General features: G+C 57.9%; 52 protein-coding genes (2 of these 52 cut by a window edge). 12 read left to right on the top strand and 40 right to left on the bottom strand.

The features are described from left to right. From PZA18_RS02935 to PZA18_RS02925, 3 genes are all read left to right on the top strand, one after another. On the top strand, positions 1 to 314 hold the end of the coding sequence (locus PZA18_RS02935; RefSeq protein ID WP_284099291.1) for a benzoate/H(+) symporter BenE family transporter. It extends 928 nt beyond the left edge of the window; 314 of the gene's 1242 nt are visible here — the last part of the coding sequence; the start codon falls outside the window, past its left edge; it ends in the stop codon at positions 312 to 314. 242 nt (positions 315 to 556) lie between these two features. Continuing rightward, entirely contained in the window at positions 557 to 4261 is a 3705-nt protein-coding gene (metH, locus tag PZA18_RS02930) for a methionine synthase (protein ID WP_284099290.1), read from the top strand. A gap of 70 nt (positions 4262 to 4331) precedes the next feature. Next, positions 4332 to 5510, top strand: coding sequence for an ATP-binding protein (locus tag PZA18_RS02925; RefSeq protein ID WP_284099289.1), 1179 nt, complete (start codon positions 4332 to 4334; stop codon positions 5508 to 5510). A 5-nt stretch (positions 5511 to 5515) separates the two neighbouring features. Here PZA18_RS02925 and PZA18_RS02920 read toward each other — a convergent pair whose 3' ends face one another. The 5 genes from PZA18_RS02920 to PZA18_RS02900 all read right to left on the bottom strand — a co-directional run bounded on the left by PZA18_RS02920 (position 5516) and on the right by PZA18_RS02900 (position 10379). Then, on the bottom strand, positions 5516 to 5929 hold the full coding sequence (locus PZA18_RS02920; RefSeq protein WP_284099288.1) for an ExbD/TolR family protein: 414 nt from the start codon (positions 5927 to 5929) through the stop codon (positions 5516 to 5518). Between the two features lies 1 nt (position 5930). Further along, positions 5931 to 6632, bottom strand: coding sequence for a MotA/TolQ/ExbB proton channel family protein (locus PZA18_RS02915; RefSeq protein ID WP_284099287.1), 702 nt, complete (start codon positions 6630 to 6632; stop codon positions 5931 to 5933). An 18-nt stretch (positions 6633 to 6650) separates the two neighbouring features. Then, positions 6651 to 7367: an energy transducer TonB gene (locus PZA18_RS02910; protein ID WP_284099286.1), complete on the bottom strand. Its 717-nt coding sequence runs from the start codon at positions 7365 to 7367 to the stop codon at positions 6651 to 6653. Next, positions 7364 to 8047, bottom strand: coding sequence for a Fe2+-dependent dioxygenase (locus tag PZA18_RS02905; RefSeq protein ID WP_284099285.1), 684 nt, complete (start codon positions 8045 to 8047; stop codon positions 7364 to 7366). The genes PZA18_RS02910 and PZA18_RS02905 overlap by 4 nt, the downstream gene beginning before the upstream one ends. A gap of 115 nt (positions 8048 to 8162) precedes the next feature. After that, positions 8163 to 10379, bottom strand: a complete 2217-nt coding sequence (locus PZA18_RS02900; protein WP_284099284.1) for a TonB-dependent receptor — start codon at positions 10377 to 10379, stop codon at positions 8163 to 8165. A 340-nt stretch (positions 10380 to 10719) separates the two neighbouring features. On the opposite strand from PZA18_RS02900, the gene PZA18_RS02895 reads away from it, so the two are divergent. Beyond that, positions 10720 to 11460 (top strand): sporulation protein, encoded by a 741-nt coding sequence (locus tag PZA18_RS02895; RefSeq protein WP_284099283.1) that lies wholly within the window; start codon positions 10720 to 10722, stop codon positions 11458 to 11460. A 32-nt stretch (positions 11461 to 11492) separates the two neighbouring features. On the opposite strand, the gene PZA18_RS02890 is transcribed toward PZA18_RS02895, so the two are convergent. Beyond that, entirely contained in the window at positions 11493 to 12020 is a 528-nt protein-coding gene (locus PZA18_RS02890; protein WP_284099282.1) for an alpha-ketoglutarate-dependent dioxygenase AlkB family protein, read from the bottom strand. Between the two features lie 132 nt (positions 12021 to 12152). Here PZA18_RS02890 and PZA18_RS02885 point away from each other — a divergent pair, with 132 nt between their 5' ends. Continuing rightward, positions 12153 to 12548 (top strand): hypothetical protein, encoded by a 396-nt coding sequence (locus tag PZA18_RS02885; RefSeq protein ID WP_284099281.1) that lies wholly within the window; start codon positions 12153 to 12155, stop codon positions 12546 to 12548. A 152-nt stretch (positions 12549 to 12700) separates the two neighbouring features. Here PZA18_RS02885 and PZA18_RS02880 read toward each other — a convergent pair whose 3' ends face one another. From PZA18_RS02880 to PZA18_RS02855, 6 genes are all read right to left on the bottom strand, one after another. Next, positions 12701 to 17254: a PilC/PilY family type IV pilus protein gene (locus PZA18_RS02880; RefSeq protein ID WP_284099280.1), complete on the bottom strand. Its 4554-nt coding sequence runs from the start codon at positions 17252 to 17254 to the stop codon at positions 12701 to 12703. A gap of 187 nt (positions 17255 to 17441) precedes the next feature. After that, positions 17442 to 18056 (bottom strand): pilus assembly PilX family protein, encoded by a 615-nt coding sequence (locus PZA18_RS02875; protein WP_284099279.1) that lies wholly within the window; start codon positions 18054 to 18056, stop codon positions 17442 to 17444. Between the two features lies 1 nt (position 18057). Next, entirely contained in the window at positions 18058 to 19128 is a 1071-nt protein-coding gene (locus tag PZA18_RS02870) for a hypothetical protein (RefSeq protein WP_284099278.1), read from the bottom strand. 70 nt (positions 19129 to 19198) lie between these two features. Then, the gene (locus PZA18_RS02865) at positions 19199 to 19714 is read right to left on the bottom strand and encodes a type IV pilus modification PilV family protein (protein ID WP_284099277.1); all 516 of its coding nucleotides are present in this window, start codon (positions 19712 to 19714) and stop codon (positions 19199 to 19201) included. Next, positions 19711 to 20304, bottom strand: a complete 594-nt coding sequence (locus PZA18_RS02860; protein WP_284099276.1) for a GspH/FimT family pseudopilin — start codon at positions 20302 to 20304, stop codon at positions 19711 to 19713. Before PZA18_RS02860 ends, PZA18_RS02865 begins: the two co-directional genes overlap by 4 nt. 35 nt (positions 20305 to 20339) lie before the next feature. Continuing rightward, positions 20340 to 20780, bottom strand: coding sequence for a type IV pilin protein (locus PZA18_RS02855; RefSeq protein WP_284099275.1), 441 nt, complete (start codon positions 20778 to 20780; stop codon positions 20340 to 20342). Between the two features lie 245 nt (positions 20781 to 21025). Between PZA18_RS02855 and PZA18_RS02850 the strand changes: the two genes are divergently transcribed. Together PZA18_RS02850 and PZA18_RS02845 are read left to right on the top strand one after the other, a co-directional pair. Then, positions 21026 to 22426, top strand: coding sequence for a pyridoxal phosphate-dependent decarboxylase family protein (locus PZA18_RS02850; RefSeq protein WP_284099274.1), 1401 nt, complete (start codon positions 21026 to 21028; stop codon positions 22424 to 22426). A gap of 111 nt (positions 22427 to 22537) precedes the next feature. Further along, positions 22538 to 22705 carry a DUF3149 domain-containing protein gene (locus PZA18_RS02845; RefSeq protein ID WP_284099273.1) on the top strand — a complete coding sequence of 56 codons (168 nt, stop codon included), beginning with the start codon at positions 22538 to 22540 and terminating at the stop codon, positions 22703 to 22705. A gap of 67 nt (positions 22706 to 22772) precedes the next feature. Here PZA18_RS02845 and PZA18_RS02840 read toward each other — a convergent pair whose 3' ends face one another. The 17 genes from PZA18_RS02840 to PZA18_RS02760 form a co-directional block, all read right to left on the bottom strand. Then, on the bottom strand, positions 22773 to 23612 hold the full coding sequence (locus tag PZA18_RS02840; RefSeq protein WP_284099272.1) for a PhzF family phenazine biosynthesis protein: 840 nt from the start codon (positions 23610 to 23612) through the stop codon (positions 22773 to 22775). 148 nt (positions 23613 to 23760) lie between these two features. Beyond that, positions 23761 to 24018, bottom strand: a complete 258-nt coding sequence (locus tag PZA18_RS02835; RefSeq protein ID WP_284099271.1) for a hypothetical protein — start codon at positions 24016 to 24018, stop codon at positions 23761 to 23763. A gap of 274 nt (positions 24019 to 24292) precedes the next feature. Further along, positions 24293 to 24658, bottom strand: a complete 366-nt coding sequence (locus PZA18_RS02830) for a VOC family protein (protein WP_284099270.1) — start codon at positions 24656 to 24658, stop codon at positions 24293 to 24295. Between the two features lie 49 nt (positions 24659 to 24707). Further along, positions 24708 to 25424 (bottom strand): energy transducer TonB, encoded by a 717-nt coding sequence (locus PZA18_RS02825; protein ID WP_284099269.1) that lies wholly within the window; start codon positions 25422 to 25424, stop codon positions 24708 to 24710. Further along, complete coding sequence (locus tag PZA18_RS02820) at positions 25421 to 26224, bottom strand: ATP-binding cassette domain-containing protein (RefSeq protein ID WP_284099268.1); 804 nt, start codon at positions 26222 to 26224, stop codon at positions 25421 to 25423. The genes PZA18_RS02825 and PZA18_RS02820 overlap by 4 nt, the downstream gene beginning before the upstream one ends. A gap of 3 nt (positions 26225 to 26227) precedes the next feature. After that, positions 26228 to 27298 (bottom strand): FecCD family ABC transporter permease, encoded by a 1071-nt coding sequence (locus PZA18_RS02815; protein WP_284099267.1) that lies wholly within the window; start codon positions 27296 to 27298, stop codon positions 26228 to 26230. 240 nt (positions 27299 to 27538) lie between these two features. Next, on the bottom strand, positions 27539 to 28417 hold the full coding sequence (locus PZA18_RS02810; protein ID WP_284099266.1) for a heme/hemin ABC transporter substrate-binding protein: 879 nt from the start codon (positions 28415 to 28417) through the stop codon (positions 27539 to 27541). Further along, positions 28405 to 29493: a hemin-degrading factor gene (locus tag PZA18_RS02805; protein ID WP_284099265.1), complete on the bottom strand. Its 1089-nt coding sequence runs from the start codon at positions 29491 to 29493 to the stop codon at positions 28405 to 28407. The genes PZA18_RS02810 and PZA18_RS02805 overlap by 13 nt, the downstream gene beginning before the upstream one ends. A gap of 11 nt (positions 29494 to 29504) precedes the next feature. Next, positions 29505 to 31691: a TonB-dependent hemoglobin/transferrin/lactoferrin family receptor gene (locus PZA18_RS02800; protein ID WP_284099264.1), complete on the bottom strand. Its 2187-nt coding sequence runs from the start codon at positions 31689 to 31691 to the stop codon at positions 29505 to 29507. 336 nt (positions 31692 to 32027) lie between these two features. Next, complete coding sequence (locus tag PZA18_RS02795; protein ID WP_284099263.1) at positions 32028 to 32639, bottom strand: sugar transferase; 612 nt, start codon at positions 32637 to 32639, stop codon at positions 32028 to 32030. Between the two features lie 58 nt (positions 32640 to 32697). Then, positions 32698 to 33765 carry a 3-dehydroquinate synthase gene (gene aroB, locus PZA18_RS02790; RefSeq protein WP_284099262.1) on the bottom strand — a complete coding sequence of 356 codons (1068 nt, stop codon included), beginning with the start codon at positions 33763 to 33765 and terminating at the stop codon, positions 32698 to 32700. Continuing rightward, on the bottom strand, positions 33746 to 34282 hold the full coding sequence (locus PZA18_RS02785) for a shikimate kinase (protein WP_308447320.1): 537 nt from the start codon (positions 34280 to 34282) through the stop codon (positions 33746 to 33748). Before PZA18_RS02785 ends, aroB begins: the two co-directional genes overlap by 20 nt. Before the next feature lie 35 nt (positions 34283 to 34317). Then, on the bottom strand, positions 34318 to 36405 hold the full coding sequence (gene pilQ, locus PZA18_RS02780) for a type IV pilus secretin PilQ family protein (RefSeq protein WP_284099260.1): 2088 nt from the start codon (positions 36403 to 36405) through the stop codon (positions 34318 to 34320). Further along, entirely contained in the window at positions 36402 to 36920 is a 519-nt protein-coding gene (locus PZA18_RS02775; RefSeq protein WP_284099259.1) for a pilus assembly protein PilP, read from the bottom strand. Before PZA18_RS02775 ends, pilQ begins: the two co-directional genes overlap by 4 nt. A gap of 24 nt (positions 36921 to 36944) precedes the next feature. Further along, positions 36945 to 37607, bottom strand: coding sequence for a type IV pilus inner membrane component PilO (locus tag PZA18_RS02770; protein WP_284099258.1), 663 nt, complete (start codon positions 37605 to 37607; stop codon positions 36945 to 36947). Continuing rightward, entirely contained in the window at positions 37604 to 38236 is a 633-nt protein-coding gene (locus tag PZA18_RS02765; protein ID WP_284099257.1) for a PilN domain-containing protein, read from the bottom strand. Before PZA18_RS02765 ends, PZA18_RS02770 begins: the two co-directional genes overlap by 4 nt. Further along, positions 38233 to 39303, bottom strand: coding sequence for a pilus assembly protein PilM (locus PZA18_RS02760; protein WP_284099256.1), 1071 nt, complete (start codon positions 39301 to 39303; stop codon positions 38233 to 38235). Before PZA18_RS02760 ends, PZA18_RS02765 begins: the two co-directional genes overlap by 4 nt. A 176-nt stretch (positions 39304 to 39479) precedes the next feature. Between PZA18_RS02760 and PZA18_RS02755 the strand changes: the two genes are divergently transcribed. The 3 genes from PZA18_RS02755 (at position 39480) to PZA18_RS02745 (ending at position 44069) form a co-directional block, all read left to right on the top strand. Continuing rightward, on the top strand, positions 39480 to 41786 hold the full coding sequence (locus PZA18_RS02755) for a penicillin-binding protein 1A (protein WP_284099255.1): 2307 nt from the start codon (positions 39480 to 39482) through the stop codon (positions 41784 to 41786). 370 nt (positions 41787 to 42156) lie between these two features. Beyond that, a complete protein-coding gene (locus tag PZA18_RS02750) occupies positions 42157 to 42768 on the top strand; it encodes a nucleotidyltransferase family protein (RefSeq protein ID WP_284099254.1) in 612 nt (203 codons plus the stop codon). 515 nt (positions 42769 to 43283) lie between these two features. Next, entirely contained in the window at positions 43284 to 44069 is a 786-nt protein-coding gene (locus PZA18_RS02745) for a flagellar brake protein (protein ID WP_284099253.1), read from the top strand. A gap of 78 nt (positions 44070 to 44147) precedes the next feature. Here the strand turns inward: PZA18_RS02745 and PZA18_RS02740 are convergent, their stop codons facing one another. Then, positions 44148 to 44468 (bottom strand): GIY-YIG nuclease family protein, encoded by a 321-nt coding sequence (locus tag PZA18_RS02740; RefSeq protein ID WP_284099252.1) that lies wholly within the window; start codon positions 44466 to 44468, stop codon positions 44148 to 44150. Here PZA18_RS02740 and PZA18_RS02735 point away from each other — a divergent pair. Continuing rightward, a complete protein-coding gene (locus tag PZA18_RS02735; protein WP_284099251.1) occupies positions 44467 to 45936 on the top strand; it encodes an NAD(P)H-hydrate dehydratase in 1470 nt (489 codons plus the stop codon). The two genes, PZA18_RS02740 and PZA18_RS02735, sit on opposite strands and share 2 nt — an antisense overlap. 83 nt (positions 45937 to 46019) lie before the next feature. Here PZA18_RS02735 and PZA18_RS02730 read toward each other — a convergent pair whose 3' ends face one another. From PZA18_RS02730 to PZA18_RS02690, 9 genes are all read right to left on the bottom strand, one after another. Continuing rightward, entirely contained in the window at positions 46020 to 46577 is a 558-nt protein-coding gene (locus tag PZA18_RS02730; protein WP_284099250.1) for a flavin reductase family protein, read from the bottom strand. 78 nt (positions 46578 to 46655) lie between these two features. Next, a complete protein-coding gene (locus tag PZA18_RS02725; RefSeq protein WP_284099249.1) occupies positions 46656 to 47576 on the bottom strand; it encodes a DUF1853 family protein in 921 nt (306 codons plus the stop codon). A gap of 104 nt (positions 47577 to 47680) precedes the next feature. Next, complete coding sequence (locus tag PZA18_RS02720; RefSeq protein ID WP_284099248.1) at positions 47681 to 48448, bottom strand: substrate-binding periplasmic protein; 768 nt, start codon at positions 48446 to 48448, stop codon at positions 47681 to 47683. Positions 48449 to 48660: 212 nt separating this feature from the next. Further along, positions 48661 to 50235: an aldehyde dehydrogenase (NADP(+)) gene (locus tag PZA18_RS02715; protein ID WP_284099247.1), complete on the bottom strand. Its 1575-nt coding sequence runs from the start codon at positions 50233 to 50235 to the stop codon at positions 48661 to 48663. Between the two features lie 278 nt (positions 50236 to 50513). Then, complete coding sequence (locus tag PZA18_RS02710) at positions 50514 to 51401, bottom strand: dihydrodipicolinate synthase family protein (protein WP_284099246.1); 888 nt, start codon at positions 51399 to 51401, stop codon at positions 50514 to 50516. Positions 51402 to 51461: 60 nt separating this feature from the next. Beyond that, on the bottom strand, positions 51462 to 52706 hold the full coding sequence (locus PZA18_RS02705) for an NAD(P)/FAD-dependent oxidoreductase (protein ID WP_284099245.1): 1245 nt from the start codon (positions 52704 to 52706) through the stop codon (positions 51462 to 51464). Next, positions 52699 to 52938: a 2Fe-2S iron-sulfur cluster-binding protein gene (locus PZA18_RS02700; protein WP_284099244.1), complete on the bottom strand. Its 240-nt coding sequence runs from the start codon at positions 52936 to 52938 to the stop codon at positions 52699 to 52701. The genes PZA18_RS02705 and PZA18_RS02700 overlap by 8 nt, the downstream gene beginning before the upstream one ends. Beyond that, complete coding sequence (locus PZA18_RS02695) at positions 52935 to 54095, bottom strand: NAD(P)/FAD-dependent oxidoreductase (RefSeq protein ID WP_284099243.1); 1161 nt, start codon at positions 54093 to 54095, stop codon at positions 52935 to 52937. The genes PZA18_RS02700 and PZA18_RS02695 overlap by 4 nt, the downstream gene beginning before the upstream one ends. Then, positions 54092 to 55039 carry a 4-hydroxyproline epimerase gene (locus tag PZA18_RS02690; RefSeq protein WP_308447318.1) on the bottom strand — a complete coding sequence of 316 codons (948 nt, stop codon included), beginning with the start codon at positions 55037 to 55039 and terminating at the stop codon, positions 54092 to 54094. Before PZA18_RS02690 ends, PZA18_RS02695 begins: the two co-directional genes overlap by 4 nt. 121 nt (positions 55040 to 55160) lie before the next feature. Here PZA18_RS02690 and PZA18_RS02685 point away from each other — a divergent pair, with 121 nt between their 5' ends. Further along, positions 55161 to 55910, top strand: a complete 750-nt coding sequence (locus PZA18_RS02685) for an AraC family transcriptional regulator (protein ID WP_284099242.1) — start codon at positions 55161 to 55163, stop codon at positions 55908 to 55910. Positions 55911 to 56157: 247 nt separating this feature from the next. Here PZA18_RS02685 and PZA18_RS02680 read toward each other — a convergent pair whose 3' ends face one another. Further along, positions 56158 to 57671, bottom strand: the 3' portion of a protein-coding gene (locus tag PZA18_RS02680) for a M12 family metallopeptidase (RefSeq protein ID WP_284099241.1). It continues 442 nt past the right edge of the window; only the last 1514 of its 1956 coding nucleotides appear in the window; the start codon falls outside the window, past its right edge; its stop codon occupies positions 56158 to 56160.

The raw sequence follows: 57671 nt of genomic DNA, 5'->3' as shown, positions 1-57671 counted from the left end.
GGGTGTTCGGCGGTGCTTTGGCCCTGCTATTCGCGGCACTACCTAAGGCGCTGATTGCCACGCTGGCCGGGTTAGCCCTGATCAGCGCCATCACGGCAGGATTGGTCGGCGCGATTCAGGACGAAAGTCATCGTGAGTCCGCCATCATTACTTTTCTCGTGACCGCCTCAGGCATGAGCTTTCTTGGTCTGGGGTCGGCCTTTTGGGGCTTGGTGATTGGCGGTGTGGCCTACGTGGTGCTGCATAAGCCCTGGCATGGCCCCACCGATGCCGCCCTGCCCGCTGGATCGGTTACACAGAATCAAACCAAATAAATCCTCGTTTCCTGTTCGGCAGCCTCGTTTGCCGCACGGCGCAAAAGAATCCCCTTCCCTGGCCGGTTAACCGGCCTATTTTTTTGTCCGCACAAGGGTATGAATTTCATTCATGTTGGTTTCTGGCTGTCGTGCATGGCCTGCATGTTAGACTGCGTGGACGGGAATCTGTCTCCTGTAGTGCCTATGCTTAAACAATAGGTACTTCCTGTTTTCTTCAACATATTCAATTGCCAGCAGCCATGACCAGTCGCCACAACCAGCTTACTTCTCTTCTCCAGCAACGCATCCTGATTCTTGATGGCGGCATGGGCACCATGGTCCAGCGCCATTTGCTGGATGAGCGTGGCTATCGTGGCACCCGCTTTGCTGATTGGCCGAGTGACTTGAAAGGCAATAACGACCTGCTGGTGCTGACCCGGCCCGATGTGATTGGTGGCATTCACCAAGCCTACCTCGATGCCGGTGCCGACATCATCGAAACCAACAGCTTCAACGCCACCAGCATCGCCATGGCCGACTACGGCATGGAAGAGCTGGTGTACGAACTGAATTTTGAAGCGGCGCGGCTGGTACATACGCTGTGTGAAGCGCAAACCGCCAAAACGCCGCACAAGCCGCGTTTCTGCGCCGGGGTATTGGGGCCTACCAACCGTACCTGCTCGATCAGCCCCGACGTCAACGACCCTGGCTATCGCAATGTCACGTTTGATGAGCTGGTGACGTCGTATACCGAAGCCATTCGTGGCCTGGTGGATGGCGGTGCCGACCTGCTGCTGGTCGAGACCATTTTCGACACACTCAACGCCAAGGCGGCGGTATTCGCCATCAAGCGCTTCTTTGCAGAACGACCGGAGCTGGAACCGCTGCCGATCATGATCTCAGGCACCATTACCGACCAGAGTGGCCGGACCCTGACCGGGCAGACCACCGAGGCGTTCTACAACTCGCTGTCGCATGCTGAGGCACTCAGCTACGGTCTCAACTGTGCCTTGGGGCCGGATCTGCTGCGGCCCTACGTTGAGGAAATCTCGCGGGTGTCGGCGGGCTTTGTGTCGGTCCACGCCAACGCTGGCTTGCCGAATGAATTCGGGGGTTACGATCTGGCGCCAGAAGAGATGGGCAAGCAGGTGCGCGAGTGGGCTGAATCCGGGCTGATCAATATCGTTGGTGGTTGCTGTGGCACCACGCCCGACCATATTGCGGCCATTGCCCGTGCCGTAGACGGTGTTTCGCCACGCCCCCTGCCGCAGTTGGAGGCCAAATGCCGGTTGGCTGGGCTGGAACCCTTCAATATCGGCGACAGCGACCTGTTTGTGAACGTGGGTGAGCGGACCAACGTCACCGGCTCACGCGCTTTTGCCAAGCTGATTCTGGCGGGCGACTACGCGACGGCGCTGGATGTGGCCCGGCAGCAGGTGGAAAACGGCGCGCAGGTGATCGACATCAATATGGACGAAGGCATGCTCGATGCGCAGGCGGCGATGGTGCGCTTTCTGAATCTGATCGCCGCCGAGCCGGATATTGCGCGGGTGCCGATCATGATCGACTCGTCCAAATGGAGCGTGATCGAGGCCGGCCTCAAGTGCATTCAGGGTAAGGGCATCGTCAACTCGATCTCGCTGAAGGAAGGCGAAGCCAGCTTTATCGAGCAGGCGCGTCTGGTGCGGGCCTATGGCGCCGCCGTCATCGTGATGGCGTTTGATGAAACCGGTCAGGCCGATACCTATGCTCGCAAGACCGAGATCTGCGCCCGCTCTTACAAGATCCTGACCGAAGTCGTTGGCTTTCCGCCGGAAGACATCATCTTCGACCCGAACATCTTTGCCGTGGCAACCGGCATTGAAGAGCACGCCCGTTATGGCCTCGATTTCATCGAAGCCACGGGCTGGATTCGCCAGCATCTGCCGCACGCCAAGATCAGCGGTGGGGTATCGAATGTCTCCTTCAGCTTCCGTGGCAATAACAAAGTACGTGAAGCCATCCACGCGGTGTTTCTCTATCACGCCATCCAGCGTGGCATGAGTATGGGGATCGTCAACGCCGGGGCGCTGGAAGTGTATGAAGAGATCGCTCCCGAATTGCGCGAGCGGATTGAAGATGTGGTGCTGATGCGCACCCCCAAGGATGGCGGCGACCCGACCGAACATTTGATTGCCCTGGCGGAAAAGTTCAAGGGTGAGGCCCAGCAAGGCAAGGTGGAGGACCTGAGCTGGCGCGAATGGCCGGTGGAAAAACGGCTGGAACACGCGCTGGTCAAAGGGATTACCACTTACATCACCGAAGATACCGAAGAGGTACGCGCCAAGTCGGCTCGGCCCATCCATGTGATCGAAGGCCCGCTGATGGATGGCATGAACGTGGTCGGCGACCTGTTCGGCGCGGGCAAGATGTTCCTGCCGCAGGTGGTGAAATCGGCCCGTGTCATGAAGGCGGCGGTGGCGTATCTGGAACCGTTCATCGACGAGGAAAAGCAGCGGCTCGGCCTTGCCGACGCGCCGGCCAAGGGCACCATCATCATGGCAACGGTGAAGGGCGACGTGCACGACATCGGCAAGAACATTGTCGGGGTGGTGCTGCGCTGTAATAACTACAAGGTGATTGATCTGGGCGTGATGGTGCCGTGCCAGACCATCCTCGACGCCGCCCGCGAGCACAAGGCCGACATCATCGGCCTTTCCGGGCTGATCACCCCATCGCTCGAAGAAATGGCCCATGTCGCCAAGGAAATGCAACGGCAGGGCTTCACCATTCCTCTGCTGATCGGGGGGGCAACCACCTCGAAAGTCCACACAGCCGTCAAGATTTCACCGAATTACGAACAGCCCGTAGTGTACGTGCCCGATGCCTCGCGTGCCGTAGGCGTGGTGTCGAACCTGCTGTCCGAGACGCTGCACGATGACTTCGTGGCGGGTGTCAAAGCCGAATACGACAACATCCGCACCATCCACGCCAACAAGGGCAAGGCCGACCTGTTGCCGATCGAAGCGGCACGCGGCAATCGCTTTGCCTTTGAGTGGGGTAGCTACCAACCGCCCCAGCCGCGTCAATTGGGGCTGCAGCGCTTCGAGCGCTACCCGCTGGCTGACATCGCCGAATACATCGACTGGAGCCCCTTCTTCAATGCCTGGGAGCTGTTCGGCAAATATCCGGCCATCCTCAACGATGAAAAAGTCGGTGAATCGGCCCGCAGCCTGTTTGCCGATGGGCAAGCCATGCTCAAGCAGATGATTGACGGTAACTGGGTGCAGGCGAATGGGGTGATCGGCCTGTTTCCGGCCCATGCTGATGGTGATGACATTGCACTGTTGGACCCACAAACCGGCGGCGAGCTGATGCGCATGCACTGCCTGCGCCAGCAGAACAAGAAAGCCGAGGGCAAGGCGAACTGGTGTCTGGCGGACTTTGTCGCCCCAAATGACAGCCAGAAGGCCGACTATGTGGGCCTGTTTGCCGTCACGGCCGGGTTGGGTATCGAGCCGCATGTGGCACGTTTCGAGGCCGCTAACGATGATTACAGCGCGATCATGGTCAAAGCCCTGGCCGACCGTCTGGCCGAAGCCTTTGCCGAGTTGATGCACACCAAGGTACGGCGTGAACTATGGGGCTATGCCGCCGATGAGGCGCTGGATAACCAGGCGTTGATTGACGAGCAATATCAGGGCATCCGCCCCGCCCCCGGCTACCCGGCCTGCCCTGACCACACCACCAAGACCGATCTGTTCCGCGTATTGGCGGCCGAGGGCATCGGTATGCAACTGACCGAAGGCTACGCCATGCTGCCCACGGCTGCGGTTAGTGGTCTCTACTTCAGCCACCCGCAGTCGCAGTATTTCGCGGTCGGCAAACTGGGCCAGGATCAGGTCACCGACTACGCCCGCCGCCGTGGTGTGAGCCTGCAACAGGCCGAACGGGATCTGGCGCCGAATCTGGGGTATGGGGGATAAGGATAGATTTATTGGAAATTATCCCTGTTCTGATAAATTATCAAAACAGGGATAATTATTGATAAAACTGATGATTTACTACTCCAGAGTCGCTTTGGCTGAGCAGCTCGCCAATGAGCTGCGCGGCAAGGCTTTGTTCAGTGACGCCCACAATGGCTTGTTTCTTGCGGCCCCCCGCCGTACCGGTAAATCGACGTTTCTGCAGGCTGACCTCAAGCCCGTGCTGGAGCGCGAAGGTGTAGTGGTGGTGTATGTCGATTTATGGTCTGACCAGAGGCGTGATCCAGCCATTTTGATTGCAGAAGGCATCTCCCGGAAACTGCATGAAAAGCTGGGCCCCGTTGCCAGAACGGCGAAGGCGGCCGGGTTGAAAGAAATCGTTTTGGGCGGGCTCAAAATTGATACCAGCAGGATTGGCCAGATAGATGGCACGACCTTGCCTGAGGCATTGCGCGCCTTGCATGAGATGGTTGCAGCGCCGCTGGCACTGATAATTGACGAAGCCCAGCATGCCTTGACCAGCGAGGCTGGCGAGACCGCCATGGCAGCACTCAAGTCGGCGCGCGACCAGCTGAATCGTCCCGGTCAGATCAATTTGATGCTGGTGATGTCCGGGTCGGATCGCGACAAGCTGCTGCGTTTGGTCAATACCAATGGCTCGCCATTTTACGGATCGCAAATCCACCGCCTGCCTGAGCTGGACCTGCAATTCATTGCACATATTGCAGGGTTGATTGAACAGCAAAGGCCGCCACTTGCACCGGTTGATCAGGGCTTGCTGTATCAGGCATTCCAGCTGTTTGGCTGCCGCCCGCAGTTTTTCATGGAAGCATTGGGCCAAGCGCTTAGCCCGCTCGCCAGTATTTCTGGCCGGTTTGAAGCGGCTATGCTTGATGCCGCGCGGCAACGTCAGCTGGATGATGAAGCCCAAATGGAGTCGGTGTATCTGGGGCTCAAGCCGTTGGAGCAAGCAGTGCTCCGGCGCCTGCTGGATTTAGGATCGCGTTATCGCCCGTATGATGCAGAAGCGCTCAAGTTCTATCGTGATGTCACCGGAGAAAAAGTGACGGCGGCCAAAGTCCAGAACGCTCTGGATGTGCTGCGCCAGCATAGCCCGGCTCTGATCTGGAAATCGGCCAGGGGTGAGTACTCGGTGGATGATGCCGCCATGCATCGCTGGTATGCACAACGAGTGACCGATTGCTCATGGCCACCTGCCGACCCCCTGCTTGATCTGCGGGATGATTGATCGCGCTACCCACCCGGCTCCGTCACAAACCCCAACTTGAGAATGCCCGCCCGTTGTACGGCCGCCATGGTTTTGACGACATGCTCGTAATTGACCTTGCGATCGCCCCGGATATGGATTTCCGGCTGAGGTTGCTGGCTGGCGGCGGCGCGCAGGCGTTGATCGAGGGTGGCGGCGTCAACGACCGTATCGTTCCAGTGGACCGTGCCGTCGACCGTGACGGAGAGCGTGATGGTTTCCGGCTTGACCACATTGGGCTGGTTCTGTGCCCGTGGCAGGTCGAGTTTGACCGAGTGCGTCAGCACCGGCACCGTGATGATGAAGATGATCAGCAGAACCAGCATGACGTCGACCAGCGGCGTCATGTTGATTTCGCTCATGACTTCATCGCCGTCTTCAAGTCCGTTGCCGAAAGCCATATCAACGTACCTCTGCAACAGACTTGGCGACGGGCGAGCCGGTGAGGAAGTAGGCATGCAGCTGTCGGGCGAAGCGATGCAGCTTGCTGATAATGCCCTTGTTGCTGCGCACCAGTGCGTTGTAACCCAGCACCGCCGGGATCGCCACCGCCAGACCGAAAGCGGTCATGATCAGGGCTTCGCCTACCGGCCCGGCAACTTTGTCGATGCTGGCCATGCCCGAGGTGCTGATGCCGACCAGCGCGTGATAAATCCCCCATACCGTACCAAACAGACCAACAAACGGCGCCGTTGAGCCCACCGAGGCCAGAATCGACAGCCCGCCCTGCATTTTCTCGGCGCTGTCGTCGATGGCGCCGCGCAGGCTTTCGGTCAGCCATTCGGTCAGGCTGATCTGACCATGCAGATCTTCCTTGTTGTGAGTGTGGTGCTCGACGGCGGCCTTGCCCTCCAGTGCCACGTAGCGGAAGGGGTTGCGACCACCATCGGCTTCCAGCAGAGCCATCCCTTCCGCAAAGCTGCGGGCGTGCCAGAAGCCCGACATATTGCGGGCGGCGCGACGCAATTTCATGGCGCGCCAGGCGTGCGTCAGCATCACATACCAGGAAGCCAGCGACATCAGGGCCAGCAGTACGGCCACGCTTTTGATCACCAGATCGCCCTGGCTCCAGAGGGCCATCAGACCGTAAGGGGTGTTGTCCATCTTGGGTATCTCCTGTGTTCAGTCAGTCAGCGAAAATTCAATCGGTTGTACGTACCAGAACGGGATCGGCTCATCGCCCCGCTTGGCAGGCAGATAGCGCCAGCGCCGCACGGCATTGAGCGCTGCCTCGTCCAGCCGGGCATGGCCGCTGCTCTGCTTGAGCTTGATCTCCCCCACCGCGCCATTCGGCAGGATGTAGACGTCCAGCAGGACACGACCCTGTTCGCCCAGTTTGCGGGAGGCCGGCGGGTAGGCTGGGGCCGGGTTGTTGAGGTGAGCGGCATCGGTGCGGGGTGGGGTGACCGGTGCTGGTACGGGAGGGGCTGCGGGTGCCGGGGGTGTCGGTGCAGAGGCGGGGCTGGCTGCCGGTGCTTCCGGCTTGCCCGGTGCGGCGGTTTCGGGCGGGGCGGTGACGGCCCGCTCCGATGGGGCGGCTTTCGGCAAAGGGAGCGCAGCAACCGGTTTGGGCACCGGCGCCTTGTGTACTTCCGGGGCAGCCGGGAGCGGCTTGGGCGGCTCAACCGGTGCCGGGGGCGACTCGGGTAATAGCACACCAATCACCGTGGGTGGAGTGACCGGTGGCGGCGTGGCTGGCCGGCTGAACGCCCAGGCCAACATGCCGACATGCAGGCCCACCACCAGTAGCAATAGCTTGCCACGAGGGCTGGCGGGCACGATGTCATGGCTGGCATCCAGTGCCGGCAGCGTGAGCGCCTTGGGGCTGGTAGGGCTCATGGTTGCGCCCACATCCGCAGCAGGTTGTGATAGCAGTTGGTGAGTCGCACCGCTGTCGCATCATCCCCATGCTGCTGGCGCAGGTCGAGAATCGACATATCGAGTTCGAACAGCAGATCCCGTTGCTGCGGCTCACGCACCATACTTTCCAGCCAGGAGAAACAGGCGAGGCGCTGACCGCGGGTAACGGGCTCCACCCGATGCACGCTATACGAGGGGTAAAGAATCAGATCGCCTGCGGCCAGTTTGACGGCACGACCACCAAAGCCATCTTCAATGACCAACTCGCCGCCGTCGTATTCATGCGGTTCGTTCAGAAACAGCGTAAACGACAGATCGGTGCGTACATGCCGCGCGGTGGCTGGATGGGTCCGCACCGCGTTATCGACATGGTTGCCGAATGAATTGGCCTCGTCGCCATAGCGGTTGAACAGCGGGGGATAGATGCGCTTGGGCAGGGTAGCGGTGAAAAACAAGGCGCTTTGGCTCAGTGCCTCCAGCACGATGCCACGCAGGGCTTGCGCTGCGGGGCTGTCCTCCGGCAATTGGCGATTGTTCTTGACCTGGGCGGCCTGACTACCAGCGGTGACTTTGCCATCGGCCCAGTCGGCAGCGCCCAGCAATTCGCGGCACTGCGCCAACTGGCTGGCGGAAAGAACGGCGGGGAGGTGATGCATCATGGCTGGCTACTCGCTTGGGTTCAGATTTGGCTGGCTAGAAGCGGGAAGGGGGCTCAGGGACCTCAGCAGGACGGGAAGCAGAGGCTTCCCATCCTGTCGAGGTCCCGTTTCAGGCTTAGAACTTGAATTCGCCGGTCAGAATATAGGCACGGCGAGTCCCCGGTACGGCAAAGCCGCCGTTGTCGTACAGCGCGTCGTAATAAACCTTGTCAGCCAGGTTGCGCACGTTCAGGCGGGCCGTCCAGCTCTTGGCTTCGTAGCTCACCATCGCATCCCAGCGCTCATAAGCCGGCGCGGTGTTGGGGTTGAATTCGCCGTTGGTGAACAGGGATGACGCATCGGCTGTCGAGGGGCTGTAAACGTAGCGTTTGCCCTTGGCTTCCACGCCGCCACCCACCTTCCAGTTGTCGGTCAGCTTGTAGGTCGTCCACAGATTGAAGGTGTAATCCGGCGTGTTGCGGGCGCGCTGGCCCTGCAGGCGGGCGTCGGCTTTGGTGATGACACCGGTGGTAGCGTTGCGGTTTTCAGCCACCTCCAGAATCTTGGCGTTCATCAAAGCCAGACCCGAGAACACTTCCCATTGCGGGGTAATACGGCCAGCCAGCTCAAACTCGATGCCGTCGGTGCGGCGCTTGCGGGTCAGGATGGAAGCGGTCGATTCCAGATCGGTGTTGCGTTCCCACTCTTTGTTGGCCCGGTAGAGGGCCGTGCGCAACGCCAGATCTCCATGCATGAACAACCACTTGGCACCCAGTTCGATCACCTGGCTGCGTTCTGGATCATAGGCACCACCCGACAGTTGATAGAGGTCAGCCGTGGGGCTGAACGAATCGCTCAGGCTCAGGTAGTAATGACTTTCCTCTGCGGGCTGCCAGGACAAACCTGTACGCACACTCCACTCGCCAAAGCTCAGTTTTGGTGAGGTGGTGCTGGAGTAATCCGCCTTCAGCTGGTCACGGCGCGCACCAATCAGCAGTTTCCACTGTGGGACAAACTCGATCGAGTCCTGCGCATACAGGGCGTAGCTGTCACCTTTGAACGTGGCGGCCGGGGTGGCGGTGTTTTCCACGTCAGGGTAGTACTGCGGCGCACTGGCCGTGCCGACGTTCAGCAGGCCACGGCGGTAGCCATCTTCATTCAGATATTCAAAGCCGGCCAACAGCTCGTGTTTCATGCCCAGTGCGGTCAATTGCGCGGTCAGGTCAGACTGCAGGGTGACGGTTTCATAGCGGCTCTTGCGCGTCTGGTTGCCGCCGGTTGCGCCGATGGGGCTGGGCGCCAGGGTCGCGTTGGGGGTTTTGGCCCAGTATTGGCGCTTGTAGTCGGCGTGGCGCAGCTGGGTGCGCAGCTCGGCACCCGACTGGAAGGTGTGGCTGTACACCACCGAGCTGATATGGGTGTCGCTGTCGTCAAAGTTGCGATCAATGCCCCAGAAATACTCGGCCGGGAACTTGGTATTGACGCGGTGGATGGTGCTGTCAAACGACACGCCGTAGTCGGCAATATCACGGGTCTTGGTGTAAACATGGCTGGCGATGATTTCGTCTGCTGTGCTCAAGCCAAAGCCGACACTGGCAGCGATGCCGCTACGGTGCAGTTCCGGTTCGGTGCCGCTGGTTGGGTTGGCGCGCTTGCTGCCTTCATCGCGGTTCATCACATTCAGCCGGATCGCCGTGGTGTCGTTGATGCGCTTGTTGAAATCGCCAGTGACTTCGCGGTAATCATGGTTGCCGAGGCTGGCAGTGACTTTATTGCGGTCGAGCCGCAAAGGGGTCTTGCTGACCTGATTGATCACCCCACCGGCCTGACCACGACCAAACAGCATGGCCGCCGATCCGCGCAGGACGTCAATCTGCTCCAGATTGAATGTTTCCCGATTGTATTGCGCGGTGTCGCGAATGCCGTCCAGGTACATATCCCCAAAGGTATAGAAACCGCGCAGCATCATGTTGTCGCCCGAGCGACCGCCTTCGGCGGCGTTGAAGGTCAGGCCCGATACATTACGCAGGGCCTCGCGCAGCGAGCCGACCTGCTGCTCTTCCATCAGCGTGTTGGTAACGGTGGTGACGGCTTGCGGAATCTCATGCGGGTCTTGCTGGACTTTGCCGACGCGAGTCTTACTGGCGCGATAGCCATCAGGTTGAACCTCTTTATTGCCGCTGACGGTCACTGTTGGCAGCGTCTTCTCCGACTTGGCGGGTGTGGTTTCAGCCTGGGCATTGAAGGCCACGCCGGCCAGCATCATCGCCCCCAGAGTCAGCAGAGGCTGACGCGGGCGCCCGGAGTCGGTAAGGGAAGCGTTGGATGGTATTGGTTTGAGTGTCGATGACATGAAGCATCCCCAAGTAGTGCCAGTCGAAGCCCAATGTGCGGGCTAGCGCTGAATATCTGTTGTTGGTAGTCCGTGCGCAGAGAGTGCCACCCCCTGCCGTAGGCCTTGATGCAGCAGGCCGTGCCAAGTGCCTGCCTTGATGGGCGGTCTTTGTCGGTCAAACGGACGAAGCCGGGCAGGCGCGCATTATATGGTATTAGGAATCATTATTGTTATCATTATCATTCTCACTTGGAGTGCAGGATGGTAGTAATTCCCGATTTTGTGCCGGCAATAAGCCAGACGCTTTCGGTAAACTGAGCGGCTTTGCGCGATGTGCGCTTCCCTGGAGAGAAGAGCTATGTTTCAGAAATTGTTTGCTGCAGCTGGCTTTGGCGGCGCCAAGGTGGATGCCCAGCTGGATAAAAGTCAGTACCGGCCTGGCGAACTGCTGACCGGGAAAATCCTGATTCGTGGTGGTTCGGCCGAGCAGGACATCGCAGGCTTGAAGGTTTGTCTGCTGACGCAGGTGGAAATTGAAAGCGACAGCGGTAGCCGGAGTGAAAACCGCGTGTTGGCACGTTGGCAGCAACATGAAAAGAGCTTGCTCAAACCAGATCAGCAACTGACCTTGCCATTCAGCATGCAGCTGCCGTTGGAAACGCCCATCACCATGCTGCCGGGCAATCCTCGCGTAGTGCCAGTCTGGCTGGGGACAGAGCTTGAAATCGACTATGGGGTCGATGCCAACGATCGCGACTATCTGCGGATTGAGCCGGTACCGGCTCAGGCCAATGTACTTCGTGCCATGGAAAACCTGGGGTTCGTGATCAAGCATGCCGATCTGGAAGCGGGTCAGGCTCGTGGTAACGGCTTTGCATCCAGCCTGGGCTGCTATCAGGAGATCGAATATCGTGCCAGTGGCACTCGCCGTTTGCGCCTGAATGAAGTCGAAATCACGTTTGTCTTGCGGGCGGATGCGCTGGGGGTGTTGATCGAACTCGATCGAGTGGGACGTTCAGATACCTGTGTGTCGCGCATGTACTCATTGAATGCAACGACGTCTGACATTGAAAACGATCTGTACGGTCTTTTGTGCTGATCTTTTTCAGCGCAGCCCCTGATCAGGGCAACTTAAATGCCGGGGCCTGCAATCTTCCTGAAACTCAGGCTGATTCGGGCTCCGGCCCCTGGCTGTTTGGGAATGGCATGCAGCCATTCTGTCTGGATGGCTGGGGGCATATAAAGCAGACTGCCCGCTTGCAGGGGGTAACTATACTCCACCGATTTGTTTCGCTTGGCCCGAAAGACTAGTTGCCGGCTGGCTCCCAATGAAAGGATGGCGACTCCTGTGTCTGGCGCCAGCTGGTCAAGGGCATCCGAGTGAAAACCCATAGAAGATTCGCCATCCGGGTAGTAATTAATCAGGCAATTGTTTGGGACAAACCCGATGATGGGTGCCATAGCCTGGGCAATTTGAGCCAGAATTTCCGGCATCGCCTGCCATTCATACCGAATTTGCGAGTAGTCGTAGGCTTCACCAAAACTGGCGGTCTTTCTGGCTCGCAGGCGTTCGTCCCAGATTACGCTGGCTTGCAATGTGGCCAGCAGACTGCCCGAGTCTGTGAGGAAGTCGGGGCGGTATAACAAATCGGGCTGCATGGTCGGAGAGTCCTCATTGACAAAGCCACTCCTGCTCTCTATGCCGAAATGTAGTGGTGTGGCGGGGCGGTGGCGTGGTAGTGCCTTGGCTGTTGTCCCGATTTTCAATGATGAGATGGATCGGAGGCAATCATGTCCTTGAATAAACTGGCAATGCTTGTGAGTGCCGTGTCTTTGGTTGGCGGCCCTGTGCTGGCTGCCGAGACTGCAATGGCCCCAGCTGCCAAAGACCAGGCACCTGTGCAGGTGCAGGGAAATCAGTTTGCAGATAACCCTACCTTGCTGATCGTTTGTACCAAGCAGGCGTATCCCGGTGGGATGACCTGCACTCAGCCTTCTTCGCTGGGGTCCACCTGGACCGGGGATGTCCTGAATAACGCCTTCATCCAGTATGGATGCTCGCGGGCTGGTGGCACGGCGTACACCTATTCCTGCACCGGGAAAGGGCTCGAAGGGGCTGTTCAGTACTGGATATTTACCGATACCGGTAACGTGAGCACCATTTTGTACGTGCCTTACGCCGTTTAATATCTGCTTGATGTGTTTGCTGAATGCGCGCCGAGGCTTCGGCGCGCTTTTATTTTTTGTGGAAGCCCTTCTCCTGCGGGTGGGGATCAGAAAAAGAAAACGGCCTGCCGGGTTGCCCTGCAGGCCGTTGGTTTCAGACAGAATGGGTGTGCTTAGTTCGGAACCAGCTCTCTCCAGGATGAACGCTTGCCACCGGTTGCGGGGGTTGCCAGGCCGGTGCCCAGGTCAATGGCCTTGAGTGGGCCGGTGGCGTAGGTCAGCAAGACACCCAGTGAGGTCTTGGACGTGGTCGAGAAGTAGACCTTGGTGGCGCCCACAACCAGCTGAGGTGCTTCAAAGCCTTGCTGCAGCCCCTTGCCCGAGCAGTAATCCATGACATAACCACGGCTCTTGCCACCGTATTCACACGCTTGCGGCGTGGTGGTGGGGATATTGGTCGGCACGAAGGTAATGCCGCTACCCAGAATCGGATCGACATTCACCCGTTCCCCGGTACCGCTCTGGAAGTCCACATACCAGCCGTCGTGCGTGTTGATGTCCACCGAGTTGTTGCTGACAGTCAGGTTGGTGAAGTCGATCGTCTGCTTGATCATCGACGAGCTGCCATTCAGCGTTTGCCGGGCGGCCGGGATGTCGTCACGGAAGCCATAGAACGACTGGGTCTGGGTGTTTGAAACATCGCCCACGCCGAGATACTGGCCAGTACCGACCAGAACCAGGCGCTTACCCAAGCAGGTGGTAACGATCGGCGTAGTGGTTACCGGTTGTGCAATACCGCTGCTCGACAAGGTGGCAATCTGGGCGACCGTTGGGGTGGCAGTCGTTACGTCGAAAGCGTAGACCTTGCCGGTCAGATCGCCGCCATAGATCTTCTTGGCGGTATTGTTCTGATCGTAGAACTCGACATAGCCTGCAATCTTGCCAAGGCCATCGGTCCCCGAGGCGGTTTCATTCAGTACATCCCCCTTGATGGCATCCAGCATGTAGAGCCGACCAGCCTGAGTAGTGCCTTGTGCATAGCCCGAGGTGACATAAGTGACCCACTTGCCGTCGGTAGGCCGTTTGGTAATGACAGGGTTGCCGAAGGCGTAGCCCATATCGCTATCCGACTTGGCGCAGAGGGAAGAACTATTGCAGAACTCCCACAGCGGCTTGGGTTCATCCGGATCGGTAACATCAAGCGCAAAGTAACCTTTGCCGCCAGCGCCCAAGCCAACCACCAGAATGGTTTTCCACTTGTTGTCGTTGGTGTCGTAGACGTCTTCTGCCGTCAGCTGGCCATCAACAAAGTAGCGGTGCAAAGTGGAATATTCGGCATCACCCAGCACATACATACCCGAGAGCAGCATGCGTGGCACATACGCCCACAGCTCATCACCCGTGGAGCCATCGAAAGCATGCAACATGCCATCGTTACCTGCGGCATACAGCACCCCTTTGCGCGAGGCATTCCCCTCTTTGTAGCCGCCACTGCCCAGATAGCCGCTATCGGTGTAGTTGCGGTTAGGTGTATCAACAAAGACCGGAGAGGAGTTCACCAGGTCGCCCAGAATGTAATCACGAGTGCGGAACAGGGCTTCGTTGGTCTTGTCGCCGCGCAGGAAGTCAACCAGTTCCTGGCCGTTGTTGACCTTGGTTTGATCAGCGCCTGTCAATGTGGCGCACTGAGACATGGCACTGCATTTGCTCTGGAAGTAACTCTTGGCGCTGCCATCCAGTCCGCTCCAGCTGAAATCGATGCGGCCTCCAGTGCCGTTCTGGGTGTAGATCTTGCGGGAGGCGGCACCTTTGGTATTCAGTAGCTCTTGGGCAGCCCATTTCGGCGTGGCGGAAACAGCGGCGGTATCGGGATTGATGGTGTAGGCGCTGATCTGGCCATCCCACTTGCCGGTGCGGTAGGTGGTGACGTAGACGTAGTTATCGGTCTGCGTAATCACTGGCGAGCTGGTGGCCGCACTGGATGCAGCACCGGTTACCACTTGAATACTGGCGACGATTTCTTTCAGGCCGGCGACAACCTGATCTGCACTCTTGGCGCTGAAATACTTGCCGCGACCGTTGACCGCAGCGTGCCAGAGATCGTCCACGGCGGTATCAGCATTGGCGGCGGGCACGGGCCAGTCGCAGGTTTCGCTGCTGGTGGCCTGCCATTCACAACCGGTACCACCCGTACGGATCTTGGCAAAGTCGCCCGAAGCACTGGTTTTGTAATCGCTCTGATACTTGAGTCGGCCGTCCACGCCCAAGCCCAGCGAGTAGGTGACCATATGCTGCCAGTTCACCGGATCATCGGCAGACAAGGGGACGACGTTCTTGCCGCGAGGGTCCGTATCGGCAATCAGGTCCGTCAAATAGTAATACTGGGCAACGTCGGCCAATGTTTTGGTCGAGCCAGACAAGGCACCGTCATACACCCCATCATCCCGGGATGAAGTCTTGATGGTGCTGGTGGCACCAGAGGCCGCATCAGTAACGGTCGCCGTGGCGGCAGAGTTATTGTCGGTGTTGACGATTTCCGAGCCACTCAGATCCTGGCTGGTGTTGCCATTCCAGTAGCCATCGGTGGTGAGCAGCGCATAGTTTTTCTGGCAGGCGTACTGGATGGCAGTCGAACCGGAGGTGACCGCGTTGATGCCGGAAGTCTTGCCCGCAAAATAACGTCCTACACGCGATAGCGCTTCCCGTAGCGGTGTGCTGCTACCGGGGGTCTGGTCGTAAAACTTGGTGTACCAGTTGGTGCGCTGGGTGCCCTCGAAGGTATCAAGACCCAGAAACTCCGCCGAGCTGTTTACGTTGATGGTGATAAAGCCAACGCGGTAGGCGTTGGTGATGGTCGAGAACGCCTGGCCGGCAGCAGACTTCATGGTTTGCAGACGGCTGCGGTAGTAGCTGAACCAGTTGGCGAAGTTAGTCATTTCTTCAGCGTAGGTACAGGTTGCGCCGGCGCAGTCAGTGCGGGTAATCGCTTTCGGGTAGCTGTTGTTGGACGAAACGATATCTACGCGATTGAAGCGGGATGCTGGAACCGATGCTGACGGAACATCATCTACACCGCCCGATACCGATGTGGTACCGATGGTCACTGTGTGGGAAATAGGCACAGAACTATCGAAGGTATCGGTTGCGGTAATCGTTACCGTACCGTTTTTATCCGAACCGTTGGCAACAGCAGTGATTTTGACCTTGCTACTTGAAATCGAGCCGGTGTAATCGGGGCTTGAAGTGTATGAAGTAATTTTGTTCGCGATGGCGGTCTCAAGCGAGGACTGTTTGGTGGAGCTGTTTATTCCACTTACCGAAACTGGCCCACCCAGAATTTCGACACCATTGACCTTGATGCTTGATACCTGGGTAATTGACGGATAAGACGCGTCACCGGCTTTGGTGACATCGAATGTCGTCGATCCCTTAGCGCTTGAGGTGCCACCTAATACCGAGAAACCGCCTGATGCGGGCGACGTCGTGAAGCCAAAGCTGGCACCCGTGGTGTCGGTGACATCCGCAGCACTGACCGAAATGGAGCCGTTGTAAACCACGCCGTTGACCGCGCCCTTGATCGTCACAACGTTGCTGGAAGAGGTCGCCGTATAGTCTTTGGACGACACAAAGCTATTGATCTGCGCGGCGATGGCCGAGGCAAGGTTGGTACGTTTGGTACTGTTGTTGATGGCTGTTACCGATACGGGCGCACCCAATATGTCCACACCGTTGATCACGATTGAGGTCACCGTGGTCTTGGTGGGGTAGGTCGTATCGCCAGCTGACGAGATGGTCAAGGTTCCCGTGCCTTTTGCCCCGGTGACGGCCGGGATGGTCGCCCCGAAGAATGACACCTTGTTGTAGGCATTGTCCGATCGGCGGGCGCGGCATTGGGTCAGGCCGGTATCTTTACACCAGACGTAACGGGCCGGCACCGTGTACGAGCCTGTCGGAGTCGATGAAGAGGTGCAAGAGTTAAACGAATCGTCTGTGCAATAACGATCTGATGTGATGTTGTAATAATAAGGCGCCGTGCCTTTGTAATTTAAAAACTTATAAATGGTGGCACTGGTGACAGAGGTAGTATCCGGATAAGCATAATCATCGGTTGCATTGTTGTTGTCCGAGATATTTTCCTTACAAGTTCCGGTGCCACCTGTACCGCCACGCGTATCGCAAAAAATCGGAATCGGGAATTGCGTGGTTAAATTGATCTTGGTCGTGGCGCCATAATTATAGAAATCATAACTGCCATTATCGTAGGAGCTATAAAAAGCCTGCTTGCCGAAGCCATCAACTTTTACCTGAGTCCAGGCCGTGGTATTGGCAGAATTTTGTGTGGGGTAATCATTACCCGCAGCATCTTTGGGCGGAGCATAAACAATGGCCGGGTTATACCACTGGCTATTGAAATAGGGGCTGGCATAAGGTGGGCTACCAAAAAGGCAGGAACCCGTTGGTTTGCGCAGGGTGATGCCAAGCGCAGGGTCGGTCCAGTTATTGCCGCTGCTGGTATCCACCCAGTTATTGTTCGGGTTGACATAAGCTTGCCGGCAATAGACATCATTTACCCAATCAGGGGTATAGCTTTGCCCCATCGAACCGGAATCATCAAGTATAAACATCAGATTCGGTTTGACCGAGGTATTGGCAGCCAGGGTGCCTAGCGGCACGTTCGAAATATCGGCCGCAATAATCGGCTGCGACATCAAGGCGAACGAGCACACAAGAAATATCCCTTTTTGCCTAAAGGGTGCGACGCTGTGAGGACTATTCAACATGGCAATATCTCCCATGTGCCGGCGGGCCGGCAGACGACAATAAGCAGTTTCAGAAAGACATCTAAACCAGATCCGAAAAATAATTTGAAGCGGTTATTTGCGTAGCCATTGACGAAGCTATTTGCGCGGCTATTTAAGAAATGGGTAGCCCAACCAGTGATTGGACAACCGACACCGTATTTCTCGGGCCTTGCACCCGCACATAAACGGCGTAATAAACCAGAGGTTTGGTGGTGACCTCCGGCGTAAAGCTGCCGGAGCGGCAATCTTCTCCATCGCGGCATTGGCTGGCCGAACCGGCAGGATCGACGGTGTTCATCATGCAGGTCTGGCGGCTGGGGGTGCCGGGCAAGGTGCATTGGCGCACGATCATGTAACTGACCTTGTTGCCCAGGCTATCGGTCTGTGCCGATTGGCTGTTGGCAGGCACTACGGTGGCAGTAGACCAGGCGGAGTCGGCAAACCAGTTGCGGTCTGGGTCGGGTCGGGTGTTCAGGTAGGCCCCCGTGCTCGACATGGTGTTGATCGAGGTTGAATTGGTCACCAGCCACTGAAAAGCGCGTTCAACACCGCGATCCGCTGCAGATACGGCCGCCTGCCGGAAGGCAAAGTTGCCGACAACCTGATTGCCGTTATCGACGGTCTTCATCAGTGCCACGCCAGCCAGCGACATGACCACCATGACCACCAGCGCAATGAACAGAACCAGGCCGTGCTGATGGCGGGGAAGGAGTGTGACTGGTTTCATGTTAAGACCCCCAGATCATGTTGCGGATGGGCACAATCGTTTGAAAACTCTTGTACCGATAACGCTGTTCGTCAGAAGACAACACGACTTTCACTTCATCCGATGTGGCGGTGCCAGGGAAGATGACGATCTCGCTGGTGGTCACTGCGGTTTTCTCCAGCAGATTGCTGCGGGCCACGATCGCGACTTTCATTGCCACGACATCCTTGATGGTTTTGCCTGCCGGAATCGCATCACGCGACTGGCCATCCGAGAACACGTATTGCGCCTGCAGGTTGACGATGTCGTCGGCCACATCGCCCGTGTTTTCGGGAAAGATCAGATCGGTGAAGGTCAGCCGCTGCGGGTTGCCGGCAATGGTGTAGGACTTGTAGGTCGGCGCATTGCCCAGGCTGTAGACGAAGGCCGCATTGCTGGCCTTGGGCGATGGGTTGCCGTCATAGGCAATGTCCAATGACTTGGTAAACCGTGCGGCGCCGTTATGGCAGATACGGGTAACTGTGCTGCTGTAGCAAGGGTTGGTCGAAGCCGAGTTATTGGTCGCGGTCACTTGCGACATCGAGCAATCCTTGCCCTGTTGTACGATCAGGAACAGATCGCTGTTGTTGGGAATTGCCGTGTCGGCATTGAATGCCACCGAACTATTGAGCTGGATATTGGCATTGCCGGTGATGCCGATCGGAGAAACCGCTGCCGGGGCGGCCTGTACCCGTGCGTTACCGTAGAAAATATTGATGGTGTCGGGCAGATGGCTGGCGCCATTCAGACCCCCTTGTACGATCTGCAGCGGGTTCAGCGTGAACATGAAAGCCTGGGGGATGCGCGCTGCGTCCTGGGCCCGTACCGTGCACCCCCAGAAGTCAACATTGCTCTGCTGCACACCGTAGCCAGCCTGACGCAGATCGCGCTCGATAAAGTAGAGGCCAATCCCGCCGTTTTCCTGGGCGCTGCCAGCCGAGCTGGAGGTGCGGCGATAACCCTGGGTGACTGTGAACACCTGATAGATGACCAGAACCCCGATCATGCTGATCAGCAGTCCCACCAGCAATTCGACCAGGCTGAAACCGGCCATGGCCCTGCGTCCTGGCGACCTGCCCTTGCCGGGCAATTGTGAGGTGATGTCTCTCATGTCCGTAGCCCTGTCAGGAGTTGGCGTTGACGTAGGCGGTGGTCGTGTAGTTATGCGTGATCGCCGCCGAATTCTGGGTATTGGATGTTCTCCAGCGAACCGTGACCGTGACCTGGATACCGTTACCGGAAGGGTCTGAGGTCACCGCTACTACCGGGGCGGCCTTGGCGGGGCTGCTGGCCAGGTCCACGCCGGGCATGGTGGTCTGTACTTGTGCCAGCCAGGCATTGAGTGGCGCCTGGGTAGATGACGTACACGGATCTGCGCAGTTGTAAGCCGTTACATTCGCCTTGTTGACCCAAAGCGTGCCCACCAGCTGATTGGCCAGAAAGGCGGCATCCATGCGGTATTTCGACTCGCCAACGCTTTTGATCGCGGCAGCCTGCAGACCAAACATCGCCAGAATGCCGAGCGAGAACACCAGAATCGCAATCAGCCCTTCCAGCAGCAAGACGCCACTTTGTTGCTTGAGGCTTGTCTGGCTGGAGCCGGGCAAGCGATGACAGGAGAGAGTCCGGGAGGTTTTCATGCGCAGGCTCCAAGTTTTCCGGCAGGCAGTTGCGGGTCACAGCTACGGATCTGTCCTCCTGCTGACACCAGAATATTCAGGCAGCGCAGCTCGTCGCTGCAGTCCCCGGCGTTATCGTTCTTGACCTGGATGGTGACGGCCGTGGTACGGCCCAGGCTGTCGAAAACGACCTCGCTGGCGGTGGCTTCGATATTCGCGACCCGCGAGCCGGATCGACCCGAACCCGTCTGGATGATGCGCGGGGCATCCGTGGGTGAGGGTGTGGCATTGCAGCTGCCAGACGGATCGTCGAGGCTGACTACCCAGGCTTCGGCGTTGACATCCTTGCTGCAGCCGGAGTTGAGGTTGTTGGTCAGCGTCACCCTGGCGGACGTGTTCTTGGCGATCGCATACGTCCGCGCCGACTGCAGTGCGGACTGCAGGTTTTCTGTGGCGTTGCGGATCTGCTGGCTTTGCATCCATTGAAAATAGCCAGGTATCGCTATAGCCATCAGAGAACCGATGATCGTTACCACAACCATCATTTCAATCAACGAAAAGCCGTGCTGGCTGATGGAGGAACTGACTGGACTACACTGACTGGTTTTCATCGCATGTCCTTCCCGTCGTGTGCAAGTTGCTCAGATCAACAAGTGCCGGCCTTCGATGAGATCCAGCAGCTCTTGGGTAGGCCGGAGGCGCCAGTGAATTTGGTGGTGGTTCTGACGTTGTTTTCGTTGATGGTGTAGGTGTAGTCACCGGCTGCTCCGCCCACGATGTCCTTGCTGGTGGCGGTGGCGACGTAGGTGTTGGCGTCCCCGGTGCAGCTGAAATCCCAGTATTTAACGCTGGTCGGGGCTGCAGCACCGCAGGTGGTGCCGGCGCTGACATAGGTCCGGTTGTCCTGAAAGTACTGCTCCTGGCGCAGGCGCCAGTCCATCAGCGCCGAGTGGCCTTCCGCCAGTTTGCTCTTCAACAGATGGTCGCTATAGAGCGGTAAGGCAATCGCAACCAGTATTCCCATGATGGCCATCACAACCATCATCTCGATCAAGGTAAAGCCGCGAACTGAATTGATGGGGCGCATGAGAAGTCTCCCTTTCTGGCGTAAGTCAGTGTATGACCACGTTATAGGAAACCCCCAGTAACACTGACGGACGTTCTTGCAAGACCGATAAGCGGGAGCTGATACACAACAGAATCCAGGTCATGGCAGCAGGCCGGTCTGGTGTCTGCCGGCACAGACGATGGTCGACTGCTACAACTGTGCATGGCTGCAGTTTGGGCTATCTACCAAGATGTTTCAGGTAAACAAAAATCACTGGAGAAACCATGTACCCCACATTGGCAACCGATCTGCAACAGCTGGAACAGATCCTCCTGCAGACCACGCACGAAGCTTTGTCGATATTGAATGGTCTGGATGAACGACCCGTGGCATCGGTGGCTGAACGGCCAGAGCGGCGTGGGCTGGATGATGCCGGGAAGGGGTTCGCCGCAACGCTGGAAGAGTTCAATCAACGCTACGCCGGTAGCTTTTCAGCCTCGGCCGGGCCGCGTTATCTGGGCTTTGTGACAGGGGGGGCGACGCCAGCCGCCCTGGCGGGGGATTGGCTGGTATCAACGTACGACCAGAATCCGACCTCCAGCCTGGACACCAGTGCCCCGGAGCTGGAGCGGGAAACGGTTGCCTGTCTGCGTGAGCTGTTTGGTCTCTCGGCAGCACATCAGGGCGCTTTTGTCAGCGGCGCCACCATGTCGAACCTGGTGGGTCTGGCGATTGGCCGCGAATGGATTGGCGAGCAACGCGGTGTTCGTGTTGCCGAGCAAGGGCTGGCCGCATTGGGACCGGTACGGATTTTGTCAGGTGCGCCGCACTCCAGCATTTATAAAGTGGCGTCGGTATTGGGACTTGGGCGATCGGCCATCGAGACCTTGCCGCTGCTGCCGGGGCGGGAAGCCGTTGACCTTGCGGCATTGGAGGCACGGCTGGCTGAGTTGTCAGGGGAAGCGTGCATCGTTGTTGGCAACGCCGGCACCGTGAACACCGTGGACTTCGATGATCTGGCGGCGCTGGCCGCGCTACGCGAGCGTTATCCTTTCTGGTTGCATGTTGACGCAGCTTTTGGTGCGTTTGCGGCACTGTCGCCACGCCATCAAGCCATGCTGGCCGGGCTGGATCTGGCCGATTCCATCTGTATTGATGCGCACAAGTGGCTGAATGTGCCCTATGACTCGGCCGTACAGTTCAGTCGTCGCAGAGATTTGCAGCTGCGGATATTCATGAATGCGGCGGCTTATCTGGGTGATCCTGGCGACAACCCGGAATTCGTCCATTTGACGCCGGAGAATTCGCGCCGTTTGCGGGCGTTGCCCAGCTGGTTCGCGCTACGGGCTTACGGTCGCGCCGGCATTGCCAGCATTACCATGCAATGTTGCGAGCACGCCGAGACCCTGGGAGGCTGGATTGCGGCAGCGCCGGAGTTTGAATTGCTGGCACCAATACGCATGAATGTTGTGTGCTACACCTTGCGCGATCTGCCGACCGGCCCGGCCGGGGAGACCGCAATACAGGACTACCTGCAGCGGGTGCGTGAAAGTGGGGAAACCTTTGTTACACCAACGGTTTACAAAGGGCGCTGGGCGATTCGTGCCACCTTCAGTAACTGGCGCACGCGGGCTGACGATGTGGCGCGTGCCTGGCAGGCCTTGCGGGCGGCTGCAGGAATTTGATCTGGCTCAAACCCTGGACAGATCGGGGGTGGTGGGTTTGATCCGCGTCAAGGGCAAGCGCAGAGGGTAGGCGTTAAATGGGCACATGAATCACCTATCGAGGACCGCATCATGAGCCCAGTTGTACGTGAACTACTTACCTCCGATTTTGGCATTCTCAGCATGTTGACCATCGGATTCATTGTTGTGATGGCCGGATACTTGGGCTGGTTTGTTCACAAGCATGTGCTGGCCGAAGAAAAAGTCCATGACGACGAACTGCCAAGACCCAGCCGCTGAGCAAATAAGGATCGGGCACGACTGTGCCCCCGATGACGGTCGGGCACAGCGTGAGATCCGTTGCGGCTCAGGCCGGTAACGGTACGGCGTGACCGCGCACCACCATACCGCCTTGGGCCGGGATGTCCAACCACAGCTGGCTCGGCCGGCCCATCGCTTCCCCCTGACGAATCAGCAGGCTTGCCGGTGGCAAGACCAATCCTGCAGCGCGCAGGTATCCACCAAGTGCGGCTGCGGCCGCGCCTGTGGCAGGGTCTTCGACAATGCCCCCAATCGGAAACGGGTTGCGTGAGTGGATGATGCCATCGCTTTCGCGCCAGATCAGCTGCAGCGTTGTCAGATTGTGCTGCAGCATCAAGCTTTTCAGTTCATCGAAGTCATAATCAAGCGCAGCCAGTGTCTCGGCGGCGCGCACCGCGACTACTAGATGCCAGTTGCCGGCGAAGGCCAGTGCCGGTGGAATGGCGGGGTCGAGATCGGCAGGTTGCCAACCGAGGGCCGATAACGCGGCATCAACCAGCGCGGTGGAGGCTACCTGATGCCGTGGCTCGACCGAGGTCAGTGCTGCCGTGTAGTGCCCATCTTGTCGCTGTACGCTCAGTGGAATATCCCCCGCCTTGGTCTGCAGCAGATAGCGGCCTTCCCCACTCTTTTCCCCTAGCACCACGCCAGTGGCGATGGTGGCGTGACCGCAGAAATCGACCTCTGCTTCAGGGCTGAAGTAACGGGCAGTTCGCACCAGACCTTCTGCAGGCGCAATAAAGACCGTTTCGGAATACCCGATCTCACGGGCGATCTGCTGCATGGTCCGGGCGTCGGGAAGGCTATCCCCGATCCAGACCCCGGCGGGGTTGCCGCCGGCCGGGTTCTGCGTGAAAGCGGCAATGCGCGATAGCGTTGCAGTCATGGCGTTCATCCTGTGCGTGATAGGAATTAGATGGGGCGCTTACACCACGACACAAGCCCACGACGATGCGATCTCACTTTCGCTTGTCTGCAGCCGTGTCGTTCAACACACCAACCGACGCGATCTGCAAACCTTACGTCAACAGAACCTAGTGCATATTGCGCGGGGCTTCGACATTGCTTCCGGCCAGGCTGGCCTCGTGTGCGTCTGCCAGATATTCGAGATGTGCCTGGGCACTGACCATCAGTTGCGTCAGCTGGTCGAAGTCCTCCGGTTCGAGCCGGATGGATACATGGGCAATCGACAGCCGCAGCACGCCACAACTCGGGCACAGGCTGACTGCGCCAACCTTGTTTTGCGACAGACCGTAATGGCTGCACGCTTCCTGATTTTGATCTTTGCTCATGGGTATCTCCTCCTGTCTGTTATCGGGTTTGGGGTTTCAAACTTTGTGCCTAGGTTCTGTTGACATTTTATTTCCGGATCGCGTTTCGTCGGATTTGGGCCTGATGCAAGGCAAAAAGCGCGCCGCTTAGTGGTAAGCCACGCGATTTCCCGTCTGGGCGCACAGGCTGTAAGGCTTGCATCGCAAGCCAACAGCCTGGCAGTCAACGCGGCAGCAGGCCCAAACCCGGCGCGACCGGAAACAAAACGTCAACAGAGCCTAGGTTCTGTTGACGCTAGGTGTTCTGGCCTATCCACCACAGCACCCCGCTGGGGTCGTAAAGGGTGAAGTCGCGCATCGCGTAGGGTTGGTCTTGGGGGGCGGAGATGCGCACCTGATATTTCTCGGCGATGCCGGCGCGCTGTAGCTGCTGCCACCAGGCATCGACGTCTTCAACCAGCAGATGCATCACATGGTTGTTGGCGTGCAGGGGTTCGTAGAAGTCTTGCAGCAAGGCGGCGCAATTGCCGTGGCACATATAGCAAAGTCCTTCGGTAGCTTCGGTGACGCGAAACCCGAGATCGCGGTAGAACGCTTGCGACACTGCAAAGTCTTTGGCGGGAATGAAGGTTTTGATTTCAACCGCATTCAGATTGGGCATATGAGCTTTCGAGGTGAGTGGCGATTTTTTTGGGGGAAGGGGCCCGCGTCTAATCATCCAAAGTAAAACGCACTGCAAATTCGACCCAACTCGCCAGGCGGGTCTCCCCGCGTCGGGCTGGAATGAAGCGCCAACGCTGGACTGCACGGCTGGCGGCGTCGTCGAACAGGCGATAACCGCTACTCCGGCTGATCTGTACATCGGCAGCCTGTCCATCTGTTTCCACTTTCACCTTCAACCAGACCGTGCCGACAATGCCTTGCTCTCGCAGCAGGGAGGGGTAGTCTGGCCGTGGGCTATAGGCGTGATCGGGGCGAGCCTGCTGGATAGGCGGGGCGGCTGCACTGACTGCGGGCGCCGATTCAACGGCAACGGGATGCGCGCTTGCCGGCTCTGTCTGCGGGCGGGGAGCCGTTAAGTTATCCGCGGCTACAGGCGGTGAAGGGATCGGACTGGTCGCCGGCAGCATCGGGTGCTGGGCCTGAGCTTGACCCCGAACTTGAATCTGAACCGCCTTGGCGGGAGGGCGGGGCATGTGGCGGGCCGGCGGCGAAGAGGCTACTGCCTGCGGCCTAAGGGCAGGGGCAGCCAAATGCTCTGCGGGGACGGCGAGGAGCGTGAACTGCATGCGCGAAGGGGTGGCCGCAGCGCCGAAACCCGGCGCAGGTTGCTGAGCCATCCACAGTAGCAGCAGGCCGTGGCACGCCAATACGGCGAGTCCGCATGCCAGATTCACCACATCGAAGCCGTGCCCTTGACCGGTCATGGTGCCGGGGCCGATGGATGTCGTGGAACGGGCGCCACCATCATGGCTTCGCCGCAGTCGCTCTTCAGTTGTCGCAGGCGAATGCCGTACAGCAATTCCAGCTGCGGAATGGCACTGGCGTCGGCGGTGATATTGGCCTGTAGGCGGCCTTGCTTGATCAGCCATAGCCGGTCGAAGGCCAGCAAGGCGTGGTTGATGTCATGCAGGATCGCAACCAGTGCATGCCCGCGCTGGCAGATAAAGGTCTGCAGGCTGTCGAGCAGGTCGAACTGCAAGCCGGGGTCGAGCGCTGCGAGTGGCTCATCCACCAGAACCAGCCCTTCCTGCACATCCCACAGCTGGGCGAAGATCCGCGCCAGTTGGACCCGTGCCTGTTCGCCGCCTGACAGCGTATCGAAGCGTCGCCCGGCCAGATGGCTGGCATGGGCCAGCTGTAGGGCCGCGCTGACGATAGCTGCCTGGTTGCTATCGGCTTGTCTGGCGACACGGCCCAAAGCGACCACCAGTTCGACTTCCAGTCCGAAGGCAATCTCGCTGCTCTGGGGTAAAACGGCACGCCGCTGGCTGAGTTCAATCAGCGTCCAGTCGGCGAGTGGCCGGTCATGCAAGCGAATACTTCCACTGCGGCTAAGCAGTTCGCGTGACATCAGCTTCAGCAAAGTAGACTTGCCAGCGCCACTGGGGCCAAGAATGGCAATGCGCTCACCCGTCTGCACCGTCAAACTGAAGGGGCCAAACTGTTGGGGCCCCAGCTGGATTTTGGTGTGATCGAGCGATAACAGCGGTTCGGGATTCTGCATGACTCAGGCAACTCGATGACGTCGGCCATACAACATGGCCAGAAAGAACGGACCTCCCAGCAGGGCGGTGAAGATTCCGACCGGGATTTCGGCCGGGATGGCCAGGGTGCGGGCCAACGTGTCGGCCAGCAAGACCAGCAATCCCCCCATCAGGGCGGCAAGCGGCAGTACGCGGCGTTGATCGGGTCCTACCCAGCTGCGCACGAGATGCGGGGCGATCAGCCCGATGAAGCCGACCATGCCGCACCAGGCCACGGCAAAGCCATTCAGCAGTGCAACCAGCAGCACGACCTCACCACGCAGACGGTTGACGTCAATGCCAACCTGCGCAGCCGCCGCTTCTCCTAGCGCCAGCGCATTCAGAGGTTGCCGCAGCTGACGGGTGCGCCAATGGGCGAGCGTGAGTAGCAGTAGCATGCCGGCCACCAGCCACCAATTGGCTGCAGCCAGTGAGCCGAGGGTCCAGAACGACAGGCTTCGCAGCTGCTCGTCGGTGGCTAGATACGTCGCTAGCCCGATCATGGCGCCGGCAATGGCATTGAGTGCGACACCGGTCAGCAGTAGCCCGGCAATTGAACCCGGCGAGATCCAGCGTGCAATCCGATCCAGTAGCAGGCAGACCAGCAGCGCGCCAAGGAAGGCCATGGCCGGCAAGAGCCAAATCCGCCATTCAGTGGGAAGTGGCAGCGACAATGCCGACAAGGCCACGATGCTCAGCGCTGCCGCACAGGCGGCACCCGCACTGACGCCCAACAGTCCGGCATCGGCCAGTGGGTTGCGGAACAGGCCCTGCGTGAGAGCGCCGGACAAGCCCAGCGCAGCGCCGATCAACAGTGCAAACAATGCCCGAGGCAGGCGAATTTGCCAGAGCACATGGGCCGTACCGCCCAGTTCGTCGCTACGCCAGAACAGCCAGTCGGCGGGCTGGATGGCGACAGCGCCCATCTGGCAGGCCAGAATCAGCGCCAGCGTGCATGCTCCAGCCAGGATCAGCGCCGGGCCTGGGCGTATCGGTCGGGAAATTTTGGCTGCAGCAAGCGTTGAGGTAGTCATGGTGTGATCGGTTTTTGACATGGGTCGGGCCGACGGTGGAGCGAGTAGTTTGATGTTACGCGCTCCACTTGGCAGCCTGCCGGACTTTCGATGCGAGAGGAGGGAGCGTGAGTGGGGGGACTCGGCTTTGCCGGTTTTCTTGTCGCATTGGTGCGCAATGCGTCTCGACAATCCGCAAATCGGAGTCGCGCTTCCCCACGTTCCATCGCTCATGCAAAGGCCCTCCTGGCAGACAGGCGCTATTGACGTCTGCGTTGCGCGCTACACGGTCATGGCGGCGTGCAGACTGGCATGCAGTTGGCGCACCGCTTGCGGTAGTCGCGGCCCGAAGCCGAGCAGGAACATCGCCTCGTGCACCACCACTCTGCGTGCCTTACCGGCGGGTGTCTGCGCCAGCCCCGAGAGTTTGAAAACCGCCTGGGGCCCACCCAAAGCCTGCGCGCCGAGATCGGTGAGCAGGATGACATCCGGTCGTGCGGCGATCACGGCTTCAGGTGTCAGCGGTTTGTAGCCCCTGATGCCTTCAACGGCGTTGTAGGCCCCTGCCAGCGTGATCATGGCATCTGCGGCCGTGTCGTTCCCCGCCACCATAATTTGACTAGGGCTGTGGCTGAGAATGAACAGCACCCGCTGTGGCGGGCTGCGCCGCTGGTTGATTTGCGTCTGCGTCTGAAGCCATTCGGCTTGCAGGCTCTGCTGCAGCTGCTGGGCAGCAGCACTGCGGCCAGTCAGGGTGCCAACTTGCCTGACTTGATCAAGCAGACCCTCGAAACGGTGATGGGAGGGCAGGACTGTGACAGGAACGCCTGCCTGGCCGATTTGCCGCAATACCGCTGGCGGCCCGGCGTCTTCCGTGGCGATCAGCTGAGTAGGCGCCAGGGTCAATACGCCCTCGGCTGACAGCGCCCTGGCATAGCCCACATTGGGCAGCTGGCGGGCAGTAGCTGGGTAGCGCGAGGTGGTATCGACCCCGACCAGCTCCCCGCCTGCGCCGAGGGCATAGATGATCTCCGTCAGGGCGCCACCGACACAGACCAGTCGGCGGCTGGCGGCCATCTGGGCAGCGACTGCCGGGACTTGCGCTGTGCCCAGCAGCAGAGGGCCAAGCCATAGCATTTGGCGTCGGCTCAGGCGGCACATACGACCTCCGGGCTGGTATGCAGCAGCCGGTCGATCAGACCACGCCATTCGCAGAGTTCGGGCTTGCCGGGTTTGCGCTCGCCAAAAAACATGGCAATGGTGTCGCCGTGCGCATCGAACAGCTCCAGCGAGGTCACCATGCCGTCTATCGTCGGCTTTCTGACGACCCAGGCGCTGGCAATCTGATCTTCGCGCAGATGCATGCTGAAACCAGGGTCGAGCACGTTCAGCCAGGGGCCCATCACCACGACTTTGCCGATGGTGCCGGTGTGGATCTGGATCATGCCGGCGTTGCCGACAAATACCATGATCGATACGTTCTCCTGGGCTGCTGCGTTCAGCACTTCCTGCGCGCTGGCCAGATCAACCTGCTGGGCAAAGCGGGGGTCTGCCAGGCGTAAACCCTGTGTACGGCTGACGGCGAAGCGCTTGAGCAATCCGAAGAATTCATGGGTATCCCGCAGGCTGGCCCATCCCTGGCGGAAAGCTTCGATATCAATGTGGCTGTCCGGCTGTTCCGGCTCGGCAGTGGGCCGCGCAATCGGCGTCAGTCCAGGGTGTTGGTCTTCGGCGCGAAATTGCTCGACCAGCTCGAGATACGCAGCGAGATGGCTTTCTGGCCGCAGAAAGATCTTGTGAATGGCCATACCGCTGGCGTCAAAGAACTGCAGGCTGCGTTGCGTACCTTTGTCGGTGTCTTCGCTGACGGCGAAACCATGAGCCCATTGTGCGTAAAACAGGCGCAGGTCAATGTCGCCGCCGAGCACCAGTCCCATCTGCCCGTGGTGGCTGGCTTTGCGATAGACCCCTGTCTTCTCATGTACGCAATGCGCATTGCGAGTCAGGGCCATCACGACGCCGAGTGGTTCCAGCGCTTCAATCAGCGCGGGCCATTCCGCCCGCAGCCGGGTGGCTTGCAAAGGGCTGTCGGTGGTGTCGCGGGCATTGCCGACATGGGCGGCGATGAGTCCGCCCTCGCTTAGATTCAGTTTCTCGGCAATGTCGCGATGGCGTAACCGGGCCTCGCGCCGCAACTGGCCGAAGGCTTCACGTATCACTGGGTGGGGTGCGGACATGATCATTCCTCCTAGAAGTCGTAACGAACAGAGAGTTGGGCATTGCGGCCCGGTGCGGTGTAGGCGTCCTGGATGGGACTGTTGTCAGCCAGTCCCCGGCTGTCCGACCAGCGCCAGTACTTGCGATCGAACAGATTGTTGAGATGAGCGTGGATGCTGAGTCGGGGTTGCGGTTTCCAGTAGATACCGAGGTCCAGCACGGTATAGCTGGGGGTGGCAAACGCAGGGGGCGAGGCCGGCGCGATACGTTCGCGCTGTTTGGCGGCACTGTATTCCAGTCTGGCGCTTGCCCCCCAGTTGTCCTGCTCGAAGCGCAATCCAAAGAGGGCGCGTAGTGGCTGCACGGTGTCCAGTGGCGTGGTCATGCCTCGGCTGTCGCTTTCCCCTCTGGCGTAAGCCAGACCTGCGTTGAGTTTCAGTGGTGACATGGGCTGCCACTCGCCGCGTAGCTCAGCGCCCCAGATCGTCGCGCTGCTGAGGTTGATGTACTGGAATACGGTAGGGTTGGCCGGTGTGCCGGCGCCGCCGACAACTTGCTGGCTGATGAAATCGCGATAGCGATTGTGATAAGCCGCTATGCTGTAGCGCCAGTTATCGCCGCGACCGCGCAACCCGATTTCGAGGCTATTGGCGTGCTCGGCCTGCAGGTGGGCATTGCCAACCGTGGTGTAGCCGGAGGCCGGGTTACTGAAGCCATTGTTGACCTGGTCGGGCGTCGGTGCCCGAAAGCCCTGCGCCCACTGTGCGTAGGGGGATAGCCAGGGAGCGTGTCGCCAGACCATTCCCAGTCGCGGTGTCAGGGCATGATCGCTAAGCGAGGCGAGCGGGGCGGCATAGGCATGGGCGGATGGGGTGAGCTGGTAATGATCCAGCCTTAGGCCGGGAATAATGCTCAATTGCCCGGCCTCCATCTCGTCTTGGACAAAGATGCCGGTCAGGGTGTAGTCGGTATCGGGAAAGGGCTTCGACGGAAAACGCTCGCCAGGAGGCGGTACGGTGCCATTGCGCTCGGCGCGGATGGTGCTGCGGCTCCAGTCAAAGCCATAACTCAGCCGCTGCGACAGTGGTGTGGCCAGATGGCTTTCAAATTGACTGGCAACCCCCGCTACGTTCTGCTCATACCGGTTGTCACGAGTACGGTCGGCGGCGGTGTACCGGTCTTCAATCGAAAATTGGCTGACTTCGGCATGTTGCCAGTAGAGGCGGGTATCGACCTTCTGCAGCCAGGTGGCATTGAGGTCACGGTAGCGGTGCTCCAGGGTCAGACGGTCGCGCTGGCTGCGGTCTCGACTATCCAGATCAATGACGCTGCTGGCGGCAAGCGGAGCGAGCGCACGTGCGGAGTAGACTTCGCTGTCCTGGTTGCGTCGCTGCCATTCCGCACTGGCTGCCAGTTGGTGCTCGGAGGTGAGTACCCACTGCACTTTGCCGAGCCAGTAGCGGTGATGATAGTCGAGGGGGTTGGGAGTGGTGCGATTGCTGTTCTGGGCGTCGTTATCACCCCGGTTTTCAGTCTCATGGCCTTGTCGATCGCTGCCCAGTAGCATGGCCTGCCAGCGCTCGCCTCGGCCTGCCAGGGCTGCCGCAGCATGGCTGGAATGATCAACCGAAGCATGCCCAAGCTTGGCAATGCCACCAATCGCTTGATCTTTCCGCAGCAAGTCAACCGGATCAAGCGTGCGCAAACTGACGGCACCGGCTAAGCCATCGCTACCAAACTGTGTTGAGGCCGGTCCGCGTAGTACCTCGGCAGCCTTCAGGCTGTCAATCTCGACGAATTCACCTCGGCCAGTGGCAAAGGCTCCAAAGCTGAAGCTATTGGGTAGGCGGATGCCGTCTACGGTCATCAGCACCTGATTGCCTTCCAGTCCCCGAATATTTACGCCCTCGTTACCTGCGCGCCCGGTAGCCGAACCTGCTGCAGTAAAGCGGCTTGGTGCGGTACGGATCGAAACATCCAGCTCGTCACGCAAGAGGGTTTTCAGATTATTGGGGGCAGACTGTTCGATCTGTACCCGGCTGGTAACGCTGACCGTGGCAGGTACGTTGTCGATACGCCGTTCGGTACGTGTAGAGCTGACGGTAATTTCATTCAGCCGATTCACTTCGTCTGCGGAGTCGGCTGTCGGTTGTGCCAGTGCTGGTGTGAGGTTCCAGGCCGTCGTCAGTGCCAGCGCAAGCGGTGTTCTGCTCAACATGATGCTTCCTTGCAATTCGGAATGGCACGGGCTGGCGACGGCTGGCTGGTGCAGTGTTCAGATGAAGTAATGCCTGAGGCAAGCGTGGAGATTAGGCACGCAACTACCTTTGCATAAAGATTAAATGATAATTGTTCTCATTTGCAAGGCCATTGTGCGAACTTGACTGGCAAAGCGATGCGGTTGGCAACTAAACGATCTGGGTATGGACTGCCGCGCGAGAACACAAACGTTGGCATGGGCGCGGAGAGACAGCTGGCGGGAGGCGGATATTGCCTGTCAGATGCCAATATCCACCGAACTACGAGGGCAGGGACTGTTAATTAGCTTATCAAGCTAATACGCACCATCGCCGCGCACCACCACCAAAGCAGTTTTGAAGATAATTTTGATATCGCCAAATAAGGACCAGTTATTGACGTAATAGGAATCAAGCGCAACGCGCTCGGTATAGCTCATATTGTTACGGCCACTCACTTGCCAAAGACCTGTTAAACCGGGCCGCACACTTAAATACAGATCAATATCAGCGCCGTAACGGGGCATTTCTGCTTCGACGATTGGACGGGGCCCAACCAAGCTCATGTCCCCGATTAATACATTCCATAATTGCGGCAATTCATCGAGACTGGTTTGGCGGAGGATCGCGCCAATGGGGGTGATGCGTGGATCATCTTTCAGTTTGAAATCGCGCTCCCATTCCTCTCGGGCTGCAGGGTCGTGCGCCAGTAATTCCTTCAAACGTTGGTCTGCATTGGGAATCATGGTGCGAAACTTATAACAAACAAATGGCTGGCCTGCTCTTCCAACCCGCTTGTGGCCAAATATCGCGGTACCACCGTGAGAGCGAATAATCAGACTGACCACCATAAAAACCGGAAGCAGTAATATCAGCAATATTCCGGCCCCGATTATGTCGAGCAGACGTTTAGCAAGGCGCTGAATCAAACTAGTACCCACTTGATAAATGTGACGATATGCAACATTTCTTGAAACAGGCAGGACGCTATTTCAAGATGGCCCTAAGAATCTCGCTGGGGACGGGCATGGATACGGCTTCCCCAATCTCTTTCAGCAAGATGAACTTTACTTCGCCTCGCTCGACTTTTTTATCAAGAGACATCAGGTCAATATATCTATCAACACCCAGCACGGGCGCCTCAGTAGGTAAGCCAGTAGCCGCAATCACACGTTCGACAGCTGCCCTGGCCGTGGAATTAATCAAACCCATACGCTCGCTGGCAATTGCCGCCAGACACATGCCTGCAGCTACAGCTTCACCATGTAGCCAGTGGCCATACCCCAAGCCCAACTCAATGGCATGACCGAATGTGTGACCGAAATTTAAATAAGCACGAACACCTGATTCAGTTTCATCTGCACTGACAATGCTTGCTTTATTCTGGCAGCATCGGGCAATCAAATGCTCCAGTAATTGCGCGTCGCGATTCAGAATCCCGGTTAGATTATGCTCATACCAATCAAAGAATTCAGTATCGCCAATCAGGCCATATTTGATGACTTCCGCCAAGCCTGCCAAGTATTCTCTCTTTGGCAGGGTATTGAGCGTTTCGATGTCAGTAATGACTACTGCGGGCTGATGAAATGCACCTATCAGATTTTTACCTCTTGCATGGTTGATGCCGGTTTTTCCTCCAACCGACGAATCAACCTGTGCCAATAAGGTAGTAGGGATTTGGATGAATGGGATGCCGCGCATAAAAGTTGCTGCGGCATAACCAACCAAATCGCCAATAACACCACCGCCCAAAGCAATCAACATCGACTTCCTATCGAATTTCTTCTCAAATAGAAAATCGTAAATAGTCTCAAGGGTGGTTTGATTTTTATATTGCTCACCATCGGGCAATACCAAGCTTTCGGTGGCGATTCCTGATTGCCCGAGGCTATTCAGCAACTGATTCAGGTACAGAGGGGCCACCGTGGAATTGCTGATGACGGCAACACGTCGTTTCCCGACGGTATCGCTAAACAGGTTGTGGCGGCGAAGTAGCCCAGATGCAATTTCTATCGTGTAGCTACGGTTGGCTAAATCAACGTTCACAGTGGTCATTATCAGGCCAATTCAATATCTTCAGAATTTGCTGTGTGAGGGAATTTACGCTTTGCCGACTTGTGTCCACGACCAAGTCGGCAACGGCGTGGTAGAGGGGGTCTCGAATGGCAAAAAGTTCGGTCAGACGTGCGAGCGGATCGGCTGTTTGCAGGAGTGGGCGGTTTTTGTCGTGCTTGGTACGTGCATACAAATCTTCAGGGGAGGCCCTCAAATAGATGACATATCCACCTGCGGACAGAATCTGACGATTCTCTTCGCTGATCACTGCACCGCCACCAGTAGCAAGCACAATGCCCCGCTGGCTTGCCAGGGCACGTAGGGCTTCTGTTTCTCGCTGCCGGAATCCTTGCTCGCCTTCGATGTCGAAGATCGTGGGTATACGAACACCCGTTCTTGCTTCGACGATGTGGTCGGAATCGTAGAATTCTTTATGGGTGGCTTTTGCCAAGCATCTGCCAACAGTGGTTTTACCCGCCCCCATTAGCCCGACCAGAAAAAAATTGCCCGACGCCATGGCGTCGAGCAATTTTTTATTCCTATTTATGTCTTTCACCTCAAGGAAAGCTCCTGACTTAGGATTTTTGGAGTGATAAAGATAAGCAGCTCTTTCTTTTCATCCAGTTTCTTTGTGTTCTTGAACAGATTGCCAAGTACCGGGATATCGCCAAACAGCGGTACTTTTGTCACCGTGTCTTGAATTTCCTGGGTAAAGATACCACCAATTACGACTGTCCCACCATTTTCAACCAATACTTGGGTCGAAACTTGCTTGGTATCAATGGTTGGGCCGGCGCCGGTATCTCTGCCGCGGCTGTCTTTGTTGACCTTAACATCCATGATGATGTTGCCGTCAGGCGTGATGTGCGGCTTTACCTTCAAGCTCAGTGTCGCCTTCTTGAAAGAAACGCTGGTTGCACCACTGGAGGTTGCTTGTTGGTAAGGAATTTCCGTACCGTCCTCGATAACTGCTTCAACTTGGTCAGAAGTAACCAAACGAGGGCTGGAGATGATCTTGCCTTTGCCATCAGCTTCCATCGCAGTCAGTTCCAGGCCAAGCAAGTTACCTGAGGCACTATCGATCAAGGCTGCGATGGTTCCCGCTGCAAAACCATTCAGGCCGGCTGCTGGTAGCGCAACATTGTTGGCTGTGGACGACAGGCCAGTTACAAACTCCCTACGTTTCTGAGCTTCGACATATTCCAGATTGGTACCGGAGGTAATGACATTGTCGCCAATGGTGCCTTTTGAGCCGAAGGAGATCCGTGCGCCAAGGTTGCGGCCGAAGTTATCGCTGGCTTCTACAATCCGGGCTTCGATCAATACTTGCCTTACTGCAACATCGATTTTGGCAATCAGGTTGCGGATATCTTCAAGCTTGGCGGGCACATCCTGAATAAACAGGGTATTAGTCCGAGGGTCAATCACTGCGCTACCGCGTTTGGTGAGCATCGATTGTTTTTCATCGGTCAACAGCTTTTTGAATTCCTCAGCCTTCTGGTACTTGAGCTGGAACGATTCGGTTCGGAGCGGCTCCAGGTCTGCTATCTGTTGGCGGGCCTCCAGAGCTTGTTTCTCCTTGGCTGCCAGCTCATCGCGCAAAGCTACCCACATCACGTTGCCATTCTCGCGCTTATCAAGACTCTTACTCTGCAGAATGATGTCTAGGGCTTGGTCCCATGGTACATCTTTCAGGCGTAGGGTAAGGTTCCCTGTTACGGTATCACTGGTAATGATGTTCTTGCCCGTGAACTCGGCAATGACCTGCAGGACCGTACGCACTTCAACATTCTGGAAGTTCAGAGACAGCTTCTCGCCTTTGTAAGTGGGCTTTTCCAGTTGAGCCATGCGGCTGGCTTGCTCATCCACGGCACGGACTTCAACGGTAAATTTAGACTCGGTCTGATAGGCGGAATATTCCCATTGGCCTTTGGGCTCAATCACCATCTTTACCGAATCGCCTTGGGTGAAGGTGTCGATCTTCTGAATGGCGGTACCAAAGTCAACCACATCCATCCGTCGTTCCAGATTGCGCGGAATCGCAGTCTTGGCGAACTCAACGATCAGGTTCTTGCCTTGCTGACGGATATCAATGCCGATATTGGGGTTGGACATGTCAACGACGACACGACCTTCACCGTCTTTACCTCGGCGGAAATCGACATTCTTCAGTGACTCTTTGGTACCCAGCGTCTTATTTTCCGAAAACTGCGAGCTGGTATTGACGGCTGGCGTTGCGGCTACGCTTGCAGCATCGACACTGATTTGCAGCTTGTTGCCTTCGGCCTTGGTTTCATAGGTCGCTGTTCTGACCAAACTTAACACCAGCCGGGTTCTGCCCGTTCCTTCCGCCAGATTGATCGACTTTATCGCGGAGCTATTGACCACCAAGCTGCTCTTCCCGCTTTGGTTGGAGACATTGATAAAGTCAAAGGCAATGCGAGGCGGGGTGTTCACTGCAAAACTTGCAGGTAACGCCACGGGTTTATCCATCGTAATGGTGACAACTTGCTTGTCCGATGCAACGCTACTGACCTCGATACTTTTAATCGAATTGGCTGCATCGTTGGCAACAGCTGCCTGAGCCAACATCGCAACACACAGCGCCTTCAACCATTTGAATGCCTTATCGTAGGTCATTTCTTTTGCTCCGATTCTTCGAGCGTTAATTGGGTGGATCGCTCGACCCAGTCGCCGCCACTGTCTTCAACGATTTCTTTGATTTGAACTTCGGTATCGGTAATTGCCGAAATCATTCCAAAGTTCTGGCCCAGATAGCTACCAACCTTGACACGATACAGATTGCCATCTGGTGTTTTGATCAAAGCATGAATCTCTTTGCCTCGTTGCAGGGTTCCCACCATCCGCAATTTTTCGAGGTCGTAAGCTTCAAGCGTTTCCTTGGGACGGTTGAAATTAGGTGCCAGCGAGCCACCACCTTTTTTTGCTACGTCCATTTTGACAGGTCGGAAGGGATCAACCTGGTCGAATGCATTGTAGGGAAATGGTTGGTAAGGTTTGACCTCTGGTAATGGGTCTACCTTACCTCGAAGGTTTTGGCTATTTTCCTTCATCCATTCTTTAAGATCGCCAAACTGTTCGCCACCACATCCGGCTAACAGAGCGACCAGCAGGATAGAAATTCGCTTGCTCATGGCCTTTCTCGTTCTCCGTGACGGCTACTGCTGCTTCTTCTTCTTGGCCTCTGCCTCCGCCTTTTTGATCTGAACAGCTTCTTCAGGATCAAGCGCGCGATAGGTTTTAGCCACGGCCTGCATCAACAAAATATTGCCTGCAGCGCCTGGCGTACCTGGTGCGGCAGGTACCGAAATCTGCACGTTGTTGAGAGTGACGATCCGCGATAGTTGTGCGACGTCGCTGGTAAATGCTGCGAGGTCGTGATAGCTGCCGACAATCTTCAGTTCGATGGGGAGTTCCGCAAACTCAGAAGTACGAGTCTCCACTGCTGCGGGCTTGAACAACTCAAATTGCAGGCCGCGACCAACTCCAGACTGGTTGATTTCGGTAATCAACACTTCCATTTCGGACTTGCTGGGCAATTGCTTTAGCATGGCGCCAAAAGACTGCTGAATTTCAGCGAGCTGCTGCTTATACGCATCAAGGTTGACAGCCCTTGCCTTTTTGTCGAGATATTCTCGCTTCAGCTCTTCTTCTTTAGCTACGCCTACGTTCAGCTCTTCCCTTTGCGCATCAATGAGGAGGAAATAGCCAAGGACAATCACCACCACGAAAATGACGGCGAAAGCTCCAATTTGTATAACGGCCGGCCAGTTACCGACATCTTTCGGATCTAGCCGCCGCAAATCATCAATCACGCTCATGCCTTGCCTCCGCCAGACTCCGGTTTTGCGCCATCTTGCTTGGCTCCATCTTTCTTGGCTTGCCCCGGCTTTGTCTCCTCCTCGGCTTGCGCACGTGTAACTTTGACGCGTAGATTAAATTCGCTCAGCCGCTTGTTACCGACGGGTGTCGCTTTGATTTCAATCAGCGTCGGCTGCTCAAATATAGGAGAGTCATTCAGGCTGCGCATGAAGGTGGAAACCCGCGCATTCGACTGGGTGTAACCGTTCAGGACAAGCTGATCGTCGGTCTGCTTGATTTCGCGCAGATAAACGCCTTCAGGGGTTTGTCTAACCAGCTGATCAAGGATATGCACCGCTTCGGATCGGTTTGACTGAAGTCGTTCAACCACCTTCTTGCGGTCCAGCAGCGCTTGGCGCTCCTTCTTCAGCGTCTCGATCTCTGCAATTTGCTTGTCGAGTAGTTCATTCTGCCCCTTCAGAAATGCGTTCCGCTCTTCCTGATTGGCAATTTCCTGTTGAACGAAAGTGTAGGCCGCAGCGACCACCGCAAACCCGGCGGCAAAACTCATCGCGGAAAGAAACGCGAAGCGGCGAAGGCGAGCCTTCCGCTTCTGCTCCCGGTGGGGGAGCAGGTTGATACGAATCATGGGTCAAATCTCCGCAAGGCCAAGCCACATGCGATGAGCAACGATGGCGCATCCAGCAGTAACTGTCTCGTTTTAATACGGCTCGACTGCGTCATGTTCAGGAATGGATTGGCAATCATGGTGCTGACCTGCGTACGGCTTGCCACGATTTCGTCCAGACCCTGTATCACGCTGCAGCCACCAGCCAACAGGATGTGATCCACAGTGTTGTACTGCGTAGACGTAAAGAAGAATTGCAGGGCTCTTGAGATTTCCAAGGCCAAGGTATCCATGAAAGGCTGCAGAACTTCGGGCTCGTAATTTTCTGGCAGCCCGCCGTTGCGTTTCGCCGCTTCGGCTTCTTCCGATGACAAGTTGAATTTGCGTTGAATATCGAGGGTTAATTGATTACCCCCAAAAGCCTGTTCACGAAAATAAACTTGTTGACCATCTCTTATGACATTGATATGCATCATAGATGCGCCAATATCAACGACTGCAACAGTCTGATCTGCCCCGGAATTCGGTAGTTGACGCTGAATGAGTTCAAATGCCGCTTGGGTAGCAAAAGATTCCACATCCATGACGATTGCTTTTAGTCCGGCAGCTTCAATTGCCGCTACACGGTCCTCTACTTTTTCTTTCCTGGAGGCTGCAATCAATACTTCTACTTCGTCTGGAGTGGCTGGAGATGGCCCCAAAACCTGAAAGTCAAGATTAACTTCATCTAATGCAAACGGAATATATTGGTTTGCTTCAGTTTCGACCTGCATCTCCAGTTCTGGCTCGGTTTGTCCGGCAGGAACGGTAATCTTCTTTGTTATGACAGCAGCAGCAGGGAGCGCCAGGGCTGCGGTCTTAACGCGAGTTCCCATATTGCGCCATGCGCGCTTGACGGCCTCTCCTACGGCCTCTAGATTAGCGATGTTTCCATCTGTAACGGCATCTTTTGGTAATGGTTCAATAACATAGCGTTCCATTTCCAAATTCTTGCCAGTCTCTTTAAGCTCTACCATCTTAACCGCCGAAGTGCTGATATCAATACCAATCAGCGGCGGAGACTTCGGCTTTAGGAAATCCAGCTTCAACTCGATTTTCCTTTTTCAAATTAGGTTAGTAGGAGAAATTTATTTCAAGTTACGTTAAATCGTAGCAGCCCGTTCTCGGAGTGTAAAGCCAGTTTTATGCATTTATTCTATTCTTGGTTCCGACCTCTATAATAGGATCCCTCAACTTTTCTTGCCCAGATCGAAAGAATCATTCCATGTTCCGACGTTGGTTACTCGTGATCTTCGCCTTGGTGACAGCATTGGTCGTCGCTGCCATTGGCGCTGTAGCCATGGCGATCGCCGTTACCTATCCAAGACTGCCTTCGCTTGATGTATTAACCGATTACCGTCCCAAAATCCCCCTTCGGGTATACACCAGTGATGGTGCGTTGATCGGCGAGTTCGGTGAGGAACGGCGCGCTTTTGTGCCGATTGCGCAGGTTCCTCAACTCATGAAGTTTGCGATTCTGGCGGCAGAGGATGAACGCTTCTATCAGCATCACGGTGTTGATTACATCGGGGTAGCCCGTGCGTTGCTGTCTAATATCGTGTCCGGTCAGACACGTTCCGGCGCAAGTACCATCACCATGCAGGTTGCGCGCAATTTCTTCCTGTCCAGCGAGCGCACCTACAGTCGCAAGTTCAATGAAGTGCTGCTAGCTACCAAGATAGATCACGATCTATCAAAAGATCAGATTCTTGAGTTGTACTTCAACCAGATTTATCTGGGGCAACGTGCTTACGGGTTTGCTGCGGCCGCTCAGGCTTATTATGGTAAGTCACTGAATCAATTGACTATTCAAGAAATGGCGATGCTGGCGGGCTTGCCTAAAGCGCCGTCCAGTTACAACCCGGTCGTTAATCCTAAACGTGCGCGTTTGCGTCAACTGTATGTTTTGCGTCGCATGCGGGAGCTGAATTTCATTGACGATGCGCAGTTGCAGGCAGCTGTTGAAGCCCCTTCTTACGTCAGACATAGTGCAGAAAGCTTTGCTGTGCACGGGGAATATGTCGCGGAGATGGTCAGACAGACCATGGTGGAGCGGTACAAGGATGCTGCCTATACCCAAGGTTTCAAGGTGTATACGACAGTCGTAGCCAATCACCAGAACACTGCCTTCGAGTCGGCTCGAAAGGGCTTGCTTGATTACGATCGCCGCCACGGATATCGCGGACCTGAGGGATACGTTGATATTGATCAGGCCAAGGATAAACCGGAGGAGTGGCTGGATGACCAGCTTGCCGAGGTAAAGGATGCTGGGGATCTGATTCCTGCGGTGGTTTTGCAGGCCAGCCCCAAGCTGGTCAAGGTGTATGCCAAGGGAGGGAATCTGCTCGAAATTCCGGCATCAGGGCTGAAGTTTGTGCAGGCATTTCTGTCGGATAAGCAACCTCCTGCCAGTCGCATCCGACGTGGCGCAGTCGTGCGGGTGCAGTTGCAGGACAAGAATTGGCAGCTTGTCCAGTTGCCTCAGGCCGAGGTCGCTTTCCTCTCAATGAATCCGCAGAATGGTGCGATTTTGTCGTTGATTGGCGGCTTTGATTTTGGCCGAAATAATTTTAATCACGTTACTCAGGCGTGGCGTCAACCAGGTTCTAGTTTCAAACCATTTATCTATTCCGCTGGCATTGAAAGGGGATTTACTCCGGCAACTCTCATCAACGATGCACCGTTGGTTATAGATCCGGGTCAAATTGGGGGCCAGCATTGGGAGCCGAAAAACTTCGATGGGGGGTTTTCGGGGATGATGACTATGCGCAATGCTCTGACACGCTCGAAGAACCTGGTGTCGATCCGAATCCTGCAAGCGATCTCGCCGCAATACGCGCAGCGCCATATCACCCGCTTCGGCTTTGACCCCAAGCAGCATCCCGCCTATCTGACAATGGCGTTGGGCGCAGGCATTGTCACACCACAGCAACTTGCAGAGGGGTATTCTGTCTTTGCGAACACCGGCTATCGTGTGCGGTCTTACTTCATAGACCGGATCGAAGACAGTCGCGGGCAAGTGCTGGCCAAGACCGAACCGGAGGTCGCAGAGAAGAACGCAACACGAACGCTGGATGTGCGGAATGCGTTCATCATGACCAGCATGATGCATGACGTGACCCGCTTCGGTACGGCGGCCAAGACCAATGTGTTGGGCCGTAACGATCTGGCAGGCAAAACCGGAACGACGAGTGATTCACACGATGCATGGTTTGCCGGATTCCAGCCCTCATTGGTGGCCGTGGCCTGGATCGGGTTTGATCAACCCAAATCGCTGGGAGGTTCTGAAACCGGTGGGGTGGCTGCACTGCCAATCTGGATCAACTACATGGGCAAGATGCTGAAAGGCGTTCCAGAATACATTTACCCGGTACCGGAAGGCGTTGTGACTCAAAGTATCGAATCTGAACGTGGCGCCCGCACGGAATACTTCCTAGCGGAGTTCCCGCAAACCAATCCGGAGCTTGGTCTCGACAACAGCTCGAATGGCAATGCCCAGTCGATAGACGAAGTCAAAGACTTATTGTTCTGATGTGCTGTTCTGGTTTTCTACCTGCTGGCCGCCAGCGGCGGTCAGCAGGTAGCTGAGATTCTGAGTACGGAGTAACTCGACCCTTCGCGCCCTTGGGCGTTACCGCTGCAATCGACAACAGAGGAGAACAGCCAGAGCCGACTGTGTAAAGGGAGCCGTGAAGACTTCCCCTGTTTCTGGATAAGTGACCGTCCAAATGGGGAGTGATCGGGCGTCTTCGTCTGACTAGGCGCTGTTGACGTTTTGTTTTCGGATCGCACTTCGTCGGATTTAGGTCTGATGCGAGGCGAAAGCGCGCCACTTGTGGTAAGCCACGCGACCGGAAGCAAAACGTCAGCAGCGCCTAGCTAAACAATAGAAAGGGCCAGGTATGAGTCGCGAACGCATTGCACAGCAAAACCGGGACCAGATTGCCCAGGTTGCTGCCAGATTGATTGCCCAGGACCATGTGCTGGACTTGGCACTCGCCAAGCGTAAAGCTGCCCGGCAGCTGGGTTTGGCGGATGATCGTAATATGCCGACCAATCAGGAGGTGGAGCGCGAGTTGTCTTTGTACCGGGAGATTTATCAGCAGGATCACCCCTCCATACTGTTGGCACTACGCTATAAGGCGGTGGAGTTGATGCAGATGTTTGATGAATTCAAACCTTATCTCTGCGGCTCGGTGCTGACGGGTTCTGCGGGCGAGCAGTCTGATATCAACCTGACAATCTTTACCGACAACCCTAAAGCCGTTGAGCTGTTTTGCCTCAACCACGCGATTGACTATCGCATTCTTGCCGATCGGCATCAGCACACCGAGTCCCCCACCATCGGTTTTTACTACGACGACACGCCAGTACGCATTGCGGTTCGACCTTTGCGTGAGCAGCGCCAGTCGAGTCGCGGCCATGGTGCTCCGCTTGAGCGGGCGCAACTGGCTAAAGTGCAAGCTTTGGTTGCTGAGTCGGAACAGGACATTGCGACGAGCGATGCAACTTGAATTGCGTTAACCAGTCAAAATCATTGAAGGCCATGGTGCAATACGCTTTGCACCATGGTGCGGTTTGACGTGGTTGCGGGAACGCAGGCTTGTGCGAAATACCCGAAAGCCGCAGATCTGCTGGGTGCCAAGGGGCCTTCAGGTTTGGTATTTCTCCCAGCAAACCAGCAGGAACGCGAGGATGTGCTAGAAAACCTATAATCCCTAGGCGCTGTTGGCCATTTTCCTAGTCGCGCCGGATCGCCTTTTGAGATATGCCGGCGTTGCACGGCCCTTACATAGACGGACTTTGCTGCAGGCTGTGCGTGTTGGCCTCCACTACATTCCGATCCGGCGCGATTGGAAAAAGGGTCAACAGCGCCTGGGTGGATGGGTAGGGCTTGTGGGCGTGTAGCGCATAGCAGCAGTGGCGTCTGTTGTTGATGACGCAAAATTGATTTGCCTGTCAGGACCAAGATCCAGTACCTCTGCGATCGTTGTCTGGAGTCTGACGGAGAACCTGCCGGGTATCGATCATGGTTACCGCATCTCCTCCTCTGGTGTCAGAAGAAGTCCCCCGCCGGATTACCGAGGCTGATCTGGCTGCTGGTCAGCCGATGACCTTGGCGAATGCCGCTGAAATTGCGCAATTACTGACTGCGGTCGCCAGCGGACACGAGATGGTCTGCCTGTATTTTGGCCAAGGCGCTGACGACTTTGCCTTATCCGCGATATTGGGAGTGGATCCGCAGCACCATAGTTTTGTCCTTGACTTCCCTGCAGATACCGATTCACTGCCACAAACCAGCGAAGGGTATCGCCTGTTGTGCGTCACTTCTCAAAACCGCATCAAGATTCAGTTTGAAGTCGTCGCCCGCGATTTCATGCTCAATGGCCGGGCTGCTTTATTGGCGGCGCTGCCACAGTCCGTTCTGCGTCTGCAGCGGCGAGATCATTACCGGTTGACGACCCCGCTGGGCCAGCCGCTGAGCTGCCATATTCCGGTTTCGGCGCAGGAAGAGATCGAAGTGGCACTGATTGATATCAGCTTGGGCGGGATGGGTATTCTTGGCTATGTGCCGGGGCTCAAACTGGCGCCTGGTACCTGCTATGCCCACGTACGTATTGAATTGCCAGGGACAGGGACGATTGTCGCTGATATTCAGGTACGCAGTACCTTCGATATCACTTTACGCAATGGCATTCGGAGCGTGCGCACGGGGTGCCAGTTCCTCAATCTGCCGGGCACCATGCAAGCACTGGTACAGCGCTATATCACGCGGATTGAGCGGGAACGTCTGGCTCGTCTACAACAGGCTTAAGTGAGGCTCGATCTGTGCAGTGCGCCGGCACCATGCCGCAGTGGCGCGGTGTGAGCAGAAATCAGATATCAACAGAGCCTAAGTCTGGCGGGTGTCACGAGGCATTGCAGATTGCAAAAGCCGTAACTTTGCCTGTCGATTCAGCCTTTTAATCGCAGCTTCGCGCTTGAGTGCCTGCGAGCGGCCTCCGACCTTTTCCCAATAAACCAGCATCACCGGCAGACGGCTGCGGGTATAACGTGCGCCTTTTCCTGTCTGGTGGCGAGCGAGGCGAGCTTCTACATTATTGGTAGCGCCGGTGTAGAGGGTATCGTCGGCGCAGCGCAGCACATACACTCCCCATTCCTCTTCTGCCACTGCCGACTTGGCCGGCGAACCTTGCTGGCGACAACCTGACATGCAACCTCTCTTTCTGAGAACGACCTTACGCGCTATCGAGACTCGAGCCCTGGCGGCAGGTTTGCCGCTGATGGAAAGGGCGGGGCTCGCCATTGCCCAATTTACTCATGAGCGGACAGACCTGGAACGACGCATTCTTGTGCTGGCCGGGCCCGGTCACAACGGTGGCGATGCGCTGGTAGCTGCGGCCGAACTGACCGAACTGAACCATGCCGTCGATCTGCTCTGCTGGGGCGCCGAAACCCGTTCAGACACGGCGCGTGTGGCATATGAACAGTTTCTGGCGAATGGTGGCCGTCTGCTGACGGCCCTGCCACGCTACGCCAACTGGCAAATGGCGATTGATGGTCTGTTTGGCATTGGGCTTAACCGGCCCTTGCAAGGCGACTGGCTGTCCTTGATTGAGCGCATCAATACCTGTGATCTGCCCGTGCTGGCGATTGATCTGCCCAGTGGCCTATGTAGCGACACCGGGCAGATTCTCGGTGCGGCGATACAGGCCAACTGGACGCTCAGCTTCATCGGCCTCAAGCCTGGATTGTTCACCCTGCAAGGCCGTGACCATGCCGGCGAAATCTATCTGGATACGCTCGGTCTGACCAGTGAGAATCTGGCCGGTGCCAATGCACAGCTGGTCAACCAGATGCCGGCAACGATTGCCCGGTTGCGTCGCCCGCGCCACGCCCATAAAGGAATGTTTGGGGATGTCGGGGTGATTGGCGGCGGTCTTGGCATGGTAGGAGCGCCATTGCTGGCTGGCCGTGCGGCATTGCTGCTGGGCGCCGGCCGCGTCTGGGTCAGCGCCCTCGCAGCGGGAGCGCCCGCTTACGACCCGCTGATGCCCGAATTGATGTTTGCGCCGGTGGACCAGCTTCTGGAGCCGGACAATCTTGCCGCGTTGGTGCTTGGTCCTGGGCTTGGCACCGAGGACGTGGCAGTCGAGGCGTTACGGCAGGCATTGGCTGGCGCAGTGCCCCTGGTGCTGGATGCCGATGCGCTCAATTTGCTGGCGGCGCACAAACCCCTGGCGCGACAGCTGACCAAGCGCCGGGCGCCTGCCATTCTGACTCCGCATCCGCTGGAGGCAGCAAGGCTGCTGGGTTGCGATACCGCTACCATTCAGGCCGACCGGTTACAGGCAACCGCAGAATTGGTAAAGCGCTACAAAGCCTGTGTGGTGCTGAAAGGGGCTGGCAGCATTGTCAGTGATGGCAAACAGACCTACCTCAATGCCAGTGGTAGCCCGGCGCTCAGTTCGCCGGGGCAGGGAGATGTACTGGCCGGCATGATTGCCGCTTTGCTGGCACAAGGCTTGAGTGCCATCGAGGCGGCGCAGCTGGGTGTCTATCTGCATGGCCGAGCGGGTGACGTTGCTGAGCAGACCGGTACCGGCCCGATTGGCCATACCGCCAGCGAGACCGCCCAGTTTGCAAGGCGTTTACTGAATCAGGCGGTGCTGGCCCTCTAGGTTAGGTGTCGTTGACACGGGGTTTCCCGTCGCGGCGCTGTGCAGGTTGCGGGCGGGGCTTCAAGCGCACGGATTGGCATTCATCAGACCTCAACATTGAACGCTTCGCCAGTCTCGAAGAACGCACCTCCTGCGACGTAATGGATGCTGCGTTCGGAGCCGGCCTCAAGCATCCAGCGTCCTTCCGAGAATGCGGCTGAATCGGCCCAGGCCGCGACGACTTCGCCAATGAACAAGTCATAAACCTGCTGGTTATGCGGTTCCGGCACCAGCTTGCATTCCAGCCAGGCCAGGCAGCCTGCAAGCAATGGGGCGGCAACTTGGTCTCCTGCGAAGGTATCCAGCCCGAAAGTGGTGAATTTGTCCGTATCGTGGCCAGAGCAGGACCCTACCTGTAAGGTGGCTTGTGCCAGTGACCGGCCGGGGATGTTCAGCACAAACTCGCCGGAAGACTCGATCAACCCACGGCTAAAGGTGCTTTTGTCGATGACGACAGCGATTTTGGGGGGATTGAAGTCGAGCGGCATCGACCACGCGGCGGCCATGATATTGCGTCGGCCTCCGGCGGCACTGGTGACGATGACCGTCGGGCCGTGGTTCAGCAGGCGATACGCCTGTTTCAAGTCAACGGGAAGTTTCATACGGGGATCTCTGTGTACTGGGAAAAGACTGATGCCGCTCTTGGTCTGGTTGGGCTGTGGGCCACAGCATCTCGCCGCCTAGGCGCTGTTGATGGTCTGCAGGCGTGCCAGTAGGGCGTTGAGCGCTTTGGAATCGGGCCAGTCGCGAGGTAAGAGCAAGCCGCGCGCCAGTTCGGCACCGCCTTCTTCGGGCGGAGCGTATTCGGCCACCATCACTGGCCGGCTATGCTGCGTGTCGCTGGTATGCAGGGTGTCGATCCATCTGGAAAACTCGGGATCTTCCGGGCGGGCTGACCGTGGGGCCATCCAGTTCTGGCGAGGCAAGTAACGCCAGCGACTGTCTTGGCGTTGCCGGGGTAGATCTTCACCCCAGCGGCGCCACCAGCCACGTAGATGGGCTGCCGCCAGTCCGGACCAGGGGAGGTGATTGGGGTCACGATAGAACATCCAGCCTCTTAGCCATGCCAGCGGTCGCACCGAAGTCTGGACTGGCAATGCCGCCCGGCCTGCCGTGCTGAAGGCAAGCCGCAGCTGGTGGTCAAACAAACGCGCCAGCTTGATTCGTAGTGCATCGCGCAAGCCTGGCCCAAGATAATGCAAGGTGCCGTCGAGCGGCAGCGCCACATAGATTTTAACTGCCAGCTCCAGATGCCAGATTTCGCCAGCGGGCTCGCTGACCAGGAAGTCGTACTCCCCCTTGCTGATGCCGTTTTCATGAACGGCCAGTTGATGAGCCAGTAGACGGTGATCAGGAAGATGCTGCAGTGTTGCCTGCATCAGGCGCTCGGCGTAACGCCCCAAGCGGAATGGCTCCGCCTGCAGTGCTGTAGCGTCCAGCTCTGCCTTCAGCGCGGTCTGGTCAAGTTGCTGCAGCCATTGTGTGCCGAGGCGGGGACTGCCGTGACAAACGAACTCGGGCAGACTGGCATCGGCCAACAATGAGGGTGAAGTCAGCAGCCAGCGTAAATCTGGCAGCCAGTCTGGGTCTGAGGCGATCATGCCGGCAAGCTTGGAGCGAAAGCAGCCACTATGCCGCAGCTGCCTGTGAAATCCTAGGTTCTGCAAACCTTACGTCAACAGAACCTGGCTTCATTCGCCGATGACTATCGCTCCAGTTTGTACTTCTGCAGCAGTTCGCCATAGCGTGGGGTTTTCTTGAAGGCGGTCATGGCGTCGGCGAATTTTCGGGCGGTAGCGTCGCCATCTTTCGACTTTGCCTTGCAGAACATCAGATAGGCGGGGCGCTCGTTCAGATAGGGTTTGATGAATTCGAAGCTATCGCCCAGTTTCATCTGCTCGGCAATATAACGGATACGACTGACAACGCCGATGCCGACATCGAAGCGGCCGCCGGAGAATTTGACCAACAGCTGTTCCTCATTGGCGGCGCCATCGTCCTTGCGCAGGAAGCTGGCCTGATCGAACTCGGGGGAATAGGAGAAGCCGCGTATCGTGCCAAAGGCAAACGGTTGCATGAGCTTGAGGTCACCGCTGTACTTGACCCCTTTCGGATTACCCTTGGGTACGAAAAATCCATTCTGTGTGGTTGAAGTGACGTTACCGTCGATGAAATAGCCGAACTGCTCACGCTCCGGGGTTTTGGAAACGTAGCTGAGGGCATCCACTTCGCCATTCTTGGCCATGACCTGCGCACGCGCCCAAGGCACGCTCTGCCACTTCACTTCCAGTCCTATCGACTTGCCGACCTCGTTGATCAGATCAACGTGAAAGCCCGTCAGCTTGCCATCGATCACCATCTCATTGGGCGGATAGAAGCCGTCGCCCCGCGCTACCAACAACTCGGCGGCGGTGCTGGTGGCAGAGAGGCTGGCGATAAGCAGCGCTGCTGATATGTGGGTAATTGGGTGCATGGCAACTCTCCCAGAATGAACAGCATGGTGTGAGTATTGCCAGTACCAAGGTGAATGCAAGGCATTCAGCCTGCCTTTTGTCGGAAGGCAGAGGCCGGCGCGGTTGACGATTTGTTCCCGTTCGGGCTGGGCCGAAACCGGGTCTGGGCGCGCCATGCTTCTGAAGCTCCAACCCGGTTTGGCTTGTCCGGAAAATCAACCGTTATCAGAACCTAGCGCTGACGCTCACCATCTACCAGACGCCACACCTCCAATGGATTGCTCTCGCGTAATGCGGGAGGCAGCAGGGCATCGGGCCAGTTCTGATAGCAGACGGGCCGGGCAAAGCGCGTGATGGCGGCGGTGCCGACCGAGGTCGAGCGGCCATCGCTGGTGGCCGGATAGGGGCCGCCATGGACCATCGCATGCCCGACTTCGACCCCGGTCGGGAAACCGCCAAACAAGACTCGCCCAGCTTTGCGGCTGAGCAAGGGCAGCAACTCCGGCCAGTCAGTCATTTCTTCTGCTTCGGCATGAACTGTCGCGGTCAACTGGCCGCTCAGGCTTTCCAGTGTCGCCAGCAGGCTGGCCTTGTCCGGACAGCGCACCAGCAGCGTGGTGGGGCCGAATACCTCGTGTGCCAGCTCGGGGTAGCGGGCCAGGGTGGCGGCATCGGTTTCCAGCACCGCTGCGCCAACTTTCTTGCCGAATACGGTCTGCAGATACAGGTATTCGACTCCCGGCATCGCGGCCTGGGTGGCGATGCCATCACGAAAGTTTGCGGCGATTTTCTTGCTGAGCATCGGCGCCGCTTCGAGCCCCAGCAGCGCTTGCGGCAGGCGGTTCTTGAACTGGCGGAAGGCGTCGCTTTCCAGTGCCAGGATCAAGCCAGGCTTAGTACACAGCTGGCCATGCCCGAGCGACATCGACGAAGCGAGACCGTAAGCAATCTGCTCGGCTCGTTCAGCCAAAGCCTGTGGCAATAGCACAACCGGATTGATGCTTCCCATTTCGGCGTAAACCGGAATCGGGTCGTGCCGCTCGGCGGCGGCGTCCATCAGCGCCCGGCCGGCGCGCAGCGAGCCGGTAAAACCGACGGCTTTGATGCCGGCATGCCGGACCAGTGCCTGGCCGACGCTGATGCCATCATCAAACAGCAGCGAAAACACGCCCTCGGGCAGATTGCACAACAGCGCTGCTTCCACGATGGCACGCCCGACCAGTTCGGAGGTGCCGGGGTGGGCTGGATGAGCCTTGACGACCACCGGACAACCCGCAGCCAGCGCAGAGGCGGTATCGCCACCTGCGACCGAAAAGGCCAGCGGGAAGTTGCTGGCACCGAAGACGGCGACAGGTCCGAGGGGCTGCAACATGGAGCGCAGATCAGGCTTGGCCTGTGGCTGGCGTTGTGGGTTGCCGTGATCAATCCGCAATTCCTGCCAGTCACCACGCTCTGCGACATCTGCAAACAGCCGCAACTGCCCGGTAGTCCGGGCCAGCTCGCTCTTGACGCGGGTTTCGGGCAAGGCGGTTTCCAGCATCACCAGCGTGGTGAGCTCGCTCTCCCGCTGTTCCAGTTGCCGGGCAATTTCGGCCAGAAAGGCTGCGTGCTGCGCACCACCCAGTGCGGCATAGGTAGGAGCGGCTTGGCTGGCCAGCCGCACTGCCGCGTCGATTTCGGCAGGGCTGGCTCGGAAGAAGCGCTGTGGCAGCGCTTCGTCGGTGGCCGGATTGCTTGCCTGGAAACCGTGCTCGTTTTCTTCTGCCAGGCCGTAACCGACCAGGGATAAACCTTGCAACATCATCATCCTCACATTTGAGGTTCTGTTGACGTTAGGTTTTCAGATCGCGTTTCACCGGAAAATGGTCTGGAACAAGGTGCAGAGCGCGCTGCATAGTCATTCTATGCAAGCGTTCTGCAACATAGGGCCAGGCCATTTTCCGGTGAAACCCTGCGGGCCGGTTCGATTTTTGGGGTAGGGCGTTGTTAGGGCTCGCTTGTTTAGCTAGCTAAACCGCACTCACCCTGCCTAGCCCTGCCCCAAAACTCAATCCGGCGCGACTGAAAACCTAACGTCAGCAGAACTTAGGGGCGGCAGGCCAGGGCCTGTGCAATCACGGCTTCGGCGGCGGCCAGTTCGGCCCCTTCCAGCTCCAGCCGGGGGGGGCGCACCCGCCGGTTGCCGGCGCCGACTTTTTCCTGCACCAATTTGATCAGTTGTACGAATTTGGGAACGGTGTCGAGTCGCAATAAGGGCAGGAACCAGGCGTAGAGCTTGGCGGCTTCTTCCCAGCGGCCGGCCCGCGCCAGCTCGAACAGGCGGACTGATTCGTGCGGCAGGGCATCCACCAGACCGGCAATCCAGAACTGTGCGCCCGCCGCGACGCCTTCGACCAAAGCGTCATCCACACCAACACCGAGCGCCAACCGATCACCGCAAAGGGCTTTGATCGCGGTGATGCGACGTACATCGGTGCTCGACTCCTTGACGGCTTTCACGTTGTCAAACTCGGTGGCCAGTTCGGCAATCTGTGCTGGCTGGAAGTCGGTTTTGTAGGCAACCGGGTTGTTGTAAACGATGCAGGGCAGCCGGGTGGCACGAAGGACGGCACTCAGATGGGCTTTCATCTCGCGCCAGTCTGTCGAGTACACATACGGGGGCAGGACCATCAGGCCGCGTGCGCCGTGGGCTTCGGCGGCTTTCGCCAGCTCGACGGCTTCCCGGGTCGAAAGCGCTGCGATGCCGGGGATGACGGGTACATCGACGGCTTTGGCGCAGGTTTCGATCAGCGCCACTTTTTCGTTGAATTCCAGCGTTGCGCCTTCACCGAGCGAGCCGCAAGGCACGATGCCACGGCAACCGGCTTCTACCAGCCAGCGCACATTGGCTTCGACGGCGCCGTGGTCGATGCTGAGATCGGCATTGAACGGGGTGGTGATGGCGGGTAATACACCTTCAAATTTCACGGTCATGGGGCTTCCTCGTCAGGGGATTGGAAAGGCAGGGAAAATGCTGTGCTGTCGAGGCGGCGGTCATGTGACCTCCGCTGTCGATGGGTTGCCGGCCAGCGTGTCGAGCCGTGCCGGAAAAACAGGGGGGCGGCTGCCGGCGTTCTGCCAGCCAAACAGGGTCTCGCAGGCGGCACCGCAGAGGCGTCCCTGGCAGGGGCCCATGCCGCAGCGCGTATGCAGTTTGGCTTCGCGCCAGCTGCCACACTTGGCCAGGCGGCCAAAGCGCACGTCCTCACAGCGGCAGACCACAGTGTCGGCAGAGGCGAGTTGGGCGATGGCGGGTTGCAGGCTGAAGTGCTGTTCCAGCGCCGCCGCGAACCGCAACCAGCGGCGCCGGCGTTTGGCCAGAGCAACGGCCCTGTCGTATTCGCCGATGATCAGCAGTCCGGCGATCCGGCCTTCCAGCTGGGCTTTGTCTACACCGCCAATGCCTGTCAGCTCGCCTGCCGCAAAGACGTCACGCCTTGAGGTGCGCATGACGTGATCAACTTCCACCACGCCGTGGTGGGTTTTGCAGCCCAAGGCGCGGGCCAGCTCCAGATTGGGTAACAGGCCATAACCGACAGCCAGCCAGTCGCAGGCCAGCTCGATTTCTTCATCGCCTCGACGCAGGCGCACCGCTTGCAGCCGGTCATTGCCGAGTGCGGCGCGGACATGGGTATTCATGGCATAGGGCACTTGCTGCAATTGCCAGCCGAGCATCAGGGCTTGCGTCAACTTGCCCGGCCAGTGCCATAAATGCAGGGCAAACCGGCTGACGCTGGCCAGACTGGCTTGCTCTGCCAGTTGGATCACCTGGGCGCCCGCCGCTTTCAGGCTGAGGGCGGTGGCCAGAAGCAGGGGGCCACTACCGGCGATGATGACTTTCTTCCCGCGGACATCCAGCCCGCTCTTCACCAAGGCTTGCAAGCCACCCGCTCCGGTGACGCCGGGCAGGGTCCAACCAGGGAAGGGCAGTAGGCGTTCGCGGGCGCCATTGGCCAGCAGCAGACGGTGATAGCTGAGCTGGCTGGCGCCATCCGCCGATTCCAGCAGCAGACAATTGGGTGCGGGGGCCGCGACAACGCGGGTTGCGGTCAGTAACCGTAGCTTTGGGTGGCCGGCCATGGCGGCGCCTGCCTGACCCCCGCGCCAGATCTGGCCGCCAGGTGCCGGGTTGTCGTCGATCAGGCAGACGGGCATGCCATGCCGCAGGGCAATTTCGGCAGCCGCCAGCCCTGCGGGGCCGGCGCCGACGATGGCGAGTTCGGTGGCCAGCTCACGCATCACACAAGATCTCCATACCTTCGCGCACTAGCACCTGGCAGGCCCTCTGCTGTGACTGACCATCAATGGTGACGCGGCATTCAAAGCATACCCCCATGCCGCAGAACGCGGCTCGGGGCGCGGTCTCCCCGACCGAGAGGCGGTTCGGGCGCCCGGCCAGCGCCGCCGCAACGCTGCTGTGGGCGGCGACGGTGACCGACTCGCCGTTGATCTTGATGTGGATCAGCGTCATGTCAGCGCGTCCTCCAGAGCATGCGGGCAGATGGGAGTGTTTGCATTGCTGAAGCGATTCGGGTCGAAGGGGCGAGGGTCGATGCTCGGCGGCAGTCCGATCATCAAGGACGACAAAAGCTCGGCGCTGGATAAGGCGGTCGTGACTCCAAGCCCCTCATGGCCGGTTGCCAGCCATACGCCAGGATGCCCGGCAAGCGGACCCAGCAGCGGCAGTTTGTCTGGTGTGGCCGGGCGGAAGCCGGCCCAGGTACGGATGGCCTGCAAGCTGCGCAAACCCGGCAGATAGTGGAACGCCCTGGCCAGCATCTTTTGTAGCAGCGGCCAGTCGATCTCATCCGCCAGCCCTGTGTCGGCGAACTGGCGGGAGGAGCCGATCAATAATTGTCCGGTGGCCCGGGGCTGCACGTTGAAGGCGACAGACTCGCCGGCATTGCCGTGCGCGGACTGCAGATAGCCCAGCTCGACTAGTTGGTGGTGAATCTTGCCGGGATAGCGCTCGGTGATCACCAGTTGCCCTTTGCGCGGCTGCAGGGGGAGCTCGGGCAACAGCTGGCGGGACTGGTTGCCGGCCGCCACTACAATCTGGCGGGCGCGCAGACAGCGGCCATCCTCCAGCCTGACGCCGTCCTGCTCCAGCCTTTGTGCCCGGCCACGCAGCAGTTGCGCCCCCATCGCCTGGGCACGTTCGAGTAGCCACTGGCAGGCTGCAGGCGGATACATCACGGCTTCATCCTGGACCAGTAAGCCGCCCGCCAGTCCGGGTGCCAGCTCTGGCTCATGCTGATACAGCGCTTCGGCAGTCAGCAGCTGACAGCTGACGCCATAGTTGGTGTAGAGCGCCGCTTTGCGCTCAGCCTCATTCATCTCTGCGGCAGAGCTGGCCAGCCAGAGGGTGCCGCATTCGCGATATTCCGCCGCAGCAGGTAGTGCATGGGCACGCACTTGCCAGCGTTGCACGCCGGCCAGACTCAAGGCCCATTCGGCGGGGCTGCCATCCAGCGCCACCAGATGACCCATGCCGGCTGCAGTACAGCCCCCCCCGATCACCCCGGCCTCCAATATGGTCACTGCCAAGCCGTTGCGGGCCAGGCTTTCTGCCAGGGCGCAGCCGACAATGCCGGCGCCGATGATGAGGACCTCACAATGCCTGTTCACAGCCCGATACCCCAGCCCCAGGCGAATGGATCATCCGGGTCGAGCAGTAGCTCGGACTGGCCAGTGACGTAAGCACTACCTGTGATGTGTGGGTAGAGCTTGCCATCGATCATCTCCAGCTGGCCCTCGAACACCGAGCCGATGACGCTCTCCTGGCGCCAGGGCTGGTTGAGTGCCAGCTTGCCATCTTCGTAAAGACAGACCAGCTTGGCACTGGTACCGGTACCGCAAGGCGAGCGGTCGTACTCAAGCCCGGGGCACAGAACAAAGTTACGGGCATCCGCCGACTCACTGGGGCCGATCAGCTCGATATGGTCGATTTCAGCCTGATCTGCGCCAGTGATGCCCTGTTGTTGCAAGGCCGTGCGGATGCGGCTGGCGCAATCGCTCAGTCGTCGCAGATTGTCAGCGGCAATCTGCTGGCCATGATCGTCAACCAGGAAAAACCAGTTGCCGCCCCAGGCAATGTCACCGTGCATGCGCCCGTAACCTTCAACCTCCACCGCCACGGCTTTGGCATGCCGCCAGCTGGCGACATTGCGCAGGCTGACCCGGTTGCGGTCGTGCAGGGTGGCTTCAATCACCCCGACCGGGGTGTCGATACGATGAACGCCCGGTTCGATGCGCCCCAGTTGCGCCAGGGTCACCATCAAGCCAATCGTGCCGTGGCCGCACATGCCCAGGGTGCCGACGTTATTGAAGAAAATGACCCCGGTACAGCAACCGGGTTCGAACGGCTCCACCAGCAAGGCCCCCACCATGGCATCGTAGCCACGGGGCTCGTTGATGATGGCTGAGCGATAATGATCGAATTCGCCGGAAAGCCGTGCTGCCCGCTGACGGAGCGGGCCGTGCCCCAAAGACGGCACGCCGCTGACAACTACGCGGGTCGGCTCGCCACCGGTATGAGAATCGACAACGCGGATACGTTTGATCTCTGGCATGAGGGAATCCCGAACAGGGCTTGCACCCCGATTGATGATTCCGTCATCCTAGGTTTTTGGCCCCTGGCATTCTTGTGTGATTTGCCTGCCAAACCGGCCAAATTTGGAAAATGGGGAAAATATGGATGCCGAATTGAAGGCGTGGCGCGACACCTTTGTCGGTCAGCTGGCGCAACCCCTGTTTGTTGAGGCCTTATTCGATCGCATGCCGGATATGGTTTTTTCAGTCAAAGATCGTGCCGGACGCTATGTGGAGATCTCGCAAGCCTGCGCCGAACGCTGTGGCTTGGGCCACAAACATGAAGCGATTGGCCTGACTGCGCATCAGCTGTTTCCGCCCCATATGGCAGACCGATATGCCGAGCAGGATGAAGCATTGTTCCGCAGCGGGGAGCCCGTTGTGGATAACCTCGACCTGACTTTGTTCAATGACCGCCAGCCCGGCTGGTGTCTCAGTAACAAGACGCCACTGTTCAATGCGGCTGGCGACATCATCGGCTTGGCCTGCTTGTCCCGTGACCTGATCGAACCCAGTCGTGCCGGGTTGATTGATGAACGGATGGCGGCCACCGTCGATACCATGCTGGCTCGCTATGCAGAGGTACTCCGGGTGGAGGATCTGGCCATTCAGGCCGGCCTGACACCAGCGCAGTTCGAGCGGCGGATGAAAAAAATTTTCCAGCTCAGTCCGAGCCAGTTCATCACCAAAACCCGCATAGATGCTGCGGCACAGCGGCTGGTTCATGGCGATGACGCGATTGCCGATATTGCCCTTGCCTGCGGTTTCTGTGATCAGAGTGCGCTATCAAAGCAGTTCCGCCAGCTGACCGGGATGACACCACGTCAGTACCGGCAATGGATGCGGCTATAGCGCTTGCGTCTGTGTTGGCCAAGCGAGGTGGAGGTTGTAGGGGCAGCTGGAGTTTGAACTTGGTTTGCAGTGCTAAAAAGTCAGCTCAGTTCATTAACCTGGGAAAGTTAACGGAACCTCGGGCATTTGAATCGCATGCGGCCATTGGCTGATTGGCCGTAGGCAAAAAAATAGGGGCCGCTAAGGCGGCCCCGAAGACGGGTTTGGATCAAGAGAATTGCTAACCCCTCGTGAGAGGGGTTGAGTCTTACTTGGCGGTCAGCAACCAGTTGCTGCCGGTCGCCGATTGGGTAACTGCGGCGCCATCTGCTTCGCTACCGATTCCAACGGGCAGGCCGCTGTGACGGGCTACCAGCTGATAGCTGCTGCCGCTGGCACGCGGGCAGAACTGCTGGTTTTCGCTGCTGGAAGCAGGCCATACGATCAGCTCTGCACCACCATTCTTGGAACCGTTGTAGATATCGAGATTAAGCTTCGAACCAACGCTGCTGATAGCGTAGAAGCCATCGGCATTGCGCTGCAACTGCCAGCGCTGTGCGCCACCGTCTTGCCACAGAATGGTTGGCGAACCTTGGGTATCACCAGCAGGAACCAGAGACTTGCGCATGCCGGCTGTGGTGATCTGGTAAGTACGGCTGGTGTCGATAGTTACATCGCACTTGGGCTTGGTGTTGCCACCGCCGTTGCCGCCACCATTTCCACCGCCATTGCCACCACCGTTGTCACCGCCAACCTGGGTCCAGTAGTAGCTCATGCCACCGTAAGAACCTGGCTTGTCTTTGGTGCAGCTGTCGGGCTTGCACATGTAACCGTAGATGTAGTAGTTGGTGTGAACCTTGCCACGGTAGGTCAGTGTCAGCTCGTAAGTCTTGCCTTCAAAGCTTACGCGGTTGCAACTGGTGTAGAGAGCATTACCGGCATATGCCTTGGCTGCTTGGGCTTCCTTACATTCCGGGTTGGTGCCACCACCATTACCGCCGCCGTTACCGCCACCAGAGGTATCCTTTACCACTTTGACTTTCAGGCTGGTGCTGACAGATTTCCCGGAGGTTGTAGTCGCCGTGATGGTCAGGTTGGCTTCGCCGCTGGCCTTGGCAACAGGCGTAACGCGTACGCTGCGCTGGTTACCTTGGGTCGCTACGATAGAGACGCCCGACGAAGCAACCACTGCTTCGTTGTCTGACTTGACGCTGAACTTGATGCCTTTCAGATCGGCTTCTGCACCAGACAGGTCAAGCGTCACGGTGCCGGCCTTGTCCTGATCGACTATCAGTTCTTTGGCGCTCAAAGCCACCTTCAGTTCAACCGTGCCAACGTCACCGGGATAGAACTTCTGCAACGATGCAACGTCACCGGCACTCAGGTCAGAACGCTGACCGAGGCGCTTGGGATCAACCTTCGGATCCTTCGGCTCGATGGTAGGCTTGCCGTTTGCCGAGAAGGCCCAGGTCGGATAGTGCATCACCGAGTCCATATCGTAGGCGCCAACCGGATCAACCTGATCGGGCCGCATCTTCGTGAACTGGCTCTTGGCATCGGAAGAGATGTTTTCTTCGCGAACGGTGATGTAGTTGTCACGGTCAGGACGCATATGCTCGTGCATCCAGCCCAGAGCGTGGATCAGTTCGTGGGCGGCAATGCCGGGGTATTCGCAGCCATCACCGATTGAAACTGGCTGTTCACCACCGGTCATCCCGGCGTAGGACCAGCAGCCACCGCTGGAAATGAACTTGATGTAGTTCGGCTCATTGGCGCGCTGTA

Origin of the sequence: Parachitinimonas caeni, assembly GCF_030129945.1 — a bacterium.
GTDB classification, from domain to species: domain Bacteria; phylum Pseudomonadota; class Gammaproteobacteria; order Burkholderiales; family Chitinimonadaceae; genus Parachitinimonas; species Parachitinimonas caeni.
Note: the sequence above shows the minus strand (reverse complement) of the source record. Positions and strands in the feature narration are given on the sequence as shown.

Bases quoted from the DNA above. Each gene is read 5' to 3' on its own strand.
- metH (WP_284099290.1), top strand. From the start codon at position 557: ATGACCAGTCGCCACAACCAGCTTACTTCTCTTCTCCAGCAACGCATC.
- PZA18_RS02925 (WP_284099289.1), top strand. From the start codon at position 4,332: ATGATTTACTACTCCAGAGTCGCTTTGGCTGAGCAGCTCGCCAATGAG.
- PZA18_RS02920 (WP_284099288.1), bottom strand. From the start codon at position 5,929: ATGGCTTTCGGCAACGGACTTGAAGACGGCGATGAAGTCATGAGCGAA.
- PZA18_RS02915 (WP_284099287.1), bottom strand. From the start codon at position 6,632: ATGGACAACACCCCTTACGGTCTGATGGCCCTCTGGAGCCAGGGCGAT.
- PZA18_RS02910 (WP_284099286.1), bottom strand. From the start codon at position 7,367: ATGAGCCCTACCAGCCCCAAGGCGCTCACGCTGCCGGCACTGGATGCC.
- PZA18_RS02905 (WP_284099285.1), bottom strand. From the start codon at position 8,047: ATGATGCATCACCTCCCCGCCGTTCTTTCCGCCAGCCAGTTGGCGCAG.
- PZA18_RS02900 (WP_284099284.1), bottom strand. From the start codon at position 10,379: ATGTCATCGACACTCAAACCAATACCATCCAACGCTTCCCTTACCGAC.
- PZA18_RS02895 (WP_284099283.1), top strand. From the start codon at position 10,720: ATGTTTCAGAAATTGTTTGCTGCAGCTGGCTTTGGCGGCGCCAAGGTG.
- PZA18_RS02890 (WP_284099282.1), bottom strand. From the start codon at position 12,020: ATGCAGCCCGATTTGTTATACCGCCCCGACTTCCTCACAGACTCGGGC.
- PZA18_RS02885 (WP_284099281.1), top strand. From the start codon at position 12,153: ATGTCCTTGAATAAACTGGCAATGCTTGTGAGTGCCGTGTCTTTGGTT.
- PZA18_RS02875 (WP_284099279.1), bottom strand. From the start codon at position 18,056: ATGAAACCAGTCACACTCCTTCCCCGCCATCAGCACGGCCTGGTTCTG.
- PZA18_RS02870 (WP_284099278.1), bottom strand. From the start codon at position 19,128: ATGGCCGGTTTCAGCCTGGTCGAATTGCTGGTGGGACTGCTGATCAGC.
- PZA18_RS02865 (WP_284099277.1), bottom strand. From the start codon at position 19,714: ATGAAAACCTCCCGGACTCTCTCCTGTCATCGCTTGCCCGGCTCCAGC.
- PZA18_RS02860 (WP_284099276.1), bottom strand. From the start codon at position 20,304: ATGAAAACCAGTCAGTGTAGTCCAGTCAGTTCCTCCATCAGCCAGCAC.
- PZA18_RS02855 (WP_284099275.1), bottom strand. From the start codon at position 20,780: ATGCGCCCCATCAATTCAGTTCGCGGCTTTACCTTGATCGAGATGATG.
- PZA18_RS02850 (WP_284099274.1), top strand. From the start codon at position 21,026: ATGTACCCCACATTGGCAACCGATCTGCAACAGCTGGAACAGATCCTC.
- PZA18_RS02845 (WP_284099273.1), top strand. From the start codon at position 22,538: ATGAGCCCAGTTGTACGTGAACTACTTACCTCCGATTTTGGCATTCTC.
- PZA18_RS02840 (WP_284099272.1), bottom strand. From the start codon at position 23,612: ATGACTGCAACGCTATCGCGCATTGCCGCTTTCACGCAGAACCCGGCC.
- PZA18_RS02835 (WP_284099271.1), bottom strand. From the start codon at position 24,018: ATGAGCAAAGATCAAAATCAGGAAGCGTGCAGCCATTACGGTCTGTCG.
- PZA18_RS02830 (WP_284099270.1), bottom strand. From the start codon at position 24,658: ATGCCCAATCTGAATGCGGTTGAAATCAAAACCTTCATTCCCGCCAAA.
- PZA18_RS02825 (WP_284099269.1), bottom strand. From the start codon at position 25,424: ATGACCGGTCAAGGGCACGGCTTCGATGTGGTGAATCTGGCATGCGGA.
- PZA18_RS02820 (WP_284099268.1), bottom strand. From the start codon at position 26,224: ATGCAGAATCCCGAACCGCTGTTATCGCTCGATCACACCAAAATCCAG.
- PZA18_RS02815 (WP_284099267.1), bottom strand. From the start codon at position 27,298: ATGTCAAAAACCGATCACACCATGACTACCTCAACGCTTGCTGCAGCC.
- PZA18_RS02810 (WP_284099266.1), bottom strand. From the start codon at position 28,417: ATGTGCCGCCTGAGCCGACGCCAAATGCTATGGCTTGGCCCTCTGCTG.
- PZA18_RS02805 (WP_284099265.1), bottom strand. From the start codon at position 29,493: ATGTCCGCACCCCACCCAGTGATACGTGAAGCCTTCGGCCAGTTGCGG.
- PZA18_RS02800 (WP_284099264.1), bottom strand. From the start codon at position 31,691: ATGTTGAGCAGAACACCGCTTGCGCTGGCACTGACGACGGCCTGGAAC.
- aroB (WP_284099262.1), bottom strand. From the start codon at position 33,765: ATGACCACTGTGAACGTTGATTTAGCCAACCGTAGCTACACGATAGAA.
- PZA18_RS02785 (WP_308447320.1), bottom strand. From the start codon at position 34,282: ATGGCGTCGGGCAATTTTTTTCTGGTCGGGCTAATGGGGGCGGGTAAA.
- pilQ (WP_284099260.1), bottom strand. From the start codon at position 36,405: ATGACCTACGATAAGGCATTCAAATGGTTGAAGGCGCTGTGTGTTGCG.
- PZA18_RS02775 (WP_284099259.1), bottom strand. From the start codon at position 36,920: ATGAGCAAGCGAATTTCTATCCTGCTGGTCGCTCTGTTAGCCGGATGT.
- PZA18_RS02770 (WP_284099258.1), bottom strand. From the start codon at position 37,607: ATGAGCGTGATTGATGATTTGCGGCGGCTAGATCCGAAAGATGTCGGT.
- PZA18_RS02765 (WP_284099257.1), bottom strand. From the start codon at position 38,236: ATGATTCGTATCAACCTGCTCCCCCACCGGGAGCAGAAGCGGAAGGCT.
- PZA18_RS02755 (WP_284099255.1), top strand. From the start codon at position 39,480: ATGTTCCGACGTTGGTTACTCGTGATCTTCGCCTTGGTGACAGCATTG.
- PZA18_RS02750 (WP_284099254.1), top strand. From the start codon at position 42,157: ATGAGTCGCGAACGCATTGCACAGCAAAACCGGGACCAGATTGCCCAG.
- PZA18_RS02745 (WP_284099253.1), top strand. From the start codon at position 43,284: ATGGTTACCGCATCTCCTCCTCTGGTGTCAGAAGAAGTCCCCCGCCGG.
- PZA18_RS02735 (WP_284099251.1), top strand. From the start codon at position 44,467: ATGCAACCTCTCTTTCTGAGAACGACCTTACGCGCTATCGAGACTCGA.
- PZA18_RS02740 (WP_284099252.1), bottom strand. From the start codon at position 44,468: ATGTCAGGTTGTCGCCAGCAAGGTTCGCCGGCCAAGTCGGCAGTGGCA.
- PZA18_RS02730 (WP_284099250.1), bottom strand. From the start codon at position 46,577: ATGAAACTTCCCGTTGACTTGAAACAGGCGTATCGCCTGCTGAACCAC.
- PZA18_RS02725 (WP_284099249.1), bottom strand. From the start codon at position 47,576: ATGATCGCCTCAGACCCAGACTGGCTGCCAGATTTACGCTGGCTGCTG.
- PZA18_RS02720 (WP_284099248.1), bottom strand. From the start codon at position 48,448: ATGCACCCAATTACCCACATATCAGCAGCGCTGCTTATCGCCAGCCTC.
- PZA18_RS02715 (WP_284099247.1), bottom strand. From the start codon at position 50,235: ATGATGATGTTGCAAGGTTTATCCCTGGTCGGTTACGGCCTGGCAGAA.
- PZA18_RS02710 (WP_284099246.1), bottom strand. From the start codon at position 51,401: ATGACCGTGAAATTTGAAGGTGTATTACCCGCCATCACCACCCCGTTC.
- PZA18_RS02705 (WP_284099245.1), bottom strand. From the start codon at position 52,706: ATGCGTGAGCTGGCCACCGAACTCGCCATCGTCGGCGCCGGCCCCGCA.
- PZA18_RS02700 (WP_284099244.1), bottom strand. From the start codon at position 52,938: ATGACGCTGATCCACATCAAGATCAACGGCGAGTCGGTCACCGTCGCC.
- PZA18_RS02690 (WP_308447318.1), bottom strand. From the start codon at position 55,039: ATGCCAGAGATCAAACGTATCCGCGTTGTCGATTCTCATACCGGTGGC.
- PZA18_RS02685 (WP_284099242.1), top strand. From the start codon at position 55,161: ATGGATGCCGAATTGAAGGCGTGGCGCGACACCTTTGTCGGTCAGCTG.